General features: G+C 43.9%; 59 protein-coding genes (2 of these 59 cut by a window edge). 51 read left to right on the top strand and 8 right to left on the bottom strand.

The features are described 5' to 3' along the window. The 6 genes from smc to PG840_RS00555 all read left to right on the top strand — a co-directional run. On the top strand, positions 1-2,439 hold the 3' portion of the coding sequence (smc, locus tag PG840_RS00580) for a chromosome segregation protein SMC (protein ID WP_270205073.1). It extends 1,122 nt beyond the left edge of the window; 2,439 of the gene's 3,561 nt are visible here — the last part of the coding sequence; the start codon falls outside the window, past its left edge; the stop codon is at positions 2,437-2,439. A 16-nt stretch (positions 2,440-2,455) separates the two neighbouring features. Next, positions 2,456-3,409, top strand: a complete 954-nt coding sequence (ftsY, locus tag PG840_RS00575) for a signal recognition particle-docking protein FtsY (protein ID WP_022219882.1) — start codon at positions 2,456-2,458, stop codon at positions 3,407-3,409. Positions 3,410-3,413: 4 nt separating this feature from the next. Then, a complete protein-coding gene (gene ilvA, locus PG840_RS00570; protein WP_008372180.1) occupies positions 3,414-4,628 on the top strand; it encodes a threonine ammonia-lyase in 1,215 nt (404 codons plus the stop codon). A gap of 484 nt (positions 4,629-5,112) precedes the next feature. Then, the gene (locus PG840_RS00565; protein WP_118217800.1) at positions 5,113-6,501 is read left to right on the top strand and encodes a 2-isopropylmalate synthase; all 1,389 of its coding nucleotides are present in this window, start codon (positions 5,113-5,115) and stop codon (positions 6,499-6,501) included. A 22-nt stretch (positions 6,502-6,523) separates the two neighbouring features. Further along, positions 6,524-7,162: a GntR family transcriptional regulator gene (locus PG840_RS00560; RefSeq protein WP_055248874.1), complete on the top strand. Its 639-nt coding sequence runs from the start codon at positions 6,524-6,526 to the stop codon at positions 7,160-7,162. 19 nt (positions 7,163-7,181) lie between these two features. After that, positions 7,182-8,378 (top strand): NADP-dependent isocitrate dehydrogenase, encoded by a 1,197-nt coding sequence (locus PG840_RS00555; RefSeq protein ID WP_022219885.1) that lies wholly within the window; start codon positions 7,182-7,184, stop codon positions 8,376-8,378. A gap of 57 nt (positions 8,379-8,435) precedes the next feature. Here PG840_RS00555 and abc-f read toward each other — a convergent pair whose 3' ends face one another. Next, positions 8,436-10,343, bottom strand: a complete 1,908-nt coding sequence (gene abc-f / locus PG840_RS00550; RefSeq protein ID WP_270205072.1) for a ribosomal protection-like ABC-F family protein — start codon at positions 10,341-10,343, stop codon at positions 8,436-8,438. Positions 10,344-10,501: 158 nt separating this feature from the next. On the opposite strand from abc-f, the gene PG840_RS00545 reads away from it, so the two are divergent. From PG840_RS00545 to PG840_RS00410, 28 genes are all read left to right on the top strand, one after another. Then, positions 10,502-11,149: a redox-sensing transcriptional repressor Rex gene (locus tag PG840_RS00545; RefSeq protein ID WP_022219887.1), complete on the top strand. Its 648-nt coding sequence runs from the start codon at positions 10,502-10,504 to the stop codon at positions 11,147-11,149. Between the two features lie 80 nt (positions 11,150-11,229). Then, positions 11,230-12,753: an NAD(P)H-hydrate dehydratase gene (locus PG840_RS00540; protein ID WP_270205071.1), complete on the top strand. Its 1,524-nt coding sequence runs from the start codon at positions 11,230-11,232 to the stop codon at positions 12,751-12,753. Continuing rightward, positions 12,750-13,913: an alanine racemase gene (alr, locus tag PG840_RS00535; protein WP_195250006.1), complete on the top strand. Its 1,164-nt coding sequence runs from the start codon at positions 12,750-12,752 to the stop codon at positions 13,911-13,913. The genes PG840_RS00540 and alr overlap by 4 nt, the downstream gene beginning before the upstream one ends. Before the next feature lie 90 nt (positions 13,914-14,003). Beyond that, a complete protein-coding gene (locus PG840_RS00530; RefSeq protein WP_022219890.1) occupies positions 14,004-14,351 on the top strand; it encodes a type II toxin-antitoxin system PemK/MazF family toxin in 348 nt (115 codons plus the stop codon). Between the two features lie 22 nt (positions 14,352-14,373). Beyond that, positions 14,374-15,216 carry a hemolysin family protein gene (locus PG840_RS00525; RefSeq protein ID WP_022219891.1) on the top strand — a complete coding sequence of 281 codons (843 nt, stop codon included), beginning with the start codon at positions 14,374-14,376 and terminating at the stop codon, positions 15,214-15,216. 51 nt (positions 15,217-15,267) lie between these two features. Beyond that, entirely contained in the window at positions 15,268-16,002 is a 735-nt protein-coding gene (locus tag PG840_RS00520; protein ID WP_022219892.1) for a YebC/PmpR family DNA-binding transcriptional regulator, read from the top strand. A 23-nt stretch (positions 16,003-16,025) separates the two neighbouring features. Continuing rightward, positions 16,026-16,787: a CFI-box-CTERM domain-containing protein gene (locus PG840_RS00515; protein ID WP_117556718.1), complete on the top strand. Its 762-nt coding sequence runs from the start codon at positions 16,026-16,028 to the stop codon at positions 16,785-16,787. A gap of 248 nt (positions 16,788-17,035) precedes the next feature. Then, positions 17,036-17,767, top strand: coding sequence for a ClpP family protease (locus PG840_RS00510; RefSeq protein WP_118217821.1), 732 nt, complete (start codon positions 17,036-17,038; stop codon positions 17,765-17,767). A 143-nt stretch (positions 17,768-17,910) separates the two neighbouring features. After that, the gene (locus PG840_RS00505; RefSeq protein WP_055260518.1) at positions 17,911-20,565 is read left to right on the top strand and encodes an FtsK/SpoIIIE family DNA translocase; all 2,655 of its coding nucleotides are present in this window, start codon (positions 17,911-17,913) and stop codon (positions 20,563-20,565) included. Between the two features lie 32 nt (positions 20,566-20,597). Then, positions 20,598-22,265: a formate--tetrahydrofolate ligase gene (locus tag PG840_RS00500; RefSeq protein WP_270205070.1), complete on the top strand. Its 1,668-nt coding sequence runs from the start codon at positions 20,598-20,600 to the stop codon at positions 22,263-22,265. A 33-nt stretch (positions 22,266-22,298) separates the two neighbouring features. Continuing rightward, positions 22,299-23,672: a chitobiase/beta-hexosaminidase C-terminal domain-containing protein gene (locus PG840_RS00495; RefSeq protein WP_270205069.1), complete on the top strand. Its 1,374-nt coding sequence runs from the start codon at positions 22,299-22,301 to the stop codon at positions 23,670-23,672. A gap of 293 nt (positions 23,673-23,965) precedes the next feature. Beyond that, on the top strand, positions 23,966-25,147 hold the full coding sequence (locus PG840_RS00490; protein WP_195250003.1) for an iron-containing alcohol dehydrogenase: 1,182 nt from the start codon (positions 23,966-23,968) through the stop codon (positions 25,145-25,147). Between the two features lie 294 nt (positions 25,148-25,441). Then, positions 25,442-26,329, top strand: a complete 888-nt coding sequence (locus tag PG840_RS00485; RefSeq protein ID WP_055156711.1) for a sulfide/dihydroorotate dehydrogenase-like FAD/NAD-binding protein — start codon at positions 25,442-25,444, stop codon at positions 26,327-26,329. Next, complete coding sequence (gltA, locus tag PG840_RS00480) at positions 26,329-27,714, top strand: NADPH-dependent glutamate synthase (RefSeq protein WP_117556726.1); 1,386 nt, start codon at positions 26,329-26,331, stop codon at positions 27,712-27,714. Before PG840_RS00485 ends, gltA begins: the two co-directional genes overlap by 1 nt. A 255-nt stretch (positions 27,715-27,969) precedes the next feature. Next, entirely contained in the window at positions 27,970-28,644 is a 675-nt protein-coding gene (locus tag PG840_RS00475; RefSeq protein ID WP_117556730.1) for an HAD family hydrolase, read from the top strand. A 20-nt stretch (positions 28,645-28,664) separates the two neighbouring features. After that, positions 28,665-30,689 carry a HelD family protein gene (locus PG840_RS00470; protein ID WP_442872444.1) on the top strand — a complete coding sequence of 675 codons (2,025 nt, stop codon included), beginning with the start codon at positions 28,665-28,667 and terminating at the stop codon, positions 30,687-30,689. Positions 30,690-30,728: 39 nt separating this feature from the next. Beyond that, on the top strand, positions 30,729-31,208 hold the full coding sequence (gene rlmH / locus PG840_RS00465; RefSeq protein ID WP_022219903.1) for a 23S rRNA (pseudouridine(1915)-N(3))-methyltransferase RlmH: 480 nt from the start codon (positions 30,729-30,731) through the stop codon (positions 31,206-31,208). Between the two features lie 16 nt (positions 31,209-31,224). Beyond that, complete coding sequence (locus PG840_RS00460; RefSeq protein WP_055157137.1) at positions 31,225-32,061, top strand: MBL fold metallo-hydrolase; 837 nt, start codon at positions 31,225-31,227, stop codon at positions 32,059-32,061. A 336-nt stretch (positions 32,062-32,397) separates the two neighbouring features. Beyond that, positions 32,398-32,613 carry a FeoA family protein gene (locus PG840_RS00455; RefSeq protein WP_008370804.1) on the top strand — a complete coding sequence of 72 codons (216 nt, stop codon included), beginning with the start codon at positions 32,398-32,400 and terminating at the stop codon, positions 32,611-32,613. Positions 32,614-32,802: 189 nt separating this feature from the next. Next, positions 32,803-33,564, top strand: a complete 762-nt coding sequence (locus PG840_RS00450; protein ID WP_270613245.1) for a hypothetical protein — start codon at positions 32,803-32,805, stop codon at positions 33,562-33,564. A gap of 100 nt (positions 33,565-33,664) precedes the next feature. Next, the gene (yqfC, locus tag PG840_RS00445) at positions 33,665-33,907 is read left to right on the top strand and encodes a sporulation protein YqfC (RefSeq protein WP_022219963.1); all 243 of its coding nucleotides are present in this window, start codon (positions 33,665-33,667) and stop codon (positions 33,905-33,907) included. A 15-nt stretch (positions 33,908-33,922) separates the two neighbouring features. Continuing rightward, complete coding sequence (locus tag PG840_RS00440; RefSeq protein ID WP_270205066.1) at positions 33,923-35,173, top strand: sporulation protein YqfD; 1,251 nt, start codon at positions 33,923-33,925, stop codon at positions 35,171-35,173. A 3-nt stretch (positions 35,174-35,176) separates the two neighbouring features. After that, positions 35,177-36,184, top strand: a complete 1,008-nt coding sequence (locus PG840_RS00435; protein ID WP_022219964.1) for a PhoH family protein — start codon at positions 35,177-35,179, stop codon at positions 36,182-36,184. After that, positions 36,181-36,675, top strand: coding sequence for an rRNA maturation RNase YbeY (gene ybeY / locus PG840_RS00430; protein ID WP_118219035.1), 495 nt, complete (start codon positions 36,181-36,183; stop codon positions 36,673-36,675). Before PG840_RS00435 ends, ybeY begins: the two co-directional genes overlap by 4 nt. 23 nt (positions 36,676-36,698) lie before the next feature. After that, positions 36,699-38,369: a putative polysaccharide biosynthesis protein gene (locus tag PG840_RS00425; RefSeq protein WP_270205065.1), complete on the top strand. Its 1,671-nt coding sequence runs from the start codon at positions 36,699-36,701 to the stop codon at positions 38,367-38,369. A 95-nt stretch (positions 38,370-38,464) separates the two neighbouring features. Then, positions 38,465-38,827 carry a hypothetical protein gene (locus tag PG840_RS00420; RefSeq protein WP_055296647.1) on the top strand — a complete coding sequence of 121 codons (363 nt, stop codon included), beginning with the start codon at positions 38,465-38,467 and terminating at the stop codon, positions 38,825-38,827. Between the two features lie 51 nt (positions 38,828-38,878). Next, positions 38,879-39,100: a DUF896 domain-containing protein gene (locus PG840_RS00415; protein ID WP_055157151.1), complete on the top strand. Its 222-nt coding sequence runs from the start codon at positions 38,879-38,881 to the stop codon at positions 39,098-39,100. Then, entirely contained in the window at positions 39,078-39,635 is a 558-nt protein-coding gene (locus PG840_RS00410) for a 5-formyltetrahydrofolate cyclo-ligase (protein WP_270205064.1), read from the top strand. The genes PG840_RS00415 and PG840_RS00410 overlap by 23 nt, the downstream gene beginning before the upstream one ends. Positions 39,636-39,762: 127 nt before the next feature. On the opposite strand, the gene PG840_RS00405 is transcribed toward PG840_RS00410, so the two are convergent. After that, entirely contained in the window at positions 39,763-40,242 is a 480-nt protein-coding gene (locus PG840_RS00405; protein WP_118219042.1) for an S-ribosylhomocysteine lyase, read from the bottom strand. A gap of 396 nt (positions 40,243-40,638) precedes the next feature. Here PG840_RS00405 and PG840_RS00400 point away from each other — a divergent pair, with 396 nt between their 5' ends. Beyond that, positions 40,639-41,271, top strand: coding sequence for a histidine phosphatase family protein (locus PG840_RS00400; protein WP_055248837.1), 633 nt, complete (start codon positions 40,639-40,641; stop codon positions 41,269-41,271). A gap of 154 nt (positions 41,272-41,425) precedes the next feature. On the opposite strand, the gene PG840_RS00395 is transcribed toward PG840_RS00400, so the two are convergent. Next, the gene (locus PG840_RS00395) at positions 41,426-42,427 is read right to left on the bottom strand and encodes a LacI family DNA-binding transcriptional regulator (protein WP_270205063.1); all 1,002 of its coding nucleotides are present in this window, start codon (positions 42,425-42,427) and stop codon (positions 41,426-41,428) included. A gap of 208 nt (positions 42,428-42,635) precedes the next feature. On the opposite strand from PG840_RS00395, the gene PG840_RS00390 reads away from it, so the two are divergent. Both PG840_RS00390 and galT read left to right on the top strand, forming a co-directional pair. Next, positions 42,636-43,919 (top strand): galactokinase, encoded by a 1,284-nt coding sequence (locus tag PG840_RS00390; protein ID WP_270205062.1) that lies wholly within the window; start codon positions 42,636-42,638, stop codon positions 43,917-43,919. A gap of 143 nt (positions 43,920-44,062) precedes the next feature. After that, complete coding sequence (galT, locus tag PG840_RS00385; protein WP_270205061.1) at positions 44,063-45,553, top strand: UDP-glucose--hexose-1-phosphate uridylyltransferase; 1,491 nt, start codon at positions 44,063-44,065, stop codon at positions 45,551-45,553. A 143-nt stretch (positions 45,554-45,696) separates the two neighbouring features. Here galT and PG840_RS00380 read toward each other — a convergent pair whose 3' ends face one another. After that, positions 45,697-47,337, bottom strand: coding sequence for an ABC-F family ATP-binding cassette domain-containing protein (locus PG840_RS00380; protein ID WP_117558663.1), 1,641 nt, complete (start codon positions 47,335-47,337; stop codon positions 45,697-45,699). 177 nt (positions 47,338-47,514) lie between these two features. Between PG840_RS00380 and PG840_RS00375 the strand changes: the two genes are divergently transcribed. Then, positions 47,515-48,372: a patatin-like phospholipase family protein gene (locus PG840_RS00375; protein WP_270205060.1), complete on the top strand. Its 858-nt coding sequence runs from the start codon at positions 47,515-47,517 to the stop codon at positions 48,370-48,372. 12 nt (positions 48,373-48,384) lie between these two features. After that, entirely contained in the window at positions 48,385-48,789 is a 405-nt protein-coding gene (locus PG840_RS00370) for a secondary thiamine-phosphate synthase enzyme YjbQ (protein ID WP_008370619.1), read from the top strand. A gap of 1 nt (position 48,790) precedes the next feature. Here PG840_RS00370 and PG840_RS00365 read toward each other — a convergent pair whose 3' ends face one another. The 3 genes from PG840_RS00365 to PG840_RS00355 all read right to left on the bottom strand — a co-directional run bounded on the left by PG840_RS00365 (position 48,791) and on the right by PG840_RS00355 (position 50,028). Beyond that, entirely contained in the window at positions 48,791-49,525 is a 735-nt protein-coding gene (locus PG840_RS00365; RefSeq protein ID WP_270205059.1) for a tRNA pseudouridine synthase A, read from the bottom strand. A 63-nt stretch (positions 49,526-49,588) separates the two neighbouring features. Continuing rightward, positions 49,589-49,891, bottom strand: coding sequence for a hypothetical protein (locus PG840_RS00360; RefSeq protein ID WP_195368524.1), 303 nt, complete (start codon positions 49,889-49,891; stop codon positions 49,589-49,591). Positions 49,892-49,893: 2 nt separating this feature from the next. Further along, positions 49,894-50,028, bottom strand: a complete 135-nt coding sequence (locus PG840_RS00355) for a hypothetical protein (protein WP_270205058.1) — start codon at positions 50,026-50,028, stop codon at positions 49,894-49,896. Positions 50,029-50,156: 128 nt separating this feature from the next. On the opposite strand from PG840_RS00355, the gene PG840_RS00350 reads away from it, so the two are divergent. Beyond that, positions 50,157-50,393: a hypothetical protein gene (locus tag PG840_RS00350; protein ID WP_044998655.1), complete on the top strand. Its 237-nt coding sequence runs from the start codon at positions 50,157-50,159 to the stop codon at positions 50,391-50,393. Positions 50,394-50,430: 37 nt separating this feature from the next. Then, positions 50,431-50,562 (top strand): hypothetical protein, encoded by a 132-nt coding sequence (locus PG840_RS00345; RefSeq protein ID WP_270203524.1) that lies wholly within the window; start codon positions 50,431-50,433, stop codon positions 50,560-50,562. Positions 50,563-50,628: 66 nt separating this feature from the next. On the opposite strand, the gene PG840_RS00340 is transcribed toward PG840_RS00345, so the two are convergent. Then, positions 50,629-50,901 (bottom strand): chorion class high-cysteine HCB protein 13, encoded by a 273-nt coding sequence (locus PG840_RS00340; RefSeq protein WP_173699872.1) that lies wholly within the window; start codon positions 50,899-50,901, stop codon positions 50,629-50,631. A gap of 135 nt (positions 50,902-51,036) precedes the next feature. On the opposite strand from PG840_RS00340, the gene PG840_RS00335 reads away from it, so the two are divergent. From PG840_RS00335 to ylqF, 10 genes are all read left to right on the top strand, one after another. Then, on the top strand, positions 51,037-51,981 hold the full coding sequence (locus PG840_RS00335; RefSeq protein ID WP_177999310.1) for a S8 family peptidase: 945 nt from the start codon (positions 51,037-51,039) through the stop codon (positions 51,979-51,981). Then, positions 51,981-52,325, top strand: coding sequence for a YlxM family DNA-binding protein (ylxM, locus tag PG840_RS00330; RefSeq protein ID WP_008370603.1), 345 nt, complete (start codon positions 51,981-51,983; stop codon positions 52,323-52,325). The genes PG840_RS00335 and ylxM overlap by 1 nt, the downstream gene beginning before the upstream one ends. Position 52,326: 1 nt before the next feature. After that, complete coding sequence (gene ffh, locus PG840_RS00325) at positions 52,327-53,691, top strand: signal recognition particle protein (RefSeq protein WP_008370602.1); 1,365 nt, start codon at positions 52,327-52,329, stop codon at positions 53,689-53,691. A gap of 79 nt (positions 53,692-53,770) precedes the next feature. Beyond that, positions 53,771-54,016 (top strand): 30S ribosomal protein S16, encoded by a 246-nt coding sequence (gene rpsP, locus PG840_RS00320; RefSeq protein ID WP_022220623.1) that lies wholly within the window; start codon positions 53,771-53,773, stop codon positions 54,014-54,016. Between the two features lie 23 nt (positions 54,017-54,039). Next, positions 54,040-54,270, top strand: a complete 231-nt coding sequence (locus PG840_RS00315; RefSeq protein WP_008370600.1) for a KH domain-containing protein — start codon at positions 54,040-54,042, stop codon at positions 54,268-54,270. Positions 54,271-54,449: 179 nt separating this feature from the next. Continuing rightward, entirely contained in the window at positions 54,450-54,962 is a 513-nt protein-coding gene (rimM, locus tag PG840_RS00310) for a ribosome maturation factor RimM (protein WP_195254947.1), read from the top strand. A 24-nt stretch (positions 54,963-54,986) separates the two neighbouring features. Then, a complete protein-coding gene (trmD, locus tag PG840_RS00305; RefSeq protein ID WP_055157163.1) occupies positions 54,987-55,757 on the top strand; it encodes a tRNA (guanosine(37)-N1)-methyltransferase TrmD in 771 nt (256 codons plus the stop codon). Positions 55,758-55,855: 98 nt separating this feature from the next. After that, positions 55,856-56,203, top strand: a complete 348-nt coding sequence (gene rplS, locus PG840_RS00300; protein WP_008370594.1) for a 50S ribosomal protein L19 — start codon at positions 55,856-55,858, stop codon at positions 56,201-56,203. 68 nt (positions 56,204-56,271) lie between these two features. Further along, a complete protein-coding gene (lepB, locus tag PG840_RS00295) occupies positions 56,272-56,865 on the top strand; it encodes a signal peptidase I (protein WP_008370592.1) in 594 nt (197 codons plus the stop codon). 14 nt (positions 56,866-56,879) lie between these two features. Continuing rightward, positions 56,880-57,671: the 5' portion of a ribosome biogenesis GTPase YlqF gene (ylqF, locus tag PG840_RS00290; protein ID WP_270205057.1), read on the top strand. 66 nt of this gene lie beyond the right edge of the window; only the first 792 of its 858 coding nucleotides appear in the window; it begins with the start codon at positions 56,880-56,882; its stop codon lies beyond the right edge, outside the window.

The following is a 57,671-nucleotide window of genomic DNA, read 5'->3' as shown; positions in this document are numbered from 1 at the left end:
GCAGAGATGACAGTGGAGATTGAAAAGAATCAGAACGATATCCGTGAGCTTCTGAATAACCGTGCATCCACGAAGGCAAAGCTGCAGCATTATGAAACGACGCTTGAACAGATCAAGGTACGCCGGGCACTGCTTTACAAACGTCTGGTAGAAGCGGAGAGTGATGTACAGAGGCAACAGGAACTTGCCGCGCAGTATACGGAAGAACTGAAGGCAGTATCAGGGAAGATCACGGATTCTGTAGAACAGATCAAAAACTATGAAACAGAGATTGCCGGACTGCAAAAAGAGATCGGACAGGCAAATGAAAACCTGCGAAACAGGCAGAATGCTTATCACAGGGAGTACTCTCGTCTGGAGTCTCTGAGGAACCTTACGGAGCGTTACGATGGTTATGGGAACAGTATCCGTCGTGTGATGGAGCAGAAAAGCCGTGAGCCGAAAATCCTGGGGGTTGTGGCTGATCTGATCAAAGTAGATAAAAAATATGAGACTGCGGTGGAGATCGCACTTGGAGGCAGTATCCAGAATATTGTTACTGCAGACGAAGAGACTGCAAAAAAAATGATTGGTTATCTGAAGCAGAACCGGTATGGCCGTGCAACTTTCCTTCCATTGACAGCGATTCATGGGGGACAGGGATTTGCCAGGGCAGAAGCCCTTCGCGAGCCGGGTGTGATCGGCACGGCGGACAAGCTGGTAACGGTAGAAGATAAATTTACATCTCTTGCAGAGCATCTTCTTGGAAGAACTCTTGTGGCAGACAACATTGATACTGGGATCCGTCTGGCAAGAAAGTATCGTCAGTCTCTGCGTATCGTTACGCTGGAAGGAGATCTGATCAATCCTGGCGGAGCAATGAGTGGTGGAGCATTTAAGAATTCCAGTAATCTGCTCAGCAGAAGACGTGAGATTGAAGAACTGGAAAAGACGGTTGCGCGTCTGAAAACAGAACTCCAGAAATCGGAAGCAGAAGTTGCGGCCGCAAAGGAGAAGCGGACGGCGCTGTATGCAAAGGTGGAAGAAATCCAGCAGGAGTTGCAGAATGACTATGTGGTTCAAAATACTGCGAAGATGAATCTGGACCAGGTAAAAAGCCGTCAAAATGTGACCAGAGAAAATTCAGAAGGAATTTATGCGGAGCGCAAGAAACTGGAAGAACAGGTTCATGAGATCGAGGAAAACGAAGAATCGATCAAAATGGAGCTGGAGACCAGCCAGCAACTGGAGGACGAGCTGACACGCCAGATGGAAAGCTCACAGAAGTGGCTGGAAAAAGAGCGTGAGGCAGAAGCGGCAGAAGTGCGCAAAAATGAAAATATTCACCTCAGTTTTGCTGCATTGGAGCAGAAAAAAGATTTTATCGAGGAGAATTTTGTCCGTATCCGGGAAGAGATGGGAAAATTCCAGGAAGAGCTTGCCACTTTAAATGCAAGCAAAGGAGAGAATCACGGTGAAATAGAGCAAAAGGAAGTACAGATTACCGAGATCCGGCAGACGATAGAGAATTCAAAGGAATTATTTGAGGAAATTAACAAAGAGATCGAAGAATCGCAGAAAAAGCGGGAAGAACTGAATCAGAAGCATAAGGCATTCCTGAAAAAGCGAGAAGATCTGGCAGCTCATATGGCAGAACTTGATAAAGAATCCTTCCGGCTTACCAGCAAGAAAGAAGGCTACGAGGAAGCTTTGGAAAAGCAGATCAATTATATGTGGGAAGAGTACGAACTGACGTATAATCATGCACTGGAAATCCGGGATGAGAGTCTGACAGATCCTGCCGAGATGCGAAGGCGGATCCAGGAATTAAAGACGGAGATCCGGAAACTTGGATCGGTGAACGTCAATGCGATCGAAGATTTTAAAAATCTTTCCGAGCGGTATGAATTTATGAAAACGCAGCATGATGATCTGGTAGAGGCAGAAGCAACGCTCAAGAAGATCATTGAAGAGCTGGACGAGGCGATGCGCAAGCAGTTTACTGAGCAGTTTGCGAAGATCAGCCAGGAGTTTAATCAGGTGTTTAAACAACTGTTCGGTGGTGGAAAAGGAACTCTGGAACTGATGGATGATGAGGATGTGCTGGAAGCCGGAATCCGGATCATTGCGCAGCCGCCGGGTAAAAAACTTCAGAATATGATGCAGCTTTCCGGTGGAGAAAAGGCGTTGACGGCGATTTCGCTGCTGTTTGCAATCCAGAATCTGAAACCTTCCCCGTTTTGTCTGCTGGATGAAATCGAGGCGGCACTGGATGATTCTAATGTCACGCGATTTGCACAGTATTTGCACAAGCTGACGAAAAATACACAGTTTATCGTCATTACACACCGTCGTGGTACGATGACAGCGGCAGACCGGCTGTATGGGATCACTATGCAGGAAAAAGGGGTATCAACGCTGGTATCTGTGGATCTTCTGGAAGATGAGCTTACAAAGTAGTGGATAGGAGGATATGATGGCAGAAGAAAAAATGGGATTTTTTAAGCGTCTGGTAGCAGGACTTAACAAGACGCGCGATAATATCGTGTCTGGAATGGACAGTATTTTTCATGGATTTTCAAAGATAGATGAGGACTTTTATGAGGAACTGGAAGAGGTTCTGATCATGGGAGATCTGGGGGTAAAAGCAACTTACGCGATTCTTGATGATCTTCGTAAAAAAGTAAAAGAACAGCATATCAAAGAGCCGATTGAGTGCAGACAGCTCCTGATCGACAGTATCAAAGAACAGATGGATGTAGGCGAGACAGCTTATGAATTTGAAAACCAGACTTCTGTTGTTCTGGTGATCGGAGTAAATGGAGTCGGAAAGACGACTACTATCGGAAAACTTGCCGGTAAGATGAGAGGTCAGGGCAAGAAAGTTGTGCTTGCTGCAGCAGATACTTTCCGTGCAGCTGCGGGCGATCAATTAAAGGAATGGGCACATCGTTCGGATGCAGATCTGATCGGCGGACAGGAAGGTGCAGATCCGGCAGCCATCGTTTATGATGCGGTAGCGGCTGCAAAAGCGAGAAAGGCAGATATCCTTCTGGTGGATACAGCTGGAAGACTTCACAATAAAAAGAACCTGATGGAGGAACTGAAGAAGATTAACCGTGTGCTGGAAAGAGAATATCCGGAAGCATACAGGGAAACTTTGGTCGTTCTGGATGCAACGACCGGACAGAATGCACTTTCACAGGCAAAGGAATTCAGTGATGTTGCGGATATTACAGGAATTATCCTGACTAAGATGGATGGAACGGCCAAAGGTGGAATTGCAGTTGCAATTCAGGCAGAGCTTGGAATTCCTGTTAAATATATAGGTGTCGGTGAGACAATCGATGATCTGCAGAAATTCGATTCCGACGAATTTGTACAGGCATTATTTACAACAGAAGAAAAGAAGGAAGAAGGAGAAGAATAATAATATGCTGACATTGGAAAAATTTGAAGAAGCAAGCGAGATCGTAAAACGTGTGACACGTCCGACAAAGCTTATCTACAGTGAGTATCTCAGTAGCCAGACCGGGGGAAAGGTCTATTTGAAACCGGAAAATATGCAGTACACAGGTGCATACAAATTAAGAGGAGCTTATTACAAGATCAGCACACTTTCTGAGGAAGATCGTGCAAAAGGTCTGATCACAGCTTCAGCAGGAAACCATGCGCAGGGTGTGGCATATGCGGCAAAAGCGTTTGGATGTAAGGCGACGATTGTTATGCCAACTGTCACTCCGCTGATCAAGGTAAACCGTACCAAGAGCTATGGCGCCGAGGTTGTTTTACACGGAGATGTCTATGACGATGCCTGTGCAAAGGCCTATGAGCTTGCAGAAGAGTACGGATATACTTTTGTACATCCGTTCGATGATCTGGATGTAGCTACCGGACAGGGAACGATTGCAATGGAAATTGTCCAGGAACTCCCGACCGTTGATTATATCCTTGCACCGATCGGGGGCGGCGGACTGATCACAGGTGTATCTACACTTGCGAAAATGCTGAATCCAAAGATCAAAGTGATTGGTGTGGAACCGGCAGAAGCAGCAAGTATGACTGCTGCAATCGAAGCAGGACATACCGTAACACTTCCAAGTGCCAACACGATCGCAGATGGTACAGCAGTAAAAAAAGTCGGGGAACAGAACCTTCCATACGTCATGGAAAATGTAGACCAGATCGTAACTGTAGAAGACGATGAACTGGTCGGAGCATTCCTTGATATGGTGGAAAACCATAAAATGGTAGTAGAAAACTCCGGTCTTCTTTCCGTTGCAGCTTTAAAACAGCTGGATCTGAAAGGTAAGAAAGTAGTATCTATCTTAAGCGGCGGGAACATGGATGTTATTACCATGTCTTCAGTTGTACAGCACGGACTGATCCAGAGAGACCGTATCTTCTCTGTATCGGTACTTCTTCCGGATAAACCGGGTGAACTGGTAAAAGTGGCACAGACGATTGCAGAAGAGCAGGGAAATGTGATCAAACTGGAACATAATCAGTTTGTAAGTATTAACCGGAATGCGGCTGTGGAGCTTCGTGTGACACTGGAAGCATTTGGAACCGATCATAAGAACCGGATCATTGCGGCATTGGAGGCAGCCGGGTTCAGACCGAAGCTGATCAGTGCGAAGTTATATTAGAATGTTTAAGAGGACAGTCTTATCCCCTGGTGAGGGATGAGGCTGTCTTTTTTTGAAAATAAGGTTGTTAGGTCGGGCGAGAAAAAGAATCTCTTCCAATCCAGGTTGTGCAAACCATTCCGATGAACCTCCGAAGGCGAAAATTATGTCAGCAGAGGTTTCTATAATTTTTGAGTTTCATCTCCATTGCACAAAATAGGATTGGAAGAGATTCTTTTTCTCGCCCGGCCAATGAACGGTATTGGTGAAAAGGGCAGGACTGCTTCATAGTTAGGGAGAGGGGATAGAGACTGCAAATGTGATTGGGTGCTTATTAAAGACGGGAGATATAGATGAAAAAATATGGAAATTTAACCAATTAGCACTTTAATTGAATGAAATACTGGGCTAAAGTCACGAAATGAGGAAAATGGGGTTGACATCGAAGGTATAGTTGTATACAATAATACAAAAATACAAAAATACAGGTCAGGGAGTGACGGTTATGGAAAATAGGAAGGTTTATCTGGATAAGCATACAAATTTATTGCAACTTGAGGAGCATATGTACCCGTTGGTAGACGTGGACACACCGAATGTGTTCCGGAACCTGTTTCATTATGATGAGATTCCTAAGATTGCGTTTAATGATCGTATTGTACCGCACAGTATGCCGGATGAGATCTGGATCACTGATACGACATTCAGGGATGGACAGCAGTCGAGAGCACCCTATTCAACGGATCAGATTGTAACCATTTTCGATTATATGCACAGGCTTGGAGGTTCGCAGGGGAAGATTCGTCAGAGTGAATTTTTCTTATACAGCAAGAAAGACCGTGATGCCGTATATAAATGTATGGAAAGAGGTTATAAGTTCCCGGAGGTCACAAGCTGGATCCGTGCAAATAAAAAGGATTTTGAGCTGGTAAAAGATCTGGGAATGAAGGAAACCGGAATTCTGGTAAGCTGTTCGGATTATCATATTTTTTATAAACTGAAGATGACAAGACGAGAGGCGATGGAACATTATCTGTCAGTTGTACGTGAATGTCTGGAGACCGGTGTCAGTCCAAGATGTCATCTGGAAGATATTACCAGATCGGATATTTATGGATTTGTCATTCCATTCTGTCTGGAACTGATGCATCTGATGGAAGAATATCAGATTCCGGTGAAGATCCGTGTCTGTGATACAATGGGATACGGAGTCAACTATCCGGGGGCTGTGATTCCTCGTTCCATTCCGGGTATCATTTACGGACTCAGAGTACATGCAGGTGTACCGAGTGAACTGATCGAATTCCACGGACATAATGATTTTTACAAGGCAGTCAACAATTCAACAACGGCCTGGCTTTATGGAGCATGTGGTGTGAACTGTTCCTTGTTTGGAATCGGTGAACGTACCGGCAATACGCCGCTGGAAGCGATGATTTTTGAATATGCGCAGCTTCGCGGAACGCTGGATGGTATGGATACAACGGTGATTACTGAACTGGCAGAATATTATGAAAAAGAGATTGGATATCAGATTCCGCCGCGTACCCCGTTTGTCGGAAAGAATTTCAATGTAACCCGTGCGGGGATCCATGCAGACGGACTGTTAAAGAACGAAGAAATCTACAATGTGTTTGATACCGGCAAGTTTCTGAACCGTCCACCGCTGGTTGCTGTGTCAAATACTTCCGGTCTTGCAGGCATTGCACATTGGATAAATACATATTATCACCTGAAAAATGAGAAACAGGTAGACAAGAATTCCATTTTAGTTGTAGAATTGAAGAAGTGGGTTGACGCGGAATATGAATCCGGCCGTGTGACCGTACTCACAGATCAGGAACTAATCCGGGAGATTGAGAGAATCTGTGACGAAAAGGGGATTACAATCTAACGAAATTCAGGAGAGAGATAAAATGGAAGAGTATTCATTGAGAAGTCAGGTTTTTCAGACCATCAGAGATGACATTCTGAAAGGTAAGTATGAAGAAAATGACGAACTCAGGGAAGCAACATTGGGGAAGGAACTTGGAGTTAGCCGTACACCGGTAAGAGAGGCACTTAGACAGCTGGAACTGGAGGGACTGGTGAACATCATCCCAAATAAAGGAGCTTATGTTACCGGTATTTCCGATAAGGATGTACATGATATTTATATGATTCGTTCCATGCTGGAAGGATTATGCGTCCGTTGGGCAACAGAACATATTACACAGGAGCAGCTGGAAGAACTAGATGAGATCATTCTTTTATCCGAGTATCATATGGATAAAGGACATTCCGATCAGCTGACAGAGCTGGATGGAAGATTCCATCAGATTCTGTATGAGGCATCACAGAGCAGGATTCTGGATCATGTGCTTTCAGATTTTCACAAATATGTACAGCTTGCAAGAAGGACTTCCGTTAAGACAGAAGAGCGTGCGATCAAGTCGATTGGTGAGCATAACGAGATCCTGAATGCCATCAAGGCGAAGGATGCGGAAAAAGCCGGCAATCTGGCAACGATCCATATTATGCATGTTATGGAGAACCTGCATATCGAAGAAAAATAGCCAAAAAGGAGACGAAGTTATGAGTAAAATTCAGATGACGACACCGATTGTTGAGATGGACGGAGATGAGATGACCAGAATTCTCTGGAAGATGATAAAAGATGATCTTCTTCTGCCGTATATCGATCTTAAGACAGATTATTATGATCTTGGATTGGAACACCGCAATGAGACAGATGACCAAGTTACAGTTGATTCGGCTAATGCAACAAAGAAGTACAAAGTAGCAGTCAAATGTGCGACCATTACACCGAATGCGGCAAGAGTAAAAGAATATGAACTCAAAGAGATGTGGAAGAGTCCGAACGGAACAATCCGTGCGATTCTGGATGGAACGGTATTTCGTGCTCCAATCGTGGTAAAAGGAATTGAACCATGTGTAAAGAACTGGAAGAAGCCGATCACGATTGCCCGTCATGCTTATGGGGATGTATATAAAGGAACCGAGATGAAGATTCCGGGACCTGGAAAGGCAGAGCTGGTCTACACGGCACCTGACGGAACAGAGACAAGAGAGCTGATCCATAATTTCGATGGAGCAGGTATTATCCAGGGAATGCACAATATCAATGCATCGATTGAAAGTTTTGCAAGAAGCTGTTTTAGTTATGCACTGGATACAAAGCAGGATCTTTGGTTTGCAACAAAAGATACCATTTCCAAAAAATATGACCATACTTTCAAAGATATCTTTCAGGAGATCTTTGATGCGGAGTATAAGAACCTTTTTGATGAAGCGGGAATTGAATATTTCTACACACTGATCGATGATGCGGTAGCCCGTGTAATGAAGTCAGAGGGTGGTTATATCTGGGCATGTAAGAATTATGACGGGGATGTGATGAGTGATATGGTTTCCTCAGCATTTGGTTCACTTGCCATGATGACATCTGTACTGGTATCACCGGAAGGCTTTTATGAATATGAAGCAGCACATGGAACAGTGCAGCGTCATTATTATAAACACCTGAAAGGGGAAGAGACTTCAACAAACTCTGTTGCAACAATTTTTGCATGGACAGGAGCTTTGCGCAAGAGAGGAGAACTGGATGGGAACCAGGAACTGATGGATTTTGCAGACCGTTTGGAAAAAGCAACGATTGATACGATTGAAGAGGGTTATATGACAAAGGATCTGGCAATGATCACAACTCTTCCGGAGGTACATGTACTGAACAGTGAAGGGTTTATTAAAGCGATTGCAGAAAGATTATAAAAAGAGCAGGGAATGCATGAAGGGCGTATCTCTGACAGGAAAATGGGAAGAACTGGCTTATTCAGCCAGTTCTTCCCATTTTTCATAGAGTTCTTCGAGTTCTGCTTCGTTTGCTGCTTTTTCTTTTGCCAGTTCCTGGCATTTAACAGAATTCGTATAGACTTCTTCCTGCATCATCAGTTCATCGATTTTGCCATTACGTGTTTCCAGAACACCGATACGTTCTTCTGTTTTCTTCAGGTCGTTCTGCCTTTTACGGAGACGTGCCTGTTCTTCTTTCTGTTCCTGCCAGCTTAGTTTGGATTCGGAAACCTGCGCCGGTGCATCTTCGGAAGCAGCTGTGGAAACAGCCGGGGTCAGAAGATCTTTTTTCTCCAGATAATAATCATAGTTGCCGATATAATTTACAAAGGTATTGCCGGTCAGTTCCAGAATACGGGTGGCAGTCTGGTTGATGAAATAACGGTCGTGGGATACATAAAGTATCGTACCGGTATAATCGTTCAGAGCCCGCTCAAGAATTTCCTTGGAAGTGATGTCCAGATGATTGGTCGGCTCATCGAGGATCAGAAAATTTGCATTGGAGAGCATCAGCTTTGCCAGAGATACACGTCCCCTTTCACCACCACTTAAATCACCGATCAGCTTGAAAACATCATCTCCGGTAAAAAGAAAAGCCGCAAGCATGTTCCGGATCTGTGTGTTGGTAAGTGTCGGATAATCATCGGAAATTTCTTCAAAGATCGTCTTATCCATATGAAGGACGTGGTGTTCCTGATCGTAGTAACCAATCTCCACATTGGCACCCAGTGTAAAGGAACCGCTGTCTGCCTGGATCACATTGTTCAGAATCTTGAGAAGCGTAGTTTTTCCGGTTCCGTTGTCGCCAATGATGGCTATATGTTCCCCGCGCTTGATCTCGAAACTGATATCGGTGAAAAGTGTCTGTGGCGGAAAGGCTTTGCTTAATCCTTTGACAGAAAGGACATCATTGCCACTGACACGGGAAGGCTCCAGCTTCAGATGGATGTCAGTGTTGATCTCCATCGGTTTGTCTACAAGTGTCATCTTGTCCAACATTTTTTCCCGACTTTCGGCACGCTTGATGGATTTCTCACGGTTAAATGAACGGAGCTTTTCGATCACGGCTTCTTGATGTTTGATCTCACGCTGCTGATTCAAGTATTCTTTTAATCTGGCTTCTCTGAGCTGTTCTTTTTTGACAGCAAAATCAGAATAATTACCCATATAAGTATGAAGCTGTCCCTGCTCGACTTCAATCACCTTTGTAACCACACGGTTCAGGAAATAGCGGTCGTGGGATACGATAAGAACAGCACCCGGATAATTCAGAAGATAGGTTTCCAGCCATGCGATGGAGTTCATATCCAGGTGGTTTGTTGGTTCATCCAGAAGCAGGACGTCAGGCTTGGTAAGAAGGAGTTTGCCAAGAGATACACGGGTCTTCTGACCACCGGATAAAGAATCTACGGGTTTAGTAAATTCTTCTTCTGTAAATCCGAGACCTTTTAGAACGCCGGTAAGCTCACTTTTATAGGCGTAACCGTCTGCGTGTTCAAATGCAGAAGTCAGTCTCTGATAAGTGGCAAGACGTGCTTCAAGAGCATCTCCGGAAAGAGACGGAAGCTCGATCTCGATTGTACGGATCTGCTTTTCCATCTCAATGACTTCGGCTTTTGCCGTGCGGACTTCTTCGTAAATGGTATTGCCGCTTTCCATCTCCTGATGCTGTGCAAGGTAGCCGAGAGTTTTGCCTTTGGTAAGAACAACCGTCCCTGCATCGGGAGAAAGCTGTCCTACGATCATCTTGAGGATCGTGGATTTGCCGGCTCCGTTAATACCTACAAGGGCAGCTTTTTCATGGTTCTCTATATGAAAGGATCCGTCTTTTACGATGACCTGATCCCCAAAACTTTTTGACAGATTATGACATGCCAGTATCATTTTTATATCCTCCTGTTAAAGTGGCAATTATGTTACTGCTCACAGTAACATAATTATAGCTGAAATACGACAAAAAACAACTATAAAATTTGACTTTTTCACTGGATTCTTATATAATTAAAAATAATGAGTCAAAAAATAGGAAGGTGGAAGTGAAAGTGGCATCAAGAGAAATATCTCAGGCAGTAATAAGGAGACTTCCGCGGTATTATCGTTATTTAGGGGAACTACTGGAGAGCGGAGTCGAACGGATATCATCCAATGAATTAAGTAAAAGAATGAAAGTAACTGCTTCACAGATCCGTCAGGATCTGAATAATTTTGGTGGATTTGGACAGCAGGGATATGGCTATAATGTAAAGTATCTTTATACAGAGATAGGTAAGATCCTTGGACTGAACGAGAAACATAAATTCGTTATCATTGGAGCAGGAAATCTTGGACAGGCACTGGCGAACTATGCAGCATTTGAAAATCGGGGATTTGTTTTAAAAGGGCTGTTTGACGTAAACCCAAGGCTTGCCGGATTGACGATCCGTGGAGTTGAGATCCGTATGATGGATGAATTGAAGGATTTTGTGAAAGAAAACGATATTGAGATCGGGGTTCTTACGATTCCGAAGACAAAAGCAGTAGAGGTTGCCAATCTCCTGGTAGATAATGGAGTTAAGGCTATCTGGAATTTTGCGCATACAGATCTGAATCTGCCGGATAATATTATTGTGGAGAATGTTCATTTGTCTGAAAGTCTGATGAGATTATCTTATAATATCACCAGATACAATGAAGAACATGAAGGAAAGTAGGCAAAGCAGACCAGAAGGCAGAGGTGCAGGAAAGTTTTTTCCTGCACCTTTTTGAAAATTAAATGTATGGGAGACCGGATATGAAAGAAATACTGACAGCAGATCAGATGAGAAGATCGGATCAGAGAATGATACAGAAGATGCAAGTCCCGTCCCTTGTCCTGATGGAACGGGCGGCACTTCAGTGTGTGGCTGCGATGAAAGCAGAAGACATAGATTTGTCGAAAGCATTGGTCGTGTGTGGAAGTGGCAATAACGGTGGTGACGGATTCGCAATTGCAAGGATGCTCGTAGAAGAAGGAAATCATCCAGATGTAGTATTGGTCGGAAATTATGACCATCGTAGTGAAGAAACAAAAATACAGATGAAAATTCTGGAAAATCTGGGAATATCTGTAGGAAACAGTTTGCCACAGAAAGAATATAGTGTTATTATAGATGCCGTATTCGGTATTGGCCTATCCCGTGAAATAAAAGGCAGATACGCAGAGGTGATTGATCAGATGAATCGGATGACTGCCTGTAAGGTGGCAGTCGACACTCCTTCAGGGATCCGTTCGGATGATGGAAAAGTGCTTGGAACGGCATTTAAAGCAGATCTTACAGTGACCTTTGCGTTTCAGAAGATGGGACAGATCCTATATCCGGGATGTGAGTATACAGGAAAGCTTGTTACAGCACCGATCGGAATTACCAGACCGGAGTTTTTTGCGGAAGAAGAAATCTGCATGGCACTTGAAAAATCCGATGTGCCGGCAATGCTGCCGCAAAGGAAACCGGATTCTAATAAAGGGACTTATGGAAAGGTTCTGATGATTACCGGAAGCAAAGGAATGTCCGGTGCAGCATATTTAAGTGCCAGGGCAGCATATCTTTTGGGAGCAGGTCTTGTCCGGATTTATACGGAGGAAAGTAACCGGGCAATCTTACAGGAACTTTTACCGGAGGCGGTAATGACGACCTATTCTCTGGATGAGACAGAATCATTTGAAGAACTTCCGGATTTGCTGGAATGGGCGGATGTGCTCTGTATTGGATGCGGACTCGGTATGGGACCGCATTCGGAGGAATTACTGAAAAAGGTGCTTGAGAATAATAAAACCCCGGCTGTTATTGATGCGGACGGACTGAACCTTCTGGCAAAGACCGGTGAGTGGGGGATCGAACAGATTCGGATGAATCCTTCCGGATATGTACTTACTCCACATATGAAAGAAATGTCCAGATTGACCGGATACAGCGTACAGGAATTAAAAGACAACAGAAGAGAGCTATTAAGGAAATATACAGAAAAAGTCCATGCTGTCTGTGTACTGAAAGACAGCAGGACACTTGTGAAAGCGCCAGAGGGAAGGCTTATGATCAATACCACCGGTAATGCGGCAATGGCAAAGGCCGGATCGGGAGATGTGCTTGCAGGAATGATCACCGGACTTATGGCACAGCATATGAGACCGGATGATGCCGCTGTGCTTGGCGTTTATCTGCATGGTCTGTGCGGAGATCATGCCAGAAAAGAACTTGGCTCTTACAGTGTGCTTGCGGGTGATCTCTTGAAAATGCTCGGCAGAACACTTAAGGAATTGGAGGATATGACAGAATGAAGAAATACAGCAGGCTGCGTGCGGTGATCGATCTGGATGCGGTGATGTATAACATGGAAATGATGCATGCAAATATAGAAAAAGGAACCAAGATGGTCGTGGTCATCAAGACAGATGGTTATGGTCATGGAGCGGTGCCGATTTCAAGAATGCTGGAAGATGTGGACTATGTCTGGGGCTATGCGGTCGCAACTCTGGATGAAGGTGTTGTACTCAGAAAAGCCGGCATTCAGAAGCCGATTCTTTGCCTGGGATGTATTTTCCCGGACCAGCTGGAAGAGATGATCCGTCATGAGATCCGCATGACAACTTACAGCTATGAGCTTGCGAAGCTTGCGGATGAGACCGCATATCGTATGGGGAAGAAGGCATATCTGCACATTAAGATCGATACTGGAATGTCAAGACTTGGTTTTCCGGTAGCGAAAGAAAGTGTAGAGGAGATCCTTAAGATCGGCAGGCTTGTTTATACGGATTGCGAAGGAATGTTTACCCATTTTTCAAAGGCAGATGAGGCGGATAAGACCACGACACTGGAACAGATCCGTGCTTTTCTGTGGATGAAAGAACATCTTGCAGCAGAAGGTATGGAATTTACTTATTATCATTGTGCAAACAGTGCAAGTATCATTGATATGCCAAAGCTTGGAATGAATCTGGAGAGAGCCGGGATTTCTACCTATGGACTGTATCCGTCAGATGAAGTCAATAAGGAGGCAGTTCCGCTCCGGCCGGCAATGGAGCTGATCGCGCACGTGACTTATGTGAAATGGATTGAAAAGGGTACGGAAGTCAGCTACGGAGGCACCTTTGTTGCCCCGAAAAGGATGCAGATCGCCACAATCCCGACGGGATATGGAGACGGATACCCACGAAGTCTTTCCAACAAAGGATATGTTCTGATCCATGGTCAGAAGGCACCGATCCTTGGCAGAGTCTGTATGGATCAGTTTATGGTAGATGTGACCGGAATTCCGGATGTGAAATTTGGTGACAGGGCAACACTGGTCGGCCACGATGGGGATGCTTATCTTTCAATAGATGAGCTTGCCGGTCTGAGCGGCAGATTTAACTATGAATTTATCTGTGATATCAATAAACGTGTTCCGAGGGAATATCTGCGTGACGGAAAAGTTGTAGAGCAGGTCGATTATTTCTAAAATGCGGGAATGCACTTCGAAAGAGATATGAATACAGCAGGAGAAAGCTGGCAATAATGAAAGTATCTTGATAAGCGGAGTGTGAAAGAAGTGCAGATCAGGCGTGGAGATATTTATTATGCGGATTTAAGTCCGGTAGTCGGTTCGGAGCAGGGCGGTGTGCGTCCGGTTCTTGTCATCCAGAATGATGTCGGGAACCGGCACAGTCCGACCGTTATCTGTGCCGCGATCACTTCAAGGATGAATAAAGCGAAGCTGCCGACACATGTGGAAATCGATGCAAAAAGGTACAGAATCGTCAAGGATTCTGTTGTCCTTCTGGAGCAGATTCGGACTATCGATAAACAGAGACTGAAGGATTACGTGTGCCGGGTAGACAAAGAGCTTATGAGAAAAGTCGATGAAGCGCTGTGCGTCAGCCTGATGCTTCATACATAAAAGAGGAGAAGTATGGAAAGCAATGGAAACGGAAGGTAATTTACTTCAGAAAATGAAAAATGTATTTTCTGACAATGAAGATAAAGAGAAAATTGCAGAAGAAATCATTGAAAAAGTACTGGAAGGCTATGAAAAAGGTGTTCTGACAAGACGTGAGATGAAGATGATCACCAACATTTTTGAATATATGGATTCGGATGCAAAAGATATCATGACGCACCGGAAAAATATCGTAGCACTGGATGGAGAGGAATCTCTGGAAAAAGCACTTACCTTTATGCTGGAGGAGAACAAATCCAGATTCCCGGTTTATGAAGAAGATATTGACAACATTGTGGGGATTCTTCATATCCGGGATGCGATGCAGAGCTACCTGGACGGTCCGGCAAGGAAAAAACCGGTGCATGATCTGAAGGATGCCATCCGTCCGGCAGGATTTATCCCGGAAACAAAGGCGATTGACAAACTGTTTCAACAGATGCAGCAGGACAAGAGCCATATGGTGATCGTGCTGGATGAGTATGGACAGACATCAGGGATCGTTACGATGGAAGATATTGTAGAAGAAATCGTTGGAAATATCCAGGATGAGTATGATGAGGAAGAAGAGCTGATCATCAAACAGGCAGATGGTACATATATCGTGGATGGTATGACACAGCTGGAGGATCTGGAAGAGCTTCTGGGAATCAGTTTCAACGAAGAAGATTACGATACGATCAATGGTTATCTGATCGACTGCCTGGACAGAATTCCTTCGGAAGATGAAGAATGTCAGGTGGAATTCGGAGGCTATCTGTTCCATGTATTGTCAGTTGATAATAATACAATACGCAAAGTCCTTGTCAGTAGGACAAAAAAGTGATAAAATAGTACAATTGAGAATAGTAAAAATACTGAAGAGAGGTAAAAAGTAATGTCAGGACATTCAAAATTTGCGAATATCAAGCATAAAAAAGAAAAAAACGACGCAGCAAAAGGAAAAGTATTCACGAAGATCGGTCGTGAAATCGCTGTAGCAGTCAAAGAAGGAGGCGGAGCTGATCCGGCTAACAACAGCAGACTCCGTGATGCGATTGCAAAGGCAAAAGCAAATAATATGCCAAATGACAATATTGACAGAAGTATCAAAAAAGCAGCCGGAGACGGAGATGCTAACAACTACGAACACATCGTATACGAAGGATACGGACCGAACGGAACTGCAATCATCGTTGATGCACTTACTGATAACCGTAACCGTACTGCTTCTAATGTAAGAAGCGCTTTCACAAAGGGAAAAGGAAATATCGGAACCAGTGGATGTGTTTCTTTCATGTTTGATCAGAAAGGACAGATCATTGTCGATAAAGAAGAATGTGAACTGGATGCAGATGATCTGATGATGCAGGCACTGGATGCAGGAGCAGAAGATTTTTCGGAAGAAGAGGACAGCTTTGAAATTCTTACAGATCCGAATGATTTCAGTGAGGTTCGTCTTGCTCTGGAAGAAGCGGGTATTCCGATGGCAAGCGCAGAAGTTACAATGATTCCACAGACATGGGTAACTTTGGACAACGAAGAAGATATCAAGAACATTCAGAAGACGCTTGATCTTCTTGAAGATGATGATGATGTACAGGAAGTATATCATAACTGGGAAGAAGCATAGGATCGATTCCGGGAGGAACCTGAATGAATCAGAGTATACAGAATGGACTGAATGACCTGTTTGACCAGATTATTCCGATTTCCAGAGATTTCAATAAAAAGACTTATGCGGATTCGTTTAAAAATGCATACGAGAAGTATAAGCCGCTTTTTGCTGAGATTGCACAGGAATGCGAGAATTCGGAAGACAGACAGGAAGAGATTGAAGAGATTGCTGCTGTTCTGCCGGATAGAATGCGGGAAGTACTGGATCAGGAAAGTTCAAAAAGAAAAAAAGAAAATGTACTTATGAAATATAATCTGGGCATGGTTACATATGTGATCCCGATGTTCCGTTATGGCAGAATGGATGCTTGTGAAGAGATTGTAGACTGCATGATTGAACGCTGGAATGATCATGATCTGGAACTAAAGATCAGTAAATCGGAATTCGAGCAGATCCAGGGAGGCTTCAAATCACGTCTCTGCTATATTACTACAGCCGTATGTGCAAGTCTTGGCAAACCGGATGACTGTTACGAACTGAATCTGATGAGAAGATACAGAGATGAATATCTGGTGAATCAGAAAGGCGGCGAAGAAATTGTTGCCGAGTATTACGATATTGCTCCAACAATCGTAAACCGGATCAACCGGATGGAAAATTCAGAAGATGTATATGCAGATATCTGGAGCCGTTATCTTCACCCATGTGTTTCCATGATCGAATCCGATAATCTGGAGGCATGCCGCAAGATTTATACGGATATGGTATATAGCCTGCGCAGGAAATATTTATTTTCATAATGTTTAAATCAAAGAGAATGTGCCGAGTCGCATTCTCTTTTGCATATACAGTGAATCAGGTACAGATTTGTGTCAGTACAAGAATCTGCGATTCATTTCTGTGGCGAAAATCCTGCATATTTTCATAAGCATTGTCCATACTAAGCTAAAAAGAACGGAGGAATGCGGCAATGAAAATACAGGAAGAAACGGATGTAAAAGAATACCAGATACGCAAGAAAAAGAGCAGGGAACAGACTGTAGAAAATATGAAAAATAAAGAAAAGGCAGTCAGAGAGACGGAGCCGGAAACCACAAAGGAAGAAGATGAACATGTTAAAGAAATGGGAATGCTTTCGCTTGACCGACGTCGGAATCATCAGATCGAGCTACTCACGATCATCGGCGAAGTAGAAGGGCATGAGACGGTTTCCGGCAGTACAAAGGCAACCAAGTATGAGCACCTGCTTCCAAAGCTGGCACAGATTGAGAACAGTGTTCAGACTGATGGTGTGCTGATTCTCTTAAATACACTGGGCGGAGATGTGGAGGCGGGACTTGCGATTGCGGAAATGATCGCGTCTTTAAGTAAACCGACAGTATCTCTGGTACTTGGAGGGTGTCATTCTATCGGTGGCCCTCTTGCCGTGTCGGCAGATTATTCTTTTATTGTTCCAAGTGGGACGATGATCATTCACCCGGTGCGGACAAGCGGAATGTTCATCGGTGTGGCACAAAGCCTGCGGAATATTGAAAAGACGCAGGACCGGATCACCGGATTCCTTGCAGAGCATTCCGGAATGTCACAGGAGCGGATTGAAGAACTGATGCTGGATTCCACACAGCTTGTCAAAGATGTGGGGACAATGCTGGAAGGAAAACGTGCAGTGGAGGAAGGACTCATTGACGAAGTTGGCGGAATAAGAGATGCATTAAATAAATTGCATGAAATGATTGATGAAAAAATGGAAAATACTGATAAAAATTATGAGATGACATAAGGCGAAGAGGATGCTATAATAAAATAGTATGTACAAGTATACACTTTTGATGACTGATTCCGGATACTATATCTGGGGAGAGAGGAGAAGGAATCGGTCATTTGATTACAAGATAAAGAGTATAAATACAAGGGGGAAGTTTGATGGCTTCAAAGACAACCGGAACAAAGAAAAATGCAAAGCAGAGCACGGCGAAAAAGCGGCAGCCTACGAAGAAGACAAGTGCAAAGTCTGCAAAATCTGCGAAGACAACCAGAAAGAATACCACATCAAAAGCTGTGCCGCAGGAAGAATCATTTCTTGCAACGGAGATTCTGATCTGGGTGACACTTGCGGTAGGGATTCTGCTCACAATCAGCAATTTCGGACTTGCAGGTGCATTTGGAAGAAAGATTGCAGCACTGCAGCAGGGAATGATGGGTTGGATGGCGTATGTATTTCCACTGCTTTTATTTTGTGGAGTCGCGTTTGTGGTTTCCAATAAAGGAAACAGGATCGCATATATTAAGACTGTTGCAGGCGTTGTATTACTGGTTCAGTGCTGTGTGCTCTTTGAACTGATCGATGAAAAAGGCGGATCTGTCGGAAAGGCAATTGCGGTCAGACTGGTGCCGGCAATCGGTAAAGTTGGTACATATGTTGTCGTGATCATTTTAATGGTGATCTGTGTAGTCCTTATCACAGAAAAGTCTATTCTAAAAGGAATGAAGATCGGCGGGGAAAAAGCGTATGACCGTGCCAGAGAGGACATGCAGAAGCGTAAAGAAGAGGCTGAGGAACGCAGGGCAAGACGGGAAGCTATGCGTGTTGATTATCAGGTAAGCGGCGTTTCCTTTAATTCGACAGTTGGAGGAAAAGAGAACGAGGCAGAAAAAGCAGAAGAAAAAGCCGGAAAAGAAGCAAAGGAAAGCACAGAAAAGAAAGCTACCAGACGCAGCCGGAAGGATATGAGCAGCGTGCTTGCCGGTGCAGAAGAAGCGGCTGCAAAGCACATTATGGAACAGACTGGGAAAATTGCACTGGATGATGTAGTGATCAATCGTGCGATGCCCCTTTCCGCTACAGAGCTGATCCCGGATCCGGAACCGGTTCCCCTTGAGCCGGTGAAAGAAAAACTCCCGAAGTTCTTAAAAGGAGCGATGCAGGAAGCAGAAAAAAAGACGGAATCCGGTAAAGATATACAGACAGATGTGGCTGAAGAAAATTTATCAGCGGTGCAGACAGAAGACGGAATAAAAAGACAGGTCTCCGGAAATTCAAAAGTTAAGGCAGATATCCCAAAAGAGGTGGCTGCTGTTGCAGATACGATTGCAAAAAGTGAGAAACCGGTCAGGGAATACCGCTTTCCACCTCTTAGTCTGTTGAAGCATGGAAGTAAAACCTCCGGAGATTCGGATGCGCATCTGCGGGAGACAGCAGCAAAGCTCCAGAAGACACTTCAAACCTTCGGTGTGAATGTTACAATCACTAATATCAGCTGCGGACCTTCTGTTACACGCTATGAGTTACAGCCTGAGATGGGGGTGAAAGTCAGCAAGATCGTAGGACTTGCGGATGACATCAAGCTGAACCTGGCGGCGGCTGATATCCGTATTGAGGCACCGATCCCGGGAAAAGCAGCGGTCGGTATTGAAGTTCCGAATAAGGAAAATACTGCAGTTATGCTGCGTGATCTTCTGGAATCAGATGAATTTAAGAAAAGTAGATCACGGATCGCATTTGCGACAGGTCGTGACATTTCAGGTAAAGTGGTGGTATCAGATATCGCAAAGATGCCGCATCTGCTTGTCGCAGGAGCTACCGGATCCGGTAAATCTGTCTGTATCAATACAATCATTATGAGTATTATCTACAAAGCAAAACCGGAGGATGTGAAGCTGATCATGGTAGATCCAAAGGTGGTGGAATTAAGTGTATATAATGGAATTCCACATCTGATGATCCCGGTTGTAACGGATCCGAAGAAGGCAGCAGGAGCTTTGAACTGGGCGGTTGCAGAAATGAACAGACGTTATCAGCTTTTTGCCGAGTATAATGTCCGTGATCTGAAAGGTTACAATGATAAAGTCGAGAACATTAAAGATATTGATGATCCGAATAAAGCACAGAAACTTCCACAGATTGTAATCATCGTAGACGAACTTGCAGACCTGATGATGGTTGCACCTGGAGAAGTGGAAGAGGCGATCTGCCGTCTGGCACAGCTTGCGCGTGCGGCAGGACTTCATCTGGTTCTTGCAACGCAGAGACCATCGGTTAATGTCATTACCGGTCTGATTAAGGCGAATATGCCATCAAGAATAGCATTTTCTGTATCATCCGGTGTGGATTCCCGTACCATCATTGATATGAATGGCGCGGAGAAGCTGCTGGGAAAAGGCGATATGTTGTTCTATCCGGCTGGCTATCAGAAGCCGGTACGTGTTCAGGGGGCTTTTGTTTCTGATAAAGAAGTCCAGGCAGTGGTTGATTTCCTGAAAGAGAACAGCGGAGGCGCAGCCTACAGTGAAGAAATCCAGAAGCAGGTGAATAGTAATCAGAATGTATCTGCGGGAGGAGCATCTTCCGAGGACGACAAAGATGTCTACTTTGTAGATGCAGGAAAGTTTATTATTGAAAAAGACAAAGCATCGATCGGAATGCTCCAACGGGTGTTTAAGATCGGGTTTAACCGTGCGGCGCGGATTATGGATCAGCTTGCCGAGGCGGGAGTCGTAGGAGAAGAAGAAGGTACCAAACCAAGAAAAGTACTGATGTCTATGGAACAGTTTGAGCAATACATAGAAGAATCAGTTTAAGAAACGCAGAAGAAAAAAGGGAGGATATAATTATGAAAACAGACATTCAGATCGCACAGGAGGCAGAGATGCTCCATATTCGCGAGGTTGCAGCAAAGGTTGGAATTGAAGAGGAAGACCTTGAGTTTTACGGCAAGTATAAGGCAAAATTATCGGATGAACTGATGGAAAGAGTAAAAGACAGACCAGATGGAAAGCTGGTACTTGTTACTGCAATCAATCCGACTCCGGCGGGAGAGGGGAAGACGACGATTACCGTTGGACTTGGAGAGGCAATGGCAAAACTCGGCAAAAAAGCTCTGATCGCTCTGCGCGAGCCATCGCTCGGACCTTGCTTTGGAATTAAAGGCGGTGCTGCCGGTGGCGGTTATGCACAGGTTGTACCGATGGAAGATCTGAATCTTCATTTTACCGGAGATTTTCATGCGATCACATCGGCAAATAACCTGCTTGCAGCTCTTCTTGACAACCATATCCAGCAGGGAAATGCTCTTGGAATCGATCCGAGACAGGTTGTGTGGAAACGGTGTGTAGATATGAATGACCGTGTACTGCGTAATGTAGTAGTTGGGCTTGGAAATAAAATGGACGGAATGGTAAGAGAGGATCATTTTGTGATTACGGTTGCGTCCGAAATTATGGCAATTTTATGTCTGGCAGACGATCTGGAAGATCTGAAAAAACGTCTTGGCAGAATCATTGTTGCCTATACATTTTCCGGAGAACCGGTTACAGCTGACCAGCTTCATGCAACCGGTGCAATGACAGCACTGTTAAAGGATGCGATCAAGCCGAATATTATCCAGACTCTGGAACATACACCGGCACTGGTACACGGTGGTCCGTTCGCAAATATTGCACATGGCTGCAACAGTGTACGTGCAACCAAGATGGCACTTAAGCTGAGTGATATCACGATCACAGAAGCGGGATTCGGTGCGGATCTGGGTGCAGAGAAGTTTATGGATATCAAGTGCCGTATGGCGGGACTGAGACCGGACGCTGTAGTTCTGGTTGCAACGGTACGTGCATTAAAATACAATGGTGGCGTGCCAAAAGACGAACTGAACGAAGAAAATCTGGATGCTCTTGCAAAAGGAATTGTAAATCTTGAAAAGCATATTGAGAACCTGCAGAAATTCAGCGTTCCGGTTGTGGTTACCTTGAATTCATTTGTCAGTGATACTGAAGCAGAATACGAATTTATCCGTAAGTTCTGCGAAGACAGAGGCTGCGAATTTGCCCTTGCAGAAGTATGGGGCAAAGGCGGAGACGGCGGAAAAGAGCTGGCAGAGAAAGTATTACAGACTCTGGAGACAAAAGAAAGCCATTATCATCCGATTTACAGTGATGAGTTATCAATTGCAGAGAAGATCGAGACAATCTGCAAAGAGATTTACGGAGCAAAGAGTGTTGTATATGAACCTGCTGCAAAGAAACAGCTTGCACGAATTGAATCAATGGGCTTTGGCAAGTTCCCGGTATGTATGGCAAAGAACCAGTATTCTTTGTCCGATGATGCGAAGCTTCTTGGACGTCCGGAGAACTTTGATATCCATATCCGTGAAGTCTATGTAAATGCAGGAGCAGGATTTGTTGTTGCCCTTACCGGAGCAATCATGACCATGCCGGGTCTTCCAAAAGTACCTGCAGCAAATGGAATTGATGTAGAAGACGGTAAAATTACCGGATTGTTCTAAAAGAAGTATGATACCAGAAGGAGACGAAAGACAATGAAATGTATGCACTGTGGAGCAGATTTGCCTGAAGATCAGTTGATCTGTCCTAGCTGCGGCAGGGAAATACAGATCGTGCCTGATTATAACCCACTTGATGATATGCTGACTGCTCAGTTAAAAGGAGGCATTACACAGACAATGTCGCTTCATCTGGGTGAGCAGGAAAAGCAAGATGTCAGCTATTCTGGTGCGGCAAATCCGGTATATGAAAGACGGGAAAGTGTTGGAGGAGAGACCAGGTGTGTGGGAAATTCGGGAAGTGTTGGTCGTCGCCAGCAGGAAACTGTGACCAGGCGTGGAAGAGATGCGGTGGTCAGACGCAGTGATGTCAGACCGGCTACCGGACGTGTGGGTCAAAGAGAAGATGCGCGGGAACAGACGAGAAGAGCGTATGAAGAAGAACGCAGATTGCGGCGTATGCGGGCAGAAAAGAGAAAAGAGCGCGCCAGAAAAAAACGCCGGAAAATGCTGCTTATGCTATTGGCGGGGTGTATTGTTCTGGCAGGACTCATTTTCTTGTTTTATCAAAATTCATATACCGGAAAAGTAAAGAAAGGATACCGGCTTCTGGCAGCTTCCGAATATGAGAACGCACTCACTGTATTTGAAAAAGCAGCTTCTGGAAGTCCGAAGAAAGCAGAAGCTTATACAGGGATTTCAAAGGTTTATATTGCCAAGGATGATCTGGATCAGGCAGAAGAAGTTTTTACAGACGAGATTGCAAAGCAGTCCGGAAATGCAGAAATTTATCGTGCAGCGGTAGAATTTTATATTGATACCAAACAGGAAGAAAAGGTATCACCGCTTCTGAATGCATGTACCAGTGATACGGTTCTTGAAGCACTGAAGGATTATGTGTCAGGTGAACCGGAGTTTAGTCTGGATGAGACAGAGACATATGATGAAGTGCAGGCACTGGAACTGACCGGAAAAGGAAAAGCGATCTACTATACGACAGACGGTTCAGAGCCGACAACTTCAAGTACGAAATATACGGAACCGATCAAGATCGGTGAAGGTGAGACAACGGTGAAAGCAATTTCTGTTAATAAGAAAGGAATTCCAAGCCTGACAGAAAGTAAAACTTATAAAGTTGAGTTCCCGATTGCAGATGCGCCGGCGGTGACTCCATCGACCGGGCAGTATAACCATGTCCAATCAATCAGTGTAGTTGTACCGGATAAGTATACGGCATATTACACGACGGATGGATCAGATCCGGATCCGGAGAATAATTCTGCGACGCAGGAGTATACCGGGCCGATCGTAATGCCGGCGGGAAGTACGATTTTCAGCTTTGTTCTGCAGGATCAAAAAGGCAGATTAAGTGATGTCACAAGAAGAAATTATGAACTGAATATAGAGTAAAACCCGATTTTAAGAAGAGAGTATGCCGAGTCGTCTGCTTGTCAGAGCAGACTGGTAAAGCGTACTCTTTTTCGATTACTTTCATTTGTGGATAACTTGCGTAAATATGTGAAATATATCACAAATCAAATATTTTATGAATAGAGTGGGGGTAATATGGCTTATTAAAAATGTATAATTGTATGGAAACAAATACAATTTATTTGTGATAAAATATTGCAAAAAGGATAGAATTGAGATACAATGTGATTGTCAAAAAGATAACATACTTTAAGGGCGAAGGAGTGTTTGAAATGAGCAGATTTACATTACCAAGAGATATCTACCATGGAAAAGGATGTCTTGAAGAACTGAAGAACCTGAAAGGAAAAAAAGCAATCCTGGTTGTCGGAGGAGGTTCCATGAAGCGTCAGGGATTCCTCGACAGAGCTGAGAACTATCTGAAAGAAGCAGGAATGGAAGTAAAGCTTTTTGAAGGTGTTGAGCCAGATCCATCTGTTGAGACCGTTATGAAAGGTGCAGCAGTTATGCAGGAGTTCCAGCCGGACTGGATCGTAGCTATGGGTGGCGGATCACCGATTGATGCTGCAAAAGCAATGTGGGCATTCTATGAATATCCGGATGTTACATTTGAAGATCTCTGTATTCCGTTCAACTTCCCGGAATTAAGAACAAAAGCAAAATTTGCTGCAATTCCGTCAACATCAGGAACAGCAACAGAAGTAACAGCATTCTCCGTTATTACCAACTATCAGACCGGAGTAAAATACCCACTTGCCGATTTTAATATTACACCGGACGTTGCAATTGTAGATCCGGATCTTGTCATGGGTCTCCCGGTAAAGCAGGTTGCTTACACAGGTATGGATGCACTGACACATGCGATCGAAGCTTATGTATCTACCTTGAACTGTCCATTTACAGATCCGCTTGCACTGCAGGCAATCGAGATGGTTCTGGATTACCTTCCGGCATCTTACAAATGTGATGTGATAGCAAGAGAGCAGATGCATTATGCACAGTGTCTTGCAGGAATGGCATTCTCCAATGCACTTCTTGGAATCGTACATTCTATGGCACATAAGACAGGTGCGGCATTTTCAACCGGACACATTCCGCACGGATGCGCAAATGCAATTTATCTTCCATATGTAATTAAGTATAATGCAAAAGATCCGGTCGCTGCAAAACGTTATGCAGAAATCGCACGCAGAATGGGACTTCCGGGTACATCTGAGAAAGCGCTGATCAACAGCCTGTGTGCAAAGATCGATGCATTTAATGTAGAACTGAATATTCCGAAGACACTGAAAGATTTCGGTATTGACGAAGCAGAATTCAAAGAAAAAATTGCAAAGATTTCAGAACTTGCAGTTGGTGATGCATGTACAGGATCCAACCCACGTCCGATCGATCCGGCAGCTATGGAAAAACTTTTCAACTGTACATATTATGGAACAGAAGTAGATTTTTAAAAAAGAGAATACAGTTCTTACAGAGACAGACGGACTCAATATTGACCGTCTGTCTCATTTTTATATCCGGTCAGCAGGTAAAAATTCGTGTCGGCACAAGATTTTATGTAGTTGAAAATTTTGATAACCGGAAGAATTTTGGCAGATTTATAGAAGAAATATTGGTACTTATAGATAAAAAAGATAGTTATATTTATGACATAAATAATTTTTTAACAAATTAAAAAGAAATACTTGCTATTTACTTTGCAATAATTTATCATAAAGAGAGTAAATATTTTAGGAGGCAATGCAATGTACAAGATAAGAAAAGCTGAAAAACTGGCTGATAAGATTTATCTTATGGATGTAGAAGCACCACGTGTGGCAAAGCACTGTGAGCCAGGACAGTTCGTAATTGTCAAGATGGATGACAAGGGGGAAAGAATTCCGCTGACAATCTGCGATTATGACAGAGAAGAAGGAACAATTACCATCGTATTCCAGACAGTAGGAGCATCTACTGAGAAGATGGCACAATTAAAAGCAGGAGACTCTTTCAGAGATTTCACAGGACCGCTCGGATGCCCATCTGAATTGATTTCAGAGGATATTGAGAGTCTGAAGAATAAAAAGATCTTATTTGTAGCTGGTGGTGTTGGTGCAGCCCCTGTATACCCGCAGGTTAAATGGATGCACGCACATGGGATCGATGTAGATGTTATCGTTGGTTCTAAGACAAAAGATATGCTGATTCTCGAAAAAGAGATGGAAGCAGTTGCAGGAAATTATTACCCATGTACAGATGACGGTACATACGGACATGCAGGTATGGTAACAACAAAGATCGAAGCACTTGTTGCAGAAGGTAACAAGTATGATGTCTGTGTTGCAATCGGTCCGATGATCATGATGAAATTCGTATGTCTGCTCACAAAGAAACTCGAAATCCCGACTATCGTCAGCATGAACCCGATCATGGTAGACGGAACAGGTATGTGTGGCGCATGCCGTCTCCACGTAGGCGATGAAATCAAATTTGCATGTGTAGACGGACCGGAATTTGACGGACATCTCGTTAACTTTGATGAAGCAATGAAGAGACAGCAGATGTATAAGACTCAGGAAGGCAGAGCTATGCTGAAATTACAGGAAGGTGACACACATCACGGTGGATGCGGTCATTGCGGAGGTGACGAATAATGGCAGACGTATTAAAGAAAGTACCTGTAAGAGAACAGGATCCGAAGGTACGTGCAACAAATTTTGAAGAAGTATGTTACGGATATAATCAGGAAGAGGCAATGGAAGAAGCAAGCCGTTGTATCAACTGTAAGAATGCTAAATGTATTCAGGGATGTCCTGTAGGAATCAATATTCCTGCATTCGTTCATGAAGTAAAAGAAGGCAATATCGAAGAAGCATATAAGATTATCGGACAGTCTTCTGCACTTCCTGCTGTTTGTGGACGTGTATGTCCGCAGGAATCACAGTGCGAAGGAAAATGTATCCGTGGTATCAAAGGAGAATCTATTTCTATCGGTAAGCTGGAAAGATTCGTTGCTGATTACGCTCTGGAGCATGACATCAAACCGGTTGGAGCTGACAAGAAGAACGGACACAAAGTTGCCGTTATCGGTTCTGGTCCGGCAGGACTTACCTGTGCAGGCGATCTTGCAAAGCTTGGCTATGATGTAACTGTATTTGAAGCACTTCATGAACTCGGTGGAGTACTTGTATATGGTATTCCGGAATTCCGTCTTCCAAAACAGAAAGTCGTTGCAAAAGAGATCGCAAAAGTAAAAGAGCTTGGTGTTCACTTTGAGACAAACGTTGTAATCGGTAAATCTACTACAATCGATATGCTGATTGAAGACGAAGGATTTGAAGCAGTATTTATCGGATCAGGAGCAGGACTTCCAAAATTCATGGGAATCCCGGGGGAAAATGCCAACGGTGTATTTTCTGCAAATGAATACCTGACAAGAAGTAACCTTATGAAAGCATTTGATGATTCTTATGATACACCGATCGCAGCTGGTAAGAAAGTTGCAGTTGTTGGTGGTGGTAACGTAGCAATGGATGCTGCAAGAACAGCACTTCGTCTTGGAGCAGAAGTTCATATCGTATATCGTCGTAGTGAAGAAGAGCTTCCGGCCCGTGTAGAAGAAGTTCATCATGCAAAAGAAGAAGGTGTACAGTTCGACCTACTGACAAACCCGGTAGAAATCCTCGAAGAAGATGGATGGGTAAAAGGAATCAAATGTGTTCGTATGGAACTTGGTGAACCGGACGCATCAGGAAGAAGACGTCCTGTACCGGTTGAAGGTTCTGAATTCGTGATCGATGTTGATACAGTTATCATGTCACTCGGAACATCACCGAACCCGCTGATTTCTTCTACAACAGAAGGACTGGAAGTTAACAAGTGGAAATGTATCGTTGCAGACGAAGAACACGGAAAGACTTCTAAAGAAGGCGTATACGCAGGTGGAGATGCCGTAACAGGTGCCGCTACAGTAATCCTTGCTATGGGAGCCGGAAAAGCTGGTGCAAGAGGTATCGACGAGTATCTTTCAAATAAATAAGGGTTATGACCGCAGTTTCCTTTGATAGGGACTGCGGTTTTTGTATAGGTTGTGTAGACCACTTTGAAAAAAATAATCGTTCCAATTCAAGTTGTGCAAAGGGGAGAAAACTGGCGGTTATAAAGGGCGGAGAAACGGACGCTGGTTTGTGTATTTTGGCTGATTTTAAAGGAGGTTTGGAGATTAGGGTTTCTGGACAAGAAGAGTTAAAAATGGTACAATAAAAAAAGTATTATTTTGTGAAAGAGGGTTATTATGAAGTATAAATATATCTTATTTGACTTGGATGGGACGATTACGGAATCGGGACCGGGGATCATGAATTCGGTGGAGTATGCGCTGAATAAAATGAACCGGGAGGTTGGTGATCGGGATACTTTAAAGAAATTTATCGGGCCGCCGCTGACGGAATCGATGGAGAAATATTATGGGATGTCTGAGGAAGAGGCACTGCTTGGAGTAAAGTATTACCGGGAATATTATGCGGTGAAAGGCATTTTTGAGAATTCGGTGTATGAAGGGCTTGCGGAGACGCTGGAATCCTTGAAAAATGAAGGATATATACTTGCAGTGGCGACTTCCAAACCGGAAGAGTATGCAAAAAGGATTGCGGACAAATTTGACTTTGCAAAATATTTTGCAGGGATTTACGGGGCTACGATGGATGGCTCTCTGATCCGGAAGGCGGATGTGATCCGGTATGCGTTGGATAACCTGGGCGTGGAAAGGGAGAATTACGATCAGGTCGTTATGGTCGGTGACAGAAATAATGATATCTACGGTGCAAAGGAGAATGGGATCCAGGTGATCGGTGTCCTGTATGGATACGGAGATCTTGCGGAGCTTCAAAGTGCCGGTGCAGATTACATTGCAAAGATGCCGGAAGAGATTGCACAAATCATCGGAAGATGTAATCATGAGAGGGTTTGAATATGAGTAATAACGACGCAATGAACAGTGAGATTCGGTTTCTGGAAGAGGTTGAAGAGAAACTGAAGACACGCATTACCGAGATCAACGCATTGTTTCTTGAAGGAGAAAAACAGATTGAGAGCATGCATGATTATTATTGGGAAAACTATACGGAGATGGATGAGTATGGTTATGAAAATTATGATAATCAGCAGGCACTTCTCGGAGAAGTTAATGCGAACAATGAACGTCTGATGAAAAAACAGCGCCTTAAGAAAATGATCGACTCCCCATATTTCGGAAGAGTGGATTTTCTCTTTGAGGGGGAAGAAGAAAGCGAAAGTTTTTACATCGGAATCGGCAATTTTGCGCCTAAGGCAGGAATGACGCCACTGATCTACGACTGGAGGGCGCCAGTGAGCGGTCTTTTTTATGATTATGACAGAGGACAGGCTTCTTATGAAGCACCGGGAGGAACCATTGAAGGGGAGATTACTTCCAAATGGCAGTATAAGATCAAGAAAGGGAAGATGGTTTATGCATTTGAAAGTGACACCAAGATTGATGATGAGATCCTGAAACAGGAGCTTGGAAGTAACGGGGATGTACAACTGAAGAATATTGTCCGTACTATCCAGAAAGAACAGAATGAGATCATTCGGAATGTAAAGGACAAAGTTCTGGTTATTCAGGGAGCCGCAGGAAGTGGGAAAACCTCCGTTGCACTGCACCGGATTGCATATCTTTTGTATCACGACAGGAAAAATTTAAAAGCATCGGATATCCTGATCCTTTCACCGAACGGCGTATTTGCGGATTATATTTCCCACATTCTGCCAGAGCTTGGAGAAGAAAATATTCAGGAAATGAGTTTTGATCTGTTTGCGTACAGAGAATTGAAAGGAATCGTATCGGACTGTGAGGACCGTTATGATTATCTGGAGAAGCTGATCCATTTTCCGGAGATGGGAATCCGGGAGAGCTATCTGAAGAAGCAGTCTGCCGGATTTGTCGGAGAGATGGAAGGCTTTCTGGCAGTTCTGGAAGATCAGCTGATGGATTTTAAGCCGGTTAAGATCCGTACTCTGGAAAAAACCGAAGAGGAGCTGATCCATCTGTTCTATTTCAAATTTCAGGATATTCCGATCCTTGCAAGAATGGATGCGGTGATGGAATATCTGGTGGATGAATACGAGACATTGTATAACCGGAATCTTCCGGAAGATGAGGTAGAAGAGATCCGGGAGAAATTCAACCGGATGTATGTCACCCGTGATATTTACAAAATATATAACTGGTTTTTGGAGGACAGTGGGTATGAGACACTGGCAAAAATTCCGTATGAGAACAGAAAACTCCAGTATGAAGACGTATTTCCGGTACTTTATCTCAAATACCGGATGCTTGGAGGAACCAGACATAAGCATATCAAGCATCTGGTGATCGACGAGATGCAGGATTATTCATATTTGCAGTACGTGGTACTGTCCCAGCTGTTTTCCTGCCGGATGACGATCCTTGGCGACCGGGCGCAGACACTGGACAGTCAGATGCAGGATGTACTGACATTCCTGCCGAAGATTTTCGGACGTACGATCCGCAAGATCATCATGAATAAAAGTTACCGGAATACTATTGAAATCGCAGAGTATGCAGCGAAATTTACCGGGGAAAAGGATCTGGAATATCTGGAGCGTCATGGCAAACCAGTGACCGAAAAGACATTTGATTCGGATGAGGAACTGTTAAATGAACTTATCCGGGAGGCAGATGCCGGAATGGATAAATATGAGACCGCCGCAGTTCTGACGGAGACGATGGACGAGGCGTATACAATGACCAGGATGCTTTCAAACCGTGGACTTCCGGTAAACTGTATTGACCGGGACAGCAGTACCTTTGAAAAAGGCGTGACAGTAACGACTTTCTATATGGCAAAGGGACTGGAATTTGATCAGGTATTCGGCGTGTTCCCGAAGAAAGAAAATCCGATGACCGGGCAGGCAAAATACATCTGTGCAACAAGAGCACTGCATGAGCTTTATATGTATGAAAGGGCATAACTGTACAGACTGATACAGCGAAAGAGAGGAAGGAACAGGATGAAGATAACCGTACTGACGGTTGGAAAAATAAAAGAAAAGTATCTGCGGGATGCGATCGCGGAATATACGAAGAGACTGAGCCGCTACTGCAAGCTGGAGATCATTGAGGTGGCGGATGAAAAGACACCGGACAATGCCAGCGAAAATGCAGAGGAAATGATCCGGCAAAAAGAGGCCGAACGTCTTTTGAAATATATCCGTGAGGATGCATATCTTATTACACTGGAGATAGGCGGAAAGCAGCTGACCTCCGAAGAATTTTCAGAGAAAATTGAAAAACTTGGCATTCAGGGAACCAGTCACATTATTTTTGTGATTGGCGGATCCATAGGGATCGGGAAGGCAGTTCTGGAAAAATCGGATTATGCACTTAGTTTTTCAAAAATGACATTTCCGCACCAGCTGATGCGTGTAATCCTGCTAGAGCAAATTTACCGTGGATACCGGATCATGTCGGGAGAACCCTATCACAAATAGAAAAGAGGTTATTCATATGAAGATGGTAGTATTAGTAGAAAACAGTTCCAGATGCAGACTTTGTGCAGAACATGGGCTGTCGGTTTATATCGAATATGAGGGGAAGACGTACCTTCTGGATACTGGCGCAACAGCGCTCTTTGCAGAAAATGCAAAGGAGCTGGGGATTGATCTTTCGAAAGTAGATACGGCGTTTTTATCCCATGCACATTATGACCACAGTGGCGGTTTCGAGGAGTTTTTTAAGGAGAATGACAAAGCAGCGGTCTATATGCAGGAGACGTCTGCTGAGAACTGTTTTTACCGGACAGAAGGAAAAGATAAATATATTGGAATTCCGCAGCATCTTCTGGAAAATTATAAAGAGCGGTTCCGTCCGTTAAATGCAGTCTGTGAAGTTGAAAAAGGCGTCTGGGTCGTACCGCATTTTACCGGTGGTCTGGATGAGATGGGACGCAGGGCGCACATGTACCGGAAAATCGGTGAAGAGTTTATTGCAGATGATTTTGCACATGAGCAGAGTGTGGTTTTTGAGACGGGAAAAGGACTGGTGATATTTAATAGCTGTTCCCATGGGGGAATTGTCAATATTGTGCGAGAAGTGCAGATGGCACTCGGCGGGCAAAAGGTCTATGCGGTTGTCGGTGGATTTCATATGATGAAGCTTTCGGGCATGGATACACTTGCCATACCAGAGGAAGAGGTTGTGGAAACTGCGCAGGAATTGAAAGGGCTTGGTGTAGAGGAAATCTATACTGGTCACTGTACCGGAAATATTGCATTCAGGATTCTGAAAAAAGAACTTGGCGAAATGGTACATGCACTTGGAACAGGGGAAACGGTGGTATTTTAAATGAAGGAAGCCCCAGGATTTATCACGGGTAATGAGTTGATAGATCCTGGGGCTTTTATCTTGTTACATTGCTTCTTTTATGAGTATGACTTCAGGTTCGGTCATTGCATAAGCATCCAGAACTTCATCCAGCTCGTCTGCCTTGATCAGATTTTCTTCCAGAACCAGCTTATAGTGAGGGTGATAAAACAGAAGTTGAATTCTGAAAATAATTGTTAAATATGGCTATTGAATGGAATTGTGTATATAATAACTAAAAAACATTGTCGTTGACTAACCAATATGAAAGCGAGTATACTGTAGTAAAGTCAAAGGAGAAAAAAAGAAGGTGTAAAAATGCAGGCATTATCAACAGCTGTTCCGGGAAAATGGTACACGATCAAATGGATGTTCGGAGTACCGGAGGTGCTGGAAAAATTAAAGGAATTCAAAATCAAAGAGGGCAGCGAAATCCATGTGATCCAGAATGATGCCAGTGGTATGATGATTATAGCATCTGACCAGAAGCGGTTCGCTATCAGCCAGGATGCCGCCGCGAGAATTCAAGTATAACAAAGAAATGAAAAATCGATCTTACAATCACAGGAAAAGTAGGATCGATTTTTTTGTATGTCCGGATCATGGAGGAGCCAGTCTGTTCGATTTTATAAAGTTTTCACAGAATAATGGATTGTTTTCAGCTGCGATTGAAGATATAATACTTTTATGTAACAAAATAGAAGCGCGAAAGAGGGAAAACAAATGTTAGAAATTATTTGTCTTATATGGCTTTGGCGTGTGAATGGAAAGCACGCGATAAAAAGAGGACGGAATCCAAAAAAATATCGTGCATTGACACTGGGATTGTGGTTTGGCCTTGAATTTACCGGTACTTTTGTCGGAGCCTGGCTGATGCAGCTTTTGAATGCAGGTGATAATGCATTTTACGGGGCATATGTTTTTGGAATTATCGGAGCTGCAATTGGCGGTTTCACTTCTTACTGGGTTGCAAAAAAAGCACCGATGGGAAATTACAGATCAGAAGACCAGCCAAATGGATGGAATAATCAGTCAGGTGGATGGAATCAGAGCCAGAACGGTTGGGATAATCAGCCAAATGGGTGGAATCAGAGCCAGAACAGCTGGGATAATCAGCAAAATGGATGGAACCAGAATCAGAACGATTGGGATAATCAACAGAATGTCTGGGGACAGCCACAGCAGGAACCGGATTGCCTTTTTACTCCGGCAACGATCCGTATTATCGAAGAAGAGGGCGGTTATACCGGCGGGCAGGATGCATTTTTCTTAAATGGCAGACCCATCTGTTCTCTGCGGCCGGGCAGTGAATATACCTTTACAACTTACGCAAAGAAGAATGTACTTACGATTGGAAGACCGACACCGGAATCGTCAGATGAGACAACGGTATTAAAGTTTATTGCCGGAGAAAAAGGTCGGATCGAAATTCATGCATGTGCGGGAAGATTGCTCCCGGGAAAATTCAGCAATTATACAGCATAGGAATATTATGTGGTTCTGAAGCATACACTGTCAACAAAACGGTATATGCGGCAATATGAGACAGAGATCCGAACAAGAAGACGGGACACGAAGGTATCGCATGGCAGATGCAGCAAATTTGCCGAAGGATGTGGTGCTGGGTGTCCCGATTCTGACTCTTACAGGGCATTATGAAGTGAATATAGAGAATTACCGTGGAATTCTGGAATATACCGAACAGCTGATCCGTATAAATGTACGTAGCGGGCAGATTCGCATCACAGGGAAATCACTTGAGATCAACTACTATACAACAACCGATATGAAGATTACCGGAAAGGTAGAGAAAATTGAGTATTCTTAGGAAGGGATGACGAAGATGCTGCGATATATTCTGAATAATCTTGCCGGATACCTGCGCATCAGAGTCGAAGGATATTCACCGGAACGCTTTTTAAATCTTTGCTGTTATCATGGGATTTTTCTCTGGAATCTGAGACCGGCAAAAGGGGCATATGAGATGAATATCCGCGTCCGGGATTTCCGCAGACTGCGACCAATGGTCAGGAAGAGCGGGGCAAAGATACGGATCACCCAGAAAAGAGGAGTCCCGTTTTTTATACATAAATACCGTGGACGGAAGCTTTTTTTTACAGGATCGGTCATCGCAATCTGTCTGATCTTTCTGCTTTCTTCTTTTATATGGAGGATTCAGATTGATGGAAACCTTGCAAGGACAGATGAGGTTTTGCTTTCTTTTCTGACAGAAAAGGGAATTGCCTGTGGAATGGCAAAAAAGAATGTAGACTGTGACCGGATTGAAAAAGATATTCGTATGGAATACGACGATATTATCTGGGTTTCAGCCTATATTCATGGGAGTTGTCTGAAGATTAAAGTCAGGGAGAATCCTGACCGGAAGGAGCTGCAGACAGAAGCTGAGGCGGAAGCGCCGATGGATATTGTGGCAGAAGCGGACGGGATCATTCAGAAGATCATTACACGAAAAGGGAATCCGCTTGTCCGGGAAGGCAGTGAGGTAAAAAAAGGAGAGATCCTTGTGAGTGGAAGTGTGGAGGTAAAGAATGATTCAGATGAGGTGACAGGATACCAGTACCGGGTATCGGATGCAGACATAATAGCACAGACAACGGTTGCGTATACAGATATTCTTGACAGGCTGCATCCGGTATGGAAAGATACCGGCAAGAAAAGTTGGAGGTTCTGGATAGAAACACCGGGAAGGCTGTATCTTTTTGGCAGGCGGGAACTACCTTACCCGGAATATAATGCGCTGACCTGCAGATATATCCTGTATCTGGAGAGACATTTTCCATTTCCGGTCTCGGTAAGAGTTGAACGGAGCAAAGAGAGCAGAAAAGAGGAGATTTCTTATACAGACAGGGAAGCAAGAGAAATTCTGTCCTATAATTTTGAGAAGTTTTGCGCCCGATTAGAGAAAAAAGGGGTTCAAATTTCAGAGAATGATGTTAAAATATACAGGGAGACGAACCGGTATTCGGCAAAGGGGAAACTGGTTTTATCCGGACCGTTCGGAATTGTACAAAAAGGAACGGTACATGAACTGCCGAAGGCAGATGCAGAAAATATACAGCAGGAAGGAAACTGATTTATGGGAATTCTTGAGACCATGATAGACATACCGGCTGAACATGAAAAAAATGTGTTTGGCCAGTTCGATATATTTGCAAAAAAAATTGAGAGAGCTTTACATGTTACGCTGATCGCGCGAAATGGAAAGGTGAAAGTCCTTGGAGAAGAAAAGAATGTAGAGAGGGCGCAGCAGGTATTGTCGCAGCTTACCGAGCTTTCCAGGCGCGGGAACACGATTCAGGAGCAGAATGTAGACTATGCCCTGTCCCTTACGATGGAAGACAGCGCGGAAGATATTCTGACAATTGATAAAGACCTGATCTGTCATACACTTCAGGGAAAGCCAATCAAACCAAAGACGCTCGGACAGAAGAAATATGTGGATGCGATCCGGGAAAAGATGATCACCTTTGGCCTTGGTCCTGCCGGAACCGGTAAAACTTATCTGGCGATGGCAATGGCAATCACGGCGTTCAAACGCAATGAAGTGGGGCGTATCATTCTGACACGTCCGGCAATTGAAGCAGGAGAAAAGCTTGGCTTTTTGCCGGGAGATCTGCAGAGCAAGATCGATCCATATTTAAGACCACTTTATGATGCGCTCTATCAGATCATGGGAGCAGAAAGCTTTATCAAGAATTCAGAAAAAGGGCTGATCGAGGTTGCGCCTCTTGCCTATATGCGAGGCAGAACCCTTGACAACGCTTTTATTATTCTGGATGAGGCACAGAATACCACACCGGCGCAGATGAAGATGTTCCTGACACGTATTGGTTTTGGATCCAAAGTCGTGATCACCGGAGACTCTACACAGAAAGACCTTCCGGCAGGACAGACATCCGGACTTGATGTGGCAGTGAGTGTAGTCAAGAATCTGGAAGATATTTCGATTTGCCGTCTGACCAGCCGGGATGTTGTCAGACATCCGCTGGTACAGCGAATTGTTAAAGCGTACGAGGAGTACGAGCAAAAGCAGGAACAGAAAAAATCCCACACTAGAGACAGAAAGAAACGAGGAACAAGATGAGACTATTTTTAGAGGATGAGGGAGCATTGAATTTAAAGCTGCCTTATGAAGAACTGGCGACAAAAGTTGCAGATGCAGTCCTGGATTATGAGAAGTGTCCGTACGAGGCGCAGGTAGAACTTCTTCTTACGATGAATGAGGAGATCCGACAGATGAACCTAGAATTTCGCGGAATCGACCGTGCAACCGATGTCCTGTCATTTCCGATGACGGAATTCCCGTCACCGGCTGATTATGCATATCTGGATACAGATGACAGTTCATTTGATCCGGAGACCGGAGAACTGATGCTCGGCAATATTGTGATTTCCAAAGAGCGCGCAAAGGAACAGGCAGAAGAATATGGCCATTCGGTAGAACGTGAATTTGCTTTCCTTATTGCGCATAGTATGTTGCACTTGTTAGGTTATGACCATATGGAAGATGAAGAACGGCTCGTGATGGAAAAGAAACAGCGGGAAGTTCTGGAGATGCTGGGAATTACAAGATAGATAAAAGTATGAGGTTTTAACGTATGGGTAAAAGGAAAAAATCAAAGGGCGGCAGTTTTCTGATGCAGGGAAGTATCCTTGCGGCAGCCGGTATTATCACAAAGATCATCGGGGCAGTATACCGGATCCCGATGCTCAATATTATGGGACTTAAAGGACAGGGCTATTATGATATGGCATTTCAGGTGTATTCTATTGCTCTGATCATTTCGTCTTACAGTCTGCCGGTTGCGGTATCAAAGCTGGTGTCTCTCAAAATGGCGGCAGGAGAGCGGAAAAATGCATTCAGGGTATTGAAGGCATCACTGATCATAGCTACGCTATCTGGTGTCACGATCATGGTGATCGTATTTTTTGGAGCAGAGGCGATCGCAGAATATCTGATGGGAGCCAAAATGAGCTGCTATTCTTTGAAGGTGCTTGCTCCCGGACTCCTGATTTGTGCGATTATGGCAGTTTTTCGTGGCTATTTCCAGGGGATGGGAACGATGATCCCGACTGCAATTTCGCAGATCATTGAACAGCTTCTCAATGCGATTGTCAGTGTTGTAGGTGCAGCCGTTCTTCTGGAAAATGGAAAACAGATGGCTAAGGTGCAGGGAAATAACCTTTTAGGACCAGCCTATTCCGCAGCAGGAGGGACACTTGGTACAGTAGCCGGTGCGCTGCTCGGTCTGCTGTTCTTACTGTTCTGCTATGTGGCATTCCGCAAGCCGATGATGCGGCAGATGAAACGGGACACCTCGAAAGAACTGGATGATTACCGTGCGATTTTCAAACTCCTGATTCTGACGATCGCACCGATCATTTTAAGTACAACAATTTATAACAGTGCAAATGTTATTGACAGTGCAATGTTCAATAAGATCATGGGTGCACAGGGAACTAGTGAGGCGGTCTGTGCAGAGCTTCTTGGTAAATTAGGACAGTATTATACCCTGTTTAACGTACCGCTTGCCGTTGCGAGTGCATTGGGATCATCTGTGATCCCGGGGCTTGTAAGCGCGGCAGAGAATCATGACAGAAGACTGTTACATAACCGGATTTATACAGTTATCCGTTACACGATGCTGATTGCGATTCCAAGCGCATTTGGATTCTTTGCACTTGGTCAGCCTATCATGGATTTCCTGTGGCCGAATGTAGATAATGTAACACAGGGAATTATGCTGAAGATCGGAGCGATTTCTCTGGTATTTTATTCACTTTCAACCGTTACGAATACAGTGCTTCAGGGTCTGGACCGTATGATGGAACCGGTAAAAAATGCAATGGTATCCCTGATACTACATATTGTATCTCTGTTTATTATGCTTGTTATGTTCAAATGGGGCATTTATGCACTGATTGGAAGTAAGATTGTGTTCTCTTTATGCATGTGTATCATGAATGCACATGATATCCGTGAAGCATGTGGATATCTTCAGGAGAGCCGTAAGACTTTTGTCATTCCGTCTATCGCCGGAGCTGTTATGGCAATTTTGGCATGGGCAGTGCATTTCGTACTTGACACCTTCATCGGAGGAAGAATCGCAACCCTGATCGCCCTCATCGTGGCAGTAGCGGTATACGCAGTCGTTCTCCTTAAAATGGGTGGCATGTCCGAAAAAGAACTCCTCGGTCTCCCAAAAGGTCACCAAATTGTAATAGTCTGCAAAAAATGCCATTTATTAAAAGAACGCAGATATTACTAAGCTGTAGATGATTTGATATCACAACCTAAAAATTCCCCCATAATGAATAAAATCCTCCAAGCAGACCAATACTTGTAGAAAAAGGAGTGTTCCTTATGGAAACAAGATATCATATTGGTCTTTTAACGGGGACTCTTCTGATTCTTGCGATCTTATCTTATGCATATTATGCAGATTATAATTACAGGAAAGAAATTGCAAGGACAGAACAGACGGAGCAGCAGGAAACAGAACAGACAGTCAGCACTCAAGGTGGCGCACACAAAGAAGGGGTGTATTATCTGAAAAACCGCAACGGATATGTGATTGTTTATCTGGACGACCAGACAAGTATTTATGAATATACGAATATCCGTGTCGAAGAGCTTCCGGAAGAACTGCAGAATGAGATCCGGGAGGGAAAGCGGTTAGAGGGAAAAGACAAGCTTTATGGGTTCCTGGAAAATTATTCCAGCTGATTAAAAAGATAACATTATTATATAGAAAAACAAAGAAGGGACAAAAGAAAAATGGAGACAGCAAAAATTGAACGCATTAATGAATTATATAGAAAATCAAAAGCAGAAGGACTGACAGAGGAAGAGAAAAAAGAACAGCAGATTCTCAGACGGGAATATGTAGATGCATTCAAAAGAAATCTTCGCGGACAGCTTAATAACATTTCAATCAAGGAGAAGGATGGATCCATTACAAATCTGGGTGAGAAATATGGACAGAAAAAAGGAAATTAGGGCAAAATTTCTGAAAATGAGACAGGCACTTCCAAAAGAAGAGGTTCGGGAGAAGAGCCTGCGGATCATGAGACGCATTGAAGAGACAGAGACATTTAAAAATGCAGACAACCTTCTTGCGTATATTGATTTTCGTGGAGAGGTGGCAACCGGAACACTGATCGAGAAGGCATGGGAGCTTGGAAAAAAGGTCTATGTGCCACGGGTAGCGGGAAAAGAGATGGAGTTTTATCGGATACATTCTTTTGAGGATCTGGAAAAGGGGGCTTATGGCATCCTGGAGCCGAAAAAAGAATGCCCTGTTTATGAAGCCGGAGAAGGGCAGACTACACTGGCAATCCTGCCGGGAAGTGTTTTTGATGAAAAAAAGAACCGTGTCGGTTATGGCGGTGGATTTTATGATCGTTATTTTGAAAAACGGAAAGATATCTGCCGGATCGCAGCTGCTTATGAAATGCAGATCGTAGAAGAAATTGAGACCGAAGAATTTGATCTTCCGGCAGATTATGTTACAACGGAAGAGAGGTTCTGGTAGAAATTCCGGAAGTGTATCATAGAGAGTTTTGATTGAAAACAGGAATGGGAGCAAACATACAGGAACATTTGAAGAAAATCAATGGATAGTATGTTTGACTCCCATTTTCAGGTTCATATAGTAAGGCTTATTCAGGATAAACCAGCTGTTTTTCTGTAATATTTTCCAGAACCTCAGTCAGATATCTTTTTGCCATATAATTTGCCATCGGAAGGTTCATGTCCAGATAGTTTCCGCAGTCTTTTGCAGCAGCTCCCGGTACGTCCCCATTGAAGTCTGTGATAAAAGCAAACATTTCTTTCATCAGTGGAACGATATCTTTTGATTCATAATCACCTACAAGAAGAAGGTAGAAGCCGGTACGGCATCCCATCGGTCCAAAGTAAAGCGTTTTTGATGCGTAGTCCCTGTGGTTACGAAGGAAGGTTGCACCAAGATGTTCGATGGTGTGAACCTCTGCAGTATTCATAACCGGTTCTTCATTCGGATTGGTCATGCGGATATCAAAGGTTGTAATGACCTGTTCGCCGGCACAATCCTTACGTGAGACGTAAAGCCCAGGAACAAGCTTCAAATGGTCTATTGTGAAACTGGTAATTTTCTCCATAATCAAGTATCTCCTTTTTTGTACTACGTTTATTATAAGATACCAGGGTAAAAAGGTCAGAAAGCCGATGCAAGCTTGCTTGCAAGAGGTTTTTTGACATCTTGACCCGCCAAAAACATGAGTAAGTAGCCATTTTTCAAAGAAAAATGAGCGGATTACGAATGTTTTTGAGGATTGCGAGAGTGCAAAGCACGTAGCAATCTGGTATCAAAGGGGTCAAAATACCTTTTGACCCCAACATCATTATAACTGTCATAAAGTTTAATAACAAGCCTTTTGGTGGAAGAAAGGTGAAAAATGTGCTATAATCGTTACTGTTAACTCCCGTGCCAATCGCTATGCTGACTGGCACGGAGGATGCGTGTGTTTTTAATGATAGCAGGAGGAAGCTAAGAGATGAAAATATATATGATCCGTCATGGAGAGACGGACTGGAATAAAAAAAGAAAATTACAGGGACAGGTGGATATTCCGCTGAATGAATTTGGAAAACTACTTGCAAAAGAGACGGCTCCGGCACTCGCAGATGTTCCATTTGCGGTCTGTTACACAAGCCCGCTGAAAAGGGCGGCAGAGACGGCACGGCTCGTCCTGGGGGACAGGGAGGTTCCGATTGTCCCGGATAAGCGGATCCAGGAGATGAGCTTTGGAGAATTTGAGGGACTTTGCTGCAGAGAAGAGGGATGGAATATTCCGGATCCGGGATTTCGCAACTTTTTTAATGCACCGGAAGTGTATCAGCCGCCAAAAGGAGGGGAATCCTTTGAAGAAGTGCGGGCACGTCTGAATAATTTTCTGGAAGAACTTTATCAGAAAGAAGAGCTTCAGGATAAAAATGTACTTTTATCCACACATGGTGCAGCACTTTGCGGGATTCTGAGCCTGATGAAAGGTCTGCCGATTTCCGGGTACTGGCAGCAGGGGGTACATAAGAACTGTGCGGTATCAATTGCGGAAGTAAAAGATGGAAAAATAGAAATTTTACAGGAAAATGTGACTTATTATCAAGAGTCAGTGCAGGACTGGTAGAAAGTTATTTGATGTCCTAAAGGCTTTCTGATGAATTGTTTAATAAAAAAACTCCCATCCGGAGAAATGTGAGCTAATTATAACTCATTTCTTCTCCGGATGGGAGCTTTTTGATGTTAGATAAAATTCATTGGTATATTCACACAGATATGAGCTATTTTTCAATCGCTTTACACGAATTCCGGACAACCAGCTTACACGGCAGTTTGATCTTAAGTGCAGGTCCCGGATGCTCCCTCAGGAGATGCTGCAGAATAGAAGCTCCGTACATTCCCATATGATAAGCTGGCGCACTGACCGTTGTCAGCGGTGGAGCAGAAAACTGTGCCATATTGATATCATCAAAGCCTACGATGGAAATATCCTCCGGAACACGGATCCCGTGTTCGGTAAAGGCTTTGATCGCACCAAAAGCGATCGGATCACTTGCTGCAAAGATCGCCGTCGGCAGCTTGCCGCCGTTAATCAGATTGCATGCCATCTCATAACCGGAAGAAATCCGGAAGACACCCTCCTGGATATAAGGCTCATAAATCAGATCGTGTGCATCACAGTAATCAATAAAGACTTTTTTCCGGTAATCCGGATAGAGATGATTTTCGCCGATATATTCTTTTCCGGTAAAAAAACCGATCTCCCGATGCCCGATCCCGGTCAGATAATCCAGAGCCTCTGTAACTGCTTCACCGAAATCCGGAATAATTGTGGAAATCCGGTCATCGTTTACCGGCATATCCAGGAACAGGATGCACGAATTCATCTCATACAGATAAGAAATTTCCTCCTGACTGAATTTGCCGATACAGATCAGACAGTCTACATCCTTCAGAACGTCCATGTAATTGATGTCGCTTTTGTAGGTACGTACGATCTGGATATTGTGTGAGAGGCAGTAATCTTCAATTCCCTGACGGATCAGAAGATAATAATTATCCTCCAGTTCCTGCTGGGAAGAGAACCACTGAATGATCCCAAGGGTAAAAAGTGATTTGACAGAAGAACGTCCGCGCTTTACATAATGCAGCTCTCTTGCAGTATCCAGTACTTTCTGTCGGGTTTCCGGTGAGACATTGAGCGTCTCATCATTATTCAGTATACGTGAAACTGCTGCGGCAGAAACACCGGCAGCAGAAGCAATATCTTTGATTGTTGCCATAAGCGGCCCCCTTGTTAAAAAATTTCTGATTCTTCTATTATAACAGAGGAGTAAAAAAATGGAAAGTGAAAGAATTATGTAGAACTGTACAAAAATTCACTAGTAAATTTATTGAAATATTTAGTAAATATATATTGCAAATTTACTAAATATATTTTATAATACAATTATCAAAGCAGAATCGAAAATGTATTTGGAGGAAATGAAGATGAAACAGCTTACAAAACTTATGGAAGAAATGAAACAGGGCGTGTACCGTGATACATTAAAAGATATTTATATTGATGAAAGTGTGATTGCACATCAGGAAGAACGCTATGTAAAAGCGATGGCAGAGTATCAGAAATTGTATGGGAACAGAGAAGTAGAAGTATACAGCGCACCGGGACGAAGTGAAGTTGGTGGAAATCATACAGATCATCAGCACGGAATGGTGCTTGCAACCTCTATTAATCTGGATGCGATCGCAATTGTAAATAAAAATGAAGATATGACCGTCCGTGTGGTATCGGAAGGATATGATATGATCATTATCGATGCGAATGATGTAGAAAAGGTTGACAAAGAAGAAGGGACATCTATCGGACTGATCCGTGGCGTACTTGCAGGACTGAAAGAACGCGGATACAAGATTGGTGGATTCAATGCTTATGTGACAAGTGATGTGCTGATCGGAGCAGGACTTTCTTCGTCTGCTGCATTTGAAACAATCATTGGAACCATTGTTTCCGGACTTTACAACGATATGCAGATCAGCATGGTAGAGATTGCACAGATTGGTCAGTATTCTGAAAATGTTTACTTTGGAAAGCCAAGTGGTCTGATGGACCAGACAGCCTGCGCGGTTGGTGGACTGATCCACATTGATTTCAAAGATCCAAAGGCTCCGGTTGTAGAAAAAGTAGATGTAGATTTTGAAAATCATGCATGCAGTCTGTGCATCGTAGATACCAAAGGTTCTCATCAGGATCTGACACCGGATTATGCACAGATTCCGGCGGATATGAAAGCTATTGCAACATATTTTGGAAAAGAAGTTCTCCGTGACGTAGATGAAAAAGAATTTTTTGCAGCGATCCCGGCACTCCGCGAGAAGCTTGGAGACCGTCCGGTGCTTCGGGCTATGCATTTCTTCGGTGATAATGCGAGAGTTGCAGCACAGGTTGCATCCCTTCGCGAAGGAAGATTTGAAGATTTCCTTAATATGATCAAAGCATCCGGAGATTCCTCTTTCAAATATCTTCAGAATGTATATACTAACCGTGACGTGCAGAACCAGGCAGTATCCATTGCCCTTGCAGTCAGCGAAAATGTACTCGGAAACCATGGAGTATGCCGTGTGCATGGAGGCGGATTTGCCGGAACCATTCAGGCATTTGTGAAGAATGATTTTGTAGAAGAGTACAGAAAAGCATTGGATGCAGTATTTGGAGAAGGATCCTGCCACGTATTAAAGGTTCGTAAATATGGCGGAATGAAAGTAATCGCGTAAACGAAAATATGCTAGCTGTCAAGGTTAGACATAAATACAGATTTTAGTTTGCTATCTGAATAAATAAAGGATTCGGTGTAAAAAATGTGCCGCATTGAAAATGGATGGATAAAGGACGAGCAAAAAGATTTGGAGGAAGAAAAATGATCGATCAGGCAATTACAGAACTGGTACAGTATGGATTAGATACGGGGCTTGTAGCACCGGAAGATAAAATATTTGTTACCAATCAGATTTTAGAGGCACTTGGTCTGGAGTCTTACGAGGAGACACCAGGAAGTAGGGGTGCAGAGGAGCTGGAACAGATTCTGAAGGAGATTACAGATTATGCAGTGGAAAAAGAACTGATTGCAGATTCAATCGTGTACCGGGATCTGTTTGATACAAAAATCATGGGAAAACTGGTCCCGTTACCGAGCATGGTAAGCCATAAATTCTATGAACTGTATCAGGAAGGACCGAAAAAGGCGACCGATTATTTTTACAAGCTTAGTCAGGACAGCGATTATATCCGAAGATACCGGATTAAAAAGGATCAGAAATGGATCACAGAGACACCATATGGGGAGATGGAGATCACCATCAATCTGTCCAAACCGGAAAAAGATCCGAAAGCGATCGCGGCAGCAAAAAATGCTACACAGAGTGGTTATCCGAAATGCCAGCTGTGTAAGGAAAATGAAGGCTACGCCGGTCGCGTCAATCATCCGGCAAGACAGAATCACCGGATCATTCCGATCAGGATCGATGGAAAAGACTGGGGATTCCAGTATTCACCGTATGTGTATTACAATGAACACTGCATCGTTTTCAACGGAGAGCATGTGCCGATGAAAATTGAGCGTGCAACCTTTGCAAAGCTGTTGGATTTTGTCAGCCAGTTTCCACATTATTTTGTTGGTTCCAATGCAGATCTTCCAATCGTAGGAGGATCGATCCTAAGCCATGATCATTTCCAGGGTGGAAATCATGAATTTGCAATGGCAAAAGCTCCGGTTATTAAAGAATATGTGATTCCGGGGTATGAAGATGTGCGCGCTGGAATGGTAAAATGGCCAATGTCTGTTATCCGTCTGCAGTGCAAAGACAAAGAACGTCTGATCAGCGCAGCTGACCATATTTTAATGTGTTGGAGATCTTATACAGACGAAGCCGCATTTATCTTTGCCGAGACGAACGGAGAACCGCACAACACGATCACTCCGATCGCCAGAATCAGGGATGGGTATTTTGAGCTGGATCTTGTTCTCAGAAATAATATTACGACAGAAGAACATCCGCTTGGCGTTTACCATCCGCATGCAAAATTACATCACATCAAGAAAGAGAATATTGGTCTGATCGAGGTGATGGGACTTGCAGTGCTGCCGTCAAGACTGAAAAGTGAGATGGAACAGCTTGCAGATGCAATCCTTGAAGGAAAGGACATCCGCAGCAATGAAGTGCTTGAAAAGCATGCAGACTGGGTAGAAGAATTCCTTCCAAAATATACAGACATTACGAAAGAAAATATCATGGACATTCTCCATGAGGAAATCGGACAGGTGTTTAACCAGGTGCTGGAAGATGCCGGCGTTTATAAGCAGACAGAAGAAGGCAGGTCAGCATTTGAGCGGTTTGTTGGAAGCCTGTAATATAGAGCAAAAAAAGAATATAAAAAGATAAAAAAGGACTAAAACTCGGGTGTCGGACCGAACTTCAATTGTTCGGGGGAACTACCTGAGTTTTAGTCCTGATTTATTATACATCAGCACAAATGTACCGACAAGATAAATTCTTAGTCATCCTGTTCTTCTGTATTCAGATCCAGGATTGCCTGTCTCTTAGAAGCCCCAATATTATTTTTCAAATATTCATCGTAAGTTGTCATCTTATCGATCATTGAACCATCCGGAAGGATTTCCATAATACGGTTTGCTGTCGTTTCAACGATCTGGTGGTCTCTTGAAGAGAACAGAAGTACGCCAGGGAACTTCTTCATTCCATTGTTGAGCGCAGTGATGGATTCCATATCCAGGTGGTCAGTAGGCTCGTCGAGGATCAGTACGTTGGCACCGGAGATCATCATCTTGGATAACAGACAGCGTACCTTTTCCCCGCCGGAAAGAACTTTAACCTTCTTTACACCGTCGTCGCCGGCGAAAAGCATTCTTCCAAGGAAACCTCGTACATAGGTAACATCCTTTTCTTCCGAATACTGAGTCAGCCATTCTACGATGGTATCGTCATTGTCAAATTCTTTTCCGCTGTCTTTCGGGAAATATGCCTGTGTAGTGGTGATTCCCCATTTATAAGTACCTTCATCCGGCTCCATTTCTCCGATCAGGATCTGGAAGAGAACAGTTTTGGCAAATTCATTTCCACCGACAAATGCAACTTTGTCGTCCCGGTTCAGTGTGAAGGAAAGATTGTCCAGGATTTTTTCCCCGTTGATGGTTTTGGATAAGCCTTCGACCATCAGAACTTCATTACCGATCTCGCGGTTTGGTTTGAAATCGATGTAAGGGTATTTACGGCTGGATGGGCGAATCTCATCAAGCTGGATCTTTTCCAGGGCGCGCTTACGGGAAGTTGCCTGACGGGACTTGGACGCATTGGCGCTGAACCGGGAAATAAAGTCCTGTAACTCCTTGATCTTTTCTTCTTTTTTCTTGTTGGCTTCTTTCATCTGACGTATCAGCAGCTGACTGGATTCGTACCAGAAGTCGTAATTACCGGCGTAGAGCTGGATCTTACCGTAATCGATATCGGCAATCTGTGTGCAGACCTTATTCAGGAAATAACGGTCATGGGAAACAACAATCACGGTATTGTCAAAGTTGATCAGGAATTCTTCCAGCCATGCGATCGCATCCAGATCCAGGTGGTTGGTAGGCTCATCCAGAAGAAGAATATCCGGATTACCAAAAAGTGCCTGTGCAAGAAGGACTTTGACCTTCTGTGCACCGGTCAGCTCGCTCATCATATTGTAGTGAAGCTCTGTCTCAATTCCAAGTCCGTTCAGAAGAGATGCGGCATCAGATTCTGCTTCCCATCCGTTCAGGGTTGCAAATTCTGCTTCCAGTTCACTTGCCTTGATCCCGTCCTCGTCTGTGAAATCTTCTTTGGCATAGATCACTTCTTTTTCCTTCATGATCTCGTAAAGACGGGCATTTCCCATGATTACAGTATCAAGAACCGGATACTGGTCGTATTTGAAGTGGTCCTGCTGCAAGAAAGAAAGACGCTCACCTGGTGTGAGGATGACTTCTCCGCTGGTCGGCTCAAGCTGCCCGGAAAGGATCTTAAGAAATGTAGATTTTCCGGCCCCGTTCGCTCCGATCAGACCGTAGCAGTTGCCTTCTGTAAATTTGATATTTACATCTTCAAACAAGGCTTTCTTCCCTACGCGGAGGGTGATATTACTTGTACTAATCATAAAAATTCTCCTTATTCAAATAGAATTATCGTTTCAATTTTTGCATTACGTTCATTATGGTAACATGACTGCACAATTTTCGCAAGAGAATAAGCATTAACATAAGGAAGAATTTGTGGTATACTTATAAATCATACACGAAATATACAGCATGGTAGGACGAAAGGAGCGAGTGTTTTGACAGAAGCAGGACTGGTGTTGGAAGGCGGTGCAACAAGAGGTGTATTTACTTCCGGCGCATTGGATTATTTGATGGAAAAAGATCTGTATTTTTCATACGTGGTCGGTGTATCGGCAGGTTCCTGTAACGCAGTCGATTATGTCTCAAAGCAGATCGGCAGGACAAGGGACTGTATGATCCACAGAGGAAAGGAATACAGCTATTATTACGGACTTAAAGATTTCGTAAAAGAAAGAAGTCTTCTGGATATGGATATGATATTCAATAAATATCCGAATGAACTCTTTCCGTTTGATTTTGATACTTATTTTTCAAATGGAATGACCTGTGAGATCGTGACAACCAATTGTCTTACGGGAAATGCCGAATATATGACCGAAGAGAACGCCAGTGACCGGCTGATGAAGATCTGCCGCGCTAGCAGCAGTATGCCACTTGTATGTCCGATCGTAAATATAGACGGGATTCCGTATCTGGATGGTGGACTTGCCGATTCCATTCCGGTAAAGCATGTGCAGGAAAAGGGACTGAAAAAAATAGTTCTCATTTTGACGAGACCGGAAGGCTACCGCAAAAAACCAACTTCCAAAGCGGTCGGTAAGTTATACCGGAAGATGTACAGCAAATATCCGGCACTTGTCCGCACCTGTATCCGAAGACCGGTGATGTATAACCGGACAGAAGAATACATAGAAAAGCTGGAAAAAGAAGGAAATATCTTCGTCCTTCGCCCGGAAATGAAGCCGGTATCCAGACTGGAAAAAGATTATGATAAGCTGATGGCTTTCTACGATCATGGCTATGAAATGATGAAAAGAGAGCTTCCGAGACTTAAAGCTTATCTGGAAAAATAAGGAGGTGTGCATATGCATCTGTACGAACATCAGATTGCGACAAACGCATCGCAGCAAATGACAAAGGTAACAGAAATGGTAAGGGAAGACATCGAAAGAAGCGGTGTAAGAGAAGGGATTGCTGTGATCTTCTCACCACATACGACAGCCGGATTTACGATCAATGAGAATGCAGATCCGGATGTGGTGCATGATATGTTGTGTGGCTTTGAAAAAGTATTTCCGGCAGAACAGTTCTTCTACCAGCATGCAGAAGGAAATTCGCATGCACATATGAAGACGACGGTGGTCGGACCGTCACAGACGCTGATCATCCATGATGGAGAGATCGTCTTTGGCATCTGGCAAGATCTGTATTTCTGCGAGTTTGACGGACCAAGAAACCGTACCTTTTATGTGAAGATCATCGAAGGATAGATTAACGGAGTTGTACATCCGTCAGGGTGAATGCATGCGAAGGACAGACAGGAGCTGCTGATTCTACACCAGCGAGAGTCAGCGTAGTTCCGTCTGTCTTTTTTTCTTTTCCAGCTGTGAGAATGGTACCGGCAAGAAGCTGCGGCATATGCCGGAGAAAACTATTTGCAGTCAGCTGAATCTGTATCAGTTGGTCTTCGCGGTTAATTTTGATCGTTTCTACAGTGCGCACTGTACTTTTTCTGGTACGTCCGTTTGAAAATGCGGCAAAGTCATGCGTACCGGTAAGAAGCTGCGCTGCCTGCTGCATGGATTCCAGGTCAAGAGACTCGTTTACAACACAGGTGTAAGGACGGGAAAATAATGCTGCGGCAGGATCTGTGGCGATCCTGCAGGTATAGGTACAGCTTTTTACCGCGAGAGAAGCCACAAAACGTTCATCTGCGATTTCCAGCGAGGTGACTGCAATATCCGCCGGAAGAGCTGCGTTTAATTTCATTTTTAACAGTTCTGTATTGCCTGAAAAAGATTCTTTTTCTAATTGAAAACTTACAATCTGGTGTGTTGCGTGAACACCCGGTTCTGTCTTTACGGCAGCAAAAAGCTGTGTGGACTGTCCGGTTACATCCCTGATCGCCAGTGTAAGCTTTGATTCGATACTGGTGCTTTTTTTCTTTGTGGAAAAGCCCGGATAGCGGCTTCCGTCGTATTCTATGGTAAGTTTGATCGTTGTCATAAGCTCCTCCTGAAGTGCATTTCTGCCGTTCATTATAGCATTGATTGTCGGGCAAGGCAATTTTTATTGCCTTCCGGACCTTGGTGGCTGTTTTCCTGCCTGTATTGTCCGGATCATCTGCACCATCTGGTCGATCTGTGCCTGCTCCTGTTTGCTTTTCCCTTCTTTGATCGCTGAAAGAATCAGCGAAATCTCATCAGGGGTAAACCGGATTCCCCGTTTATTCGCACCGGTGATCAGTGACATCATCACCGGGACCAGTGCTTTCCCGTTTTTGCCGCCGGCTTTCAACGCTGCTGTCCGGATCAGCTCCTGTTTCAGCGGATCCAGATTCGCAAGATCCGGATGCTCCATCCATTCGTTCATTTTCATCCATCCTTTCTGTCTGAAATCCACTCATCATATCCGTCATATCCTGTGCTGCCTGAAATCCATTCATCATATCTGTCATATTTGCAGGATCTCCAAAGTCCATCTCTTTCATCATTTCCATCATTTGCCATATTCCGGAAAAGGAATCGAACATTTCTCTTTTTTCAGGAGAAAGATAGGGTACAACTGCTTCAAACATGCTGCCCGGATCTTTCTCCTGCTTTCGTAGCCGCCCTCTGCGATTATGATAATAAGGAGGTTGGAAACAGTAAAAGGCATTCATAAGTTCCGTAAGTTTCACATAAATGCCAGCTATACGCTGAACGTGATCGGGCAGATAGGGAAGAATGATTTTGACAAGTTGCAGAAAATCATTCGTGAGAGACTCGTCAAATGGCGTCATGACAAGGGGCGGTTTCTTTTCCATATGTCCTCCACGGTTCAGCGTTATAAATATATATGTAAAGAAGACGGAAAATATGAGATCCACATATAATAAAGCAAAGGAAGAACTAATGGAAGGATTTTGTTAAATGAGCAGCCGGATTATTATTGATGGGAATGCGATCTATGAAGTGGATGAAGAATGTTTGCGAAAGAAAAAGGAAAAGGAGCAGGAAGAGGAACACGAAAAGCAACGGGAGAAGCGCAAAAACAAAACATAAAAAAGGCGGGGATATAATTTGCCCCGCCTCTGGTCTGTCTGAACGAATAAGATCTGAGTTTCGTAACTAGCAGCCGCATCCACCGTTGCCACAGCCGTTTCCACATCCGCATCCATTACCGCATCCGTTACCGAATCCGTTGCCGAATCCACCACAGCAGCAGAGAAGAAGGATGATCCACAGGCAGCTGTCATTTCCACATCCACATCCGTCGCCATTGCGTCCCCATCCGCCACAGCAGCAGAGGAGAAGAATGATCCATACGCAGGAAGACATTCCGCATCCACAGTTATCCATAGAATTTCCACATCCGCAGTTTGTTGCACTTAATTCACTCATATTTGATAGCCTCCAGTAAGGTTTCTTTACACTTCATCATATGTAAGGAGGCATGTCAGTGTTTCAAAAAAGTTTCGAAGAAATTGGCATCTGATTTCAGAAAGAATATTCTAATAGAAAAAGGATATTTTAAATATGAAAGATTTGAAACGGAAAATCCACTACTGGTGTTCGGATACAATGCAAAACAAAATCACTGGAAAGGGCGTCGTTTGTGCCGTTCTGGATACAGGGATCACACAGCACCCGGATCTTGTCGGCCGCATCGTGGGATGGAAGGACTGTGTACAGGGGAAGAAAACCATATATGATGACAACGGACACGGAACCCATGTGGCAGGAATTCTTGCCGGAAATGGAAAAAGCGGAAGAGGACTGTACAGCGGAATGGCACCGGAGGCGCAGATCTTTGCTGTCAAGGTGCTGAATCAGAGAGGTGGTGGAAAAATCCGGGATGTGATAAACGGGATCCGGTACGTGTTGTTAAAACAAAAGGAAATGAAGATCCGGATTGTCAATATTTCGATTGGAACTCTTCCTCATAAGAAGGATCCGGAAGATGAATTGTTCCTGTTCTGGGTAGAACGGCTCTGGGATGCCGGTCTGGTAGTCGTAACGGCGGCAGGAAACAAAGGACCAAAGGAAGGGAGCGTCACGATACCGGGAAACAGCCGGAAGGTGATCACAGTTGGGGCGGATGAAGAACTGGGAAAGAAGTATTCCGGCTGTGGGCCGACCGGAGATTGTATTAAAAAACCGGATCTTGCCGTGCCGGGGAATCGGATCTATTCCTGCAATTACCTGTATCCGGTGCGGAGCCCTTATGCCTATATTCCGAAAACCGGGACTTCTATGGCAACTCCGGTAGTGTCCGGGGCAGCGGCTCTGGTTTTGCAGAAATACCCGGATATGTGTAATCTGGAACTTAAATACAGACTGTGGAATTCCTGTGAAAAGGGCAGGTATTATGACCAGAGACAGGGACATGGGAACCTGCATGTAGAAAAATTTCTTGAATGTCAAGAAAAAATACTTGACACCAATGAAAATCTGTTATATGATAGCACAGGTGATAAGTGATGGACGAGATTTTAAAGCAGACATTATTATATGATTTTTATGGTGAGCTTTTGACAAAACATCAGAAAGAGATTTATGAACAGGCAGTTCTTGAAGATTATTCGCTCAGCGAGATCGCAAGAGATGCGGGGATCAGCAGACAGGGTGTTCATGATATGATCCGGCGCTGTAACAAGAGTCTGGAGGATTATGAAGCAAAGCTGCATTTGGTGGAGAAGTTCATGTCTGTGAAAAAAAAAGTCCATGAGATCGATCTGCTTCTTGAGAATTATGAAGAGCAGGACGAAAAAGAACTGATAAAGAAAGTGAAAAAGCTTTCAGGAGAGATCATAGAGGAGTTATAACATGGCATTTGACAGTTTGACAGAAAAACTTCAGAACGTATTCAAGAATTTAAGAAGCAAGGGACGCCTTACAGAAGATGATGTAAAAGCGGCTCTACGTGAAGTTAAGATGGCTCTTCTGGAGGCAGATGTTAACTTCAAAGTTGTCAAAAATTTTGTGAAAAGTGTGCAGGAGCGTGCAGTCGGACAGGATGTGATGAGCGGACTGAATCCGGGACAGATGGTGATCAAGATCGTGAATGACGAGCTGGTGAATCTGATGGGCTCTGAGACAACGGAGATTAAATTCCAGCCGGGAAGCCAGAAGACGGTCATTATGATGATGGGTCTTCAGGGAGCAGGTAAAACAACGACCACAGCAAAGCTTGCAGGAAAGTTCAAGCTGAAAGGTAAGAAGCCTCTTCTGGTAGCATGTGATGTCTACAGACCTGCAGCTATTAAACAGTTGCAGATCAACGGAGAGAAGCAGGGTGTGGAAGTGTTCTCCATGGGAGATAACCAGAAACCGGCGAATATCGCTAAAGCAGCACTGGAGCATGCTGAAAAGAATGGCAACAATGTGATTATTCTGGATACTGCAGGACGTCTTCATATTGATGAAGAGATGATGGAAGAACTGCAGGAGATTAAGAACACGGTCGAGGTTCATCAGAGTATTCTCGTTGTCGATGCAATGACTGGTCAGGACGCCGTGAATGTTGCAGAGAACTTTAATGAGAAAATTGGTATAGATGGAGTAATCGTCACAAAGCTTGACGGCGATACCAGAGGTGGTGCGGCACTTTCAATCAAGGCAGTCACCGGATGCCCGATCCTTTATGTGGGTATGGGTGAGAAATTATCAGATCTGGAGCAGTTTTATCCGGATCGTATGGCTTCCAGAATCCTTGGTATGGGGGATGTACTCAGCCTGATCGAGAAAGCCGGCGAAGAGATCGACGAAGAACAGGCACGTAAGATGACAGAAAAACTCAAAAAGTCGCAGTTTGATTTTGAGGACTATCTGGAAAGTATGAAACAGATGCGCAAGATGGGCGGTCTTGGAAGTATCATGAATATGCTTCCCGGACTTGGCGGCATGGGTGGTCTTGGTAAAGGCAAGATGCCCGATATTGATGCGGATGATGCGGAACAGAAGATGGCAAGAGTCGAAGCAATCATTTATTCCATGACGATCAAGGAACGTCAGAATCCGGACATCATCACTCCGCAGAGAAAGCGAAGAATCGCAGCAGGAGCCGGAGTTGACATTTCGGAAGTCAACAAGATGATGAAGCAGTTCGAGCAGATGCGCAAGATGATGAAGTCTTTCCCGGGAATGATGGGCGGGAAAGGTAAAAAAGGCAAGTTCAAGATGCCTTTCTAAAGGAGATATATTCCGCAGACCATGCGTGATATATAGATAAACTATTATAAATACAAATTGTTTTATGGAGGAAAGTAAAATGGCAGTAAAAATCAGATTAAGAAGAATGGGACAGAAGAAAGCTCCTTTCTATAGAATCGTTGTTTCTGATTCTAGATCACCAAGAGACGGAAAATTCATCGAAGAGATCGGAACATACGATCCAACTCAGGATCCTAGCGTATTCAAAGTAGATGAAGAAGCAGCTAAGAAATGGTTAAACAACGGTGCTCAGCCTACAGAAGTAGTTGGAAAAATCTTTAAGGCAGCAGGTATTGAAAAATAGGTTGCTTCGCGGAGGTGCGAGTGATGAAAAATTTAGTAGAAGTAATTACGAAAGCACTTGTGGACAATCCTGAAGGCGTCGTGGTTACGGAAAAACAGGAAGGCAAGACTACCGTGATCGAAGTACATGTCGCAGATAATGATATGGGAAAGGTGATCGGTAAGCAAGGCCGAATTGCGAAAGCAATCCGTTCCGTTGTAAAGGCAGCCGCGGCCAAAGAAGACAAAAAAGTCGTGGTTGAAATTATGCAATAGCATAAAAATAAAACGCAGGTAAATTTATTTTTATCTGCGTTTTTTATCATACCTTAGTATGCAAGTGAAGCTGCCAATGACAGATTCACTGTATCTGGGGATGGAGAAAAAGTCGCTTCAAAAGACTAAAACAGACTTTTTCGGTGTAAAGTTTATCTTATGCTAAGAAAGGACAAAGTATGCAACAAAATGATTACCTGCAAGTTGGCGTGATCACATCTACCCACGGAATCAAAGGTGAAGTTAAAGTATTTCCGACAACGGATGATCCAAATCGCTTCCGTGCTCTGAAAGATGTGGTTCTTGATACAGGAAAAGAACAGATTCCCCTTGAAATTGAAGGTGTAAAATTTTTTAAACAGTATGTGATTCTGAAGTTCAAAGGGATCGATAACATAAATGATATTGAAAAATACAGAAAGATGCCGCTTCTTGTATCTCGTGAGAATGCCGTGGAACTGGAAGAGGATGAGTATTACATGGCAGATATCATCGGCATGGATGTCTACACTGAGGACGGTGAAAAATTCGGTGTCCTGGCAGATATTATGGAAACCGGTGCGAATGATGTCTATGTGGTATCGACAGAGGCGCACACAGAGGTGCTTCTTCCGGCAATCCATGACTGTATTCTGGATGTAGATACTGAGAATAGGAAAATGACTGTTCATCTGATGGACGGACTGATTTAAGCGACAGAATAGTAGGAGAACAATATGAGATTTGATATCATGACGCTTTTTCCGGAGATGGTGATGAACGGTCTGGAAACCAGTATTATCGGAAGAGCTGTGAAGAATAAAATTCTTGAGATTGAAGCCTGGAATATCCGGGACTACGCATTTAACAAGCACAGCAGTGTGGATGATTATCCGTATGGCGGCGGCGCAGGAATGCTGATGCAGGCAGAGCCGGTTTACCAGACCTATCTTGCCATTCAGGAAAAAGCAGCCCTCCCGGAAGGAAAGAGACCACGTGTGATTTATCTTTCCCCGCAGGGGAAGCCGTTTAACCAGAAGATGGCAGAAGATTTTGCGAAAGAAGACGAACTGGTGCTTTTGTGCGGACATTACGAAGGAATCGATGAACGTGTGCTGGAGGAGATCGTAACGGATTATGTGTCAGCCGGCGATTATGTACTGACAGGCGGTGAACTTCCGGCAATGATGATCGTGGATGCGGTATCCCGCCTGATCCCGGGTGTTCTGCATAATGATGTATCTGCCGAATTTGAGAGTTTTCAGGACAATCTCCTGGAATATCCGCAGTATTCCAGACCGGAGATCTGGCACGACAGGCAGGTTCCACCAATCCTTTTATCCGGTCATCATGCCAATGTCGAGAAATGGCGCAGAGAGCAGTCAGTGATCCGTACTGCAAAATGGCGTCCGGACCTTCTGGAAGACGCAGAGCTTACCATGAAAGAAAGAGAACTTGCAGAAGAGATTATAGAAAATCGAGAAAAAGACTTGAAAAATGAAGAATAATGTGTTAATATATAGCACGTTGTGATGAAAACAGAGATGGTCCTCTGATACGATAGAAAAGCGTATTAAGAACGTCAAAATATGAAGGAGGTTCACACATGAACGAAATTATTAAGAACATTGAAGCAGCTCAGTTAAAAGAAAATGCTCCGGAATTCCACGTAGGAGATACTGTAAAAGTTTATGGTAAGATCAAAGAAGGAAACCGTGAGAGAATTCAGGTATTCGAAGGTACTGTATTAAAGAGACAGGGCGGCGGAGCAAGAGAAACATTTACAGTAAGAAAGAGCTCTAACGGAATCGGCGTTGAGAAGACATGGCCGCTTCACTCACCAAACGTTGAAAAAGTAGAAGTTGTTCGTAAAGGTAAAGTAAGACGTGCAAAACTGAACTACTTAAGAGATCGTGTAGGTAAGAGAGCAAAAGTTAAAGAATTAGTAAAATAGTAAATGCTTAAAGAGGGACAAATACGACAGGTACTTGTCCCTTTTGCTAATATAGGATATGATAACAGATGAGACATAGAAAAAGAAAAGAACTCAGATTTGACAGAAAGCATAGAAAACATATCAATTTGAAATGGATTCCCGAAGTATTTGGATGGGTATTCCAAATTGTGCTCGTCTGCCTGTGCGCATTTGTGTTTGTGTGGTATTTCGGGCATCAGATCAGTAATATCGGAGAGTCCATGAACCCGGTGATTCGGAATGGGGATGTGGTTTTGGTAAACCGGATCGTATATGATGCCAGTACACCGAAGCGCGGAGACATTATCGTGTTCAAACCAAAGGGGAATGAGAATCTTCATTCCTATATTAAAAGGATTATCGGACTTCCGGGCGAAAGTGTTGAGATCAGGGATGGAGAGATTTATATCAACAACAGAAAGCTGAATGAAAAGTATGAGACTACTGCAATTGCAGATACAGGTATTGCCAGTGAGAAGATTGTTCTCGGTGGAGATGAGTATTTTGTCCTTGGCGACAACCGGGAGAGCAGTGAAGACAGCCGGATGGCTGATATTGGAAATGTAAAGCGTTCCGAGATTGAAGGGAAAGTATGGTTTATCCTTTCCCCGAAAGACCGTTTCGGACTGCTTGGTAAATAGAAGGAGGAAACTGGATGAATTTTCAATGGTATCCGGGGCATATGACAAAGGCCAAAAGGATGATGCAGGAGAATATCAAACTGATCGATCTTGTGATCGAACTGGTTGATGCAAGAGTTCCGATGAGCAGCCGGAATCCGGACATCGATGAACTTGGAAAGAATAAAGCAAGACTGATCCTGCTCAATAAGGCAGATCTTGCAGATGAGAAGCAGACAGAAGAGTGGATCGGCTATTTCTGTGGAAAAGGATATTCGGCAGTTAAGGTTAATTCCCGTAAAGGCGGTGGGATTAAGTCTATTCAGGGAGTAATCCAGGAAGCATGTAAAGAAAAGACAGAGCGTGACCGTAAGAGAGGGATTCTGAACCGTCCGGTCCGTGCGATGGTAGTCGGAATCCCGAATGTCGGAAAGTCTACTTTTATCAATGCACTTGCCGGAAAAGCCTGTGCAAAGACCGGTAACAAACCGGGTGTGACCAAAGGAAAGCAATGGATCCGTCTAAACAAGAACGTAGAGCTTCTCGATACACCGGGAATTCTCTGGCCGAAGTTTGAGGACCAGCAGGTGGGACTGCGCCTTGCATTTATCGGGTCGATCAAGGATGAGATCATGAATCTGGAAGAGCTTGCGGCGGAGCTGATCAGCTTTATGCAGGATGCTTATCCGGGTGTTCTTGCTGAGAAATATACGATCAACGAAAAGCAGAACAGCTACAGCGTATTGGAAGCAATTGCTGAGAGCCGCCATTGTCTGGTACGTGGAAATGAATTAGATACCGCAAAAGCAGCTGGTATGCTGCTGGAT

This window comes from Coprococcus sp. AM97-35, from assembly GCF_027697525.1.
GTDB lineage: Bacteria > Bacillota > Clostridia > Lachnospirales > Lachnospiraceae > Allocoprococcus > Allocoprococcus comes.
This window is presented reverse-complemented; position numbering and strand designations above follow the sequence as displayed.

Coding starts and splice junctions, on each gene's coding strand:
- ftsY (WP_022219882.1), top strand. CDS start 2,456: ATGGCAGAAGAAAAAATGGGATTTTTTAAGCGTCTGGTAGCAGGACTT.
- ilvA (WP_008372180.1), top strand. CDS start 3,414: ATGCTGACATTGGAAAAATTTGAAGAAGCAAGCGAGATCGTAAAACGT.
- PG840_RS00565 (WP_118217800.1), top strand. CDS start 5,113: ATGGAAAATAGGAAGGTTTATCTGGATAAGCATACAAATTTATTGCAA.
- PG840_RS00560 (WP_055248874.1), top strand. CDS start 6,524: ATGGAAGAGTATTCATTGAGAAGTCAGGTTTTTCAGACCATCAGAGAT.
- PG840_RS00555 (WP_022219885.1), top strand. CDS start 7,182: ATGAGTAAAATTCAGATGACGACACCGATTGTTGAGATGGACGGAGAT.
- abc-f (WP_270205072.1), bottom strand. CDS start 10,343: ATGATACTGGCATGTCATAATCTGTCAAAAAGTTTTGGGGATCAGGTC.
- PG840_RS00540 (WP_270205071.1), top strand. CDS start 11,230: ATGAAAGAAATACTGACAGCAGATCAGATGAGAAGATCGGATCAGAGA.
- alr (WP_195250006.1), top strand. CDS start 12,750: ATGAAGAAATACAGCAGGCTGCGTGCGGTGATCGATCTGGATGCGGTG.
- PG840_RS00525 (WP_022219891.1), top strand. CDS start 14,374: ATGGAAACGGAAGGTAATTTACTTCAGAAAATGAAAAATGTATTTTCT.
- PG840_RS00520 (WP_022219892.1), top strand. CDS start 15,268: ATGTCAGGACATTCAAAATTTGCGAATATCAAGCATAAAAAAGAAAAA.
- PG840_RS00515 (WP_117556718.1), top strand. CDS start 16,026: ATGAATCAGAGTATACAGAATGGACTGAATGACCTGTTTGACCAGATT.
- PG840_RS00510 (WP_118217821.1), top strand. CDS start 17,036: ATGAAAAATAAAGAAAAGGCAGTCAGAGAGACGGAGCCGGAAACCACA.
- PG840_RS00505 (WP_055260518.1), top strand. CDS start 17,911: ATGGCTTCAAAGACAACCGGAACAAAGAAAAATGCAAAGCAGAGCACG.
- PG840_RS00500 (WP_270205070.1), top strand. CDS start 20,598: ATGAAAACAGACATTCAGATCGCACAGGAGGCAGAGATGCTCCATATT.
- PG840_RS00495 (WP_270205069.1), top strand. CDS start 22,299: ATGAAATGTATGCACTGTGGAGCAGATTTGCCTGAAGATCAGTTGATC.
- PG840_RS00490 (WP_195250003.1), top strand. CDS start 23,966: ATGAGCAGATTTACATTACCAAGAGATATCTACCATGGAAAAGGATGT.
- PG840_RS00485 (WP_055156711.1), top strand. CDS start 25,442: ATGTACAAGATAAGAAAAGCTGAAAAACTGGCTGATAAGATTTATCTT.
- gltA (WP_117556726.1), top strand. CDS start 26,329: ATGGCAGACGTATTAAAGAAAGTACCTGTAAGAGAACAGGATCCGAAG.
- PG840_RS00475 (WP_117556730.1), top strand. CDS start 27,970: ATGAAGTATAAATATATCTTATTTGACTTGGATGGGACGATTACGGAA.
- PG840_RS00470 (WP_442872444.1), top strand. CDS start 28,665: ATGAACAGTGAGATTCGGTTTCTGGAAGAGGTTGAAGAGAAACTGAAG.
- rlmH (WP_022219903.1), top strand. CDS start 30,729: ATGAAGATAACCGTACTGACGGTTGGAAAAATAAAAGAAAAGTATCTG.
- PG840_RS00460 (WP_055157137.1), top strand. CDS start 31,225: ATGAAGATGGTAGTATTAGTAGAAAACAGTTCCAGATGCAGACTTTGT.
- PG840_RS00455 (WP_008370804.1), top strand. CDS start 32,398: ATGCAGGCATTATCAACAGCTGTTCCGGGAAAATGGTACACGATCAAA.
- PG840_RS00450 (WP_270613245.1), top strand. CDS start 32,803: ATGTTAGAAATTATTTGTCTTATATGGCTTTGGCGTGTGAATGGAAAG.
- yqfC (WP_022219963.1), top strand. CDS start 33,665: ATGGCAGATGCAGCAAATTTGCCGAAGGATGTGGTGCTGGGTGTCCCG.
- PG840_RS00440 (WP_270205066.1), top strand. CDS start 33,923: ATGCTGCGATATATTCTGAATAATCTTGCCGGATACCTGCGCATCAGA.
- PG840_RS00435 (WP_022219964.1), top strand. CDS start 35,177: ATGGGAATTCTTGAGACCATGATAGACATACCGGCTGAACATGAAAAA.
- ybeY (WP_118219035.1), top strand. CDS start 36,181: ATGAGACTATTTTTAGAGGATGAGGGAGCATTGAATTTAAAGCTGCCT.
- PG840_RS00425 (WP_270205065.1), top strand. CDS start 36,699: ATGGGTAAAAGGAAAAAATCAAAGGGCGGCAGTTTTCTGATGCAGGGA.
- PG840_RS00420 (WP_055296647.1), top strand. CDS start 38,465: ATGGAAACAAGATATCATATTGGTCTTTTAACGGGGACTCTTCTGATT.
- PG840_RS00415 (WP_055157151.1), top strand. CDS start 38,879: ATGGAGACAGCAAAAATTGAACGCATTAATGAATTATATAGAAAATCA.
- PG840_RS00410 (WP_270205064.1), top strand. CDS start 39,078: ATGGACAGAAAAAAGGAAATTAGGGCAAAATTTCTGAAAATGAGACAG.
- PG840_RS00405 (WP_118219042.1), bottom strand. CDS start 40,242: ATGGAGAAAATTACCAGTTTCACAATAGACCATTTGAAGCTTGTTCCT.
- PG840_RS00400 (WP_055248837.1), top strand. CDS start 40,639: ATGAAAATATATATGATCCGTCATGGAGAGACGGACTGGAATAAAAAA.
- PG840_RS00395 (WP_270205063.1), bottom strand. CDS start 42,427: ATGGCAACAATCAAAGATATTGCTTCTGCTGCCGGTGTTTCTGCCGCA.
- PG840_RS00390 (WP_270205062.1), top strand. CDS start 42,636: ATGAAACAGCTTACAAAACTTATGGAAGAAATGAAACAGGGCGTGTAC.
- galT (WP_270205061.1), top strand. CDS start 44,063: ATGATCGATCAGGCAATTACAGAACTGGTACAGTATGGATTAGATACG.
- PG840_RS00380 (WP_117558663.1), bottom strand. CDS start 47,337: ATGATTAGTACAAGTAATATCACCCTCCGCGTAGGGAAGAAAGCCTTG.
- PG840_RS00370 (WP_008370619.1), top strand. CDS start 48,385: ATGCATCTGTACGAACATCAGATTGCGACAAACGCATCGCAGCAAATG.
- PG840_RS00365 (WP_270205059.1), bottom strand. CDS start 49,525: ATGACAACGATCAAACTTACCATAGAATACGACGGAAGCCGCTATCCG.
- PG840_RS00360 (WP_195368524.1), bottom strand. CDS start 49,891: ATGAACGAATGGATGGAGCATCCGGATCTTGCGAATCTGGATCCGCTG.
- PG840_RS00355 (WP_270205058.1), bottom strand. CDS start 50,028: ATGGCAAATGATGGAAATGATGAAAGAGATGGACTTTGGAGATCCTGC.
- PG840_RS00345 (WP_270203524.1), top strand. CDS start 50,431: ATGAGCAGCCGGATTATTATTGATGGGAATGCGATCTATGAAGTGGAT.
- PG840_RS00340 (WP_173699872.1), bottom strand. CDS start 50,901: ATGAGTGAATTAAGTGCAACAAACTGCGGATGTGGAAATTCTATGGAT.
- PG840_RS00335 (WP_177999310.1), top strand. CDS start 51,037: ATGAAAGATTTGAAACGGAAAATCCACTACTGGTGTTCGGATACAATG.
- ylxM (WP_008370603.1), top strand. CDS start 51,981: ATGGACGAGATTTTAAAGCAGACATTATTATATGATTTTTATGGTGAG.
- ffh (WP_008370602.1), top strand. CDS start 52,327: ATGGCATTTGACAGTTTGACAGAAAAACTTCAGAACGTATTCAAGAAT.
- rpsP (WP_022220623.1), top strand. CDS start 53,771: ATGGCAGTAAAAATCAGATTAAGAAGAATGGGACAGAAGAAAGCTCCT.
- PG840_RS00315 (WP_008370600.1), top strand. CDS start 54,040: ATGAAAAATTTAGTAGAAGTAATTACGAAAGCACTTGTGGACAATCCT.
- rimM (WP_195254947.1), top strand. CDS start 54,450: ATGCAACAAAATGATTACCTGCAAGTTGGCGTGATCACATCTACCCAC.
- trmD (WP_055157163.1), top strand. CDS start 54,987: ATGAGATTTGATATCATGACGCTTTTTCCGGAGATGGTGATGAACGGT.
- rplS (WP_008370594.1), top strand. CDS start 55,856: ATGAACGAAATTATTAAGAACATTGAAGCAGCTCAGTTAAAAGAAAAT.
- lepB (WP_008370592.1), top strand. CDS start 56,272: ATGAGACATAGAAAAAGAAAAGAACTCAGATTTGACAGAAAGCATAGA.